51 protein-coding genes and 1 tRNA gene (1 of these 52 only partly in view) are annotated in these 57,671 nt (G+C 40.8%); 19 read left to right on the top strand and 33 right to left on the bottom strand.

The features are described from left to right. Positions 1 to 793 precede the first annotated feature (793 nt). The 3 genes from nadB to WKK05_RS27140 all read right to left on the bottom strand — a co-directional run bounded on the left by nadB (position 794) and on the right by WKK05_RS27140 (position 4,464). The gene (gene nadB / locus WKK05_RS27150) at positions 794 to 2,473 is read right to left on the bottom strand and encodes an L-aspartate oxidase (protein WP_341526140.1); all 1,680 of its coding nucleotides are present in this window, start codon (positions 2,471 to 2,473) and stop codon (positions 794 to 796) included. A gap of 151 nt (positions 2,474 to 2,624) precedes the next feature. Then, the gene (gene psbU, locus WKK05_RS27145; protein WP_341526139.1) at positions 2,625 to 3,053 is read right to left on the bottom strand and encodes a photosystem II complex extrinsic protein PsbU; all 429 of its coding nucleotides are present in this window, start codon (positions 3,051 to 3,053) and stop codon (positions 2,625 to 2,627) included. Between the two features lie 631 nt (positions 3,054 to 3,684). Next, positions 3,685 to 4,464 (bottom strand): DUF3120 domain-containing protein, encoded by a 780-nt coding sequence (locus WKK05_RS27140; protein ID WP_341526138.1) that lies wholly within the window; start codon positions 4,462 to 4,464, stop codon positions 3,685 to 3,687. 189 nt (positions 4,465 to 4,653) lie between these two features. Between WKK05_RS27140 and WKK05_RS27135 the strand changes: the two genes are divergently transcribed. The 7 genes from WKK05_RS27135 (at position 4,654) to WKK05_RS27105 (ending at position 18,537) form a co-directional block, all read left to right on the top strand. Further along, positions 4,654 to 5,571 carry an undecaprenyl-diphosphate phosphatase gene (locus WKK05_RS27135; RefSeq protein ID WP_341526137.1) on the top strand — a complete coding sequence of 306 codons (918 nt, stop codon included), beginning with the start codon at positions 4,654 to 4,656 and terminating at the stop codon, positions 5,569 to 5,571. 251 nt (positions 5,572 to 5,822) lie between these two features. After that, positions 5,823 to 7,163 carry a TIGR03279 family radical SAM protein gene (locus tag WKK05_RS27130; RefSeq protein ID WP_341526136.1) on the top strand — a complete coding sequence of 447 codons (1,341 nt, stop codon included), beginning with the start codon at positions 5,823 to 5,825 and terminating at the stop codon, positions 7,161 to 7,163. Between the two features lie 97 nt (positions 7,164 to 7,260). Beyond that, positions 7,261 to 10,014: a family 10 glycosylhydrolase gene (locus tag WKK05_RS27125; RefSeq protein ID WP_341526135.1), complete on the top strand. Its 2,754-nt coding sequence runs from the start codon at positions 7,261 to 7,263 to the stop codon at positions 10,012 to 10,014. A 247-nt stretch (positions 10,015 to 10,261) separates the two neighbouring features. Then, a complete protein-coding gene (locus tag WKK05_RS27120; protein ID WP_341526134.1) occupies positions 10,262 to 14,959 on the top strand; it encodes a PAS domain S-box protein in 4,698 nt (1,565 codons plus the stop codon). Positions 14,960 to 15,097: 138 nt separating this feature from the next. Beyond that, on the top strand, positions 15,098 to 16,288 hold the full coding sequence (locus tag WKK05_RS27115) for a response regulator (protein WP_341531207.1): 1,191 nt from the start codon (positions 15,098 to 15,100) through the stop codon (positions 16,286 to 16,288). 205 nt (positions 16,289 to 16,493) lie between these two features. Then, a complete protein-coding gene (locus WKK05_RS27110; RefSeq protein WP_341531206.1) occupies positions 16,494 to 17,837 on the top strand; it encodes a sorbosone dehydrogenase family protein in 1,344 nt (447 codons plus the stop codon). Between the two features lie 295 nt (positions 17,838 to 18,132). Then, positions 18,133 to 18,537, top strand: a complete 405-nt coding sequence (locus tag WKK05_RS27105; protein WP_341526133.1) for a phosphomannose isomerase type II C-terminal cupin domain — start codon at positions 18,133 to 18,135, stop codon at positions 18,535 to 18,537. Between the two features lie 92 nt (positions 18,538 to 18,629). Here the strand turns inward: WKK05_RS27105 and WKK05_RS27100 are convergent, their stop codons facing one another. From WKK05_RS27100 to dndE, 8 genes are all read right to left on the bottom strand, one after another. Next, positions 18,630 to 19,388 (bottom strand): HEAT repeat domain-containing protein, encoded by a 759-nt coding sequence (locus tag WKK05_RS27100; RefSeq protein WP_341526132.1) that lies wholly within the window; start codon positions 19,386 to 19,388, stop codon positions 18,630 to 18,632. Between the two features lie 176 nt (positions 19,389 to 19,564). Next, positions 19,565 to 20,131 carry a GNAT family N-acetyltransferase gene (locus WKK05_RS27095; protein WP_341526131.1) on the bottom strand — a complete coding sequence of 189 codons (567 nt, stop codon included), beginning with the start codon at positions 20,129 to 20,131 and terminating at the stop codon, positions 19,565 to 19,567. Continuing rightward, the gene (locus tag WKK05_RS27090) at positions 20,132 to 20,323 is read right to left on the bottom strand and encodes a hypothetical protein (RefSeq protein WP_341526130.1); all 192 of its coding nucleotides are present in this window, start codon (positions 20,321 to 20,323) and stop codon (positions 20,132 to 20,134) included. 225 nt (positions 20,324 to 20,548) lie between these two features. Next, entirely contained in the window at positions 20,549 to 20,971 is a 423-nt protein-coding gene (locus WKK05_RS27085; protein ID WP_341526129.1) for an ABC transporter permease, read from the bottom strand. After that, entirely contained in the window at positions 20,956 to 22,248 is a 1,293-nt protein-coding gene (locus WKK05_RS27080) for an MFS transporter (RefSeq protein WP_341526128.1), read from the bottom strand. The genes WKK05_RS27085 and WKK05_RS27080 overlap by 16 nt, the downstream gene beginning before the upstream one ends. 6 nt (positions 22,249 to 22,254) lie before the next feature. Beyond that, entirely contained in the window at positions 22,255 to 22,410 is a 156-nt protein-coding gene (locus WKK05_RS27075) for a hypothetical protein (protein WP_341526127.1), read from the bottom strand. 42 nt (positions 22,411 to 22,452) lie between these two features. Next, the gene (locus tag WKK05_RS27070) at positions 22,453 to 23,913 is read right to left on the bottom strand and encodes a DNA phosphorothioation-associated putative methyltransferase (RefSeq protein ID WP_341526126.1); all 1,461 of its coding nucleotides are present in this window, start codon (positions 23,911 to 23,913) and stop codon (positions 22,453 to 22,455) included. 64 nt (positions 23,914 to 23,977) lie between these two features. Continuing rightward, positions 23,978 to 24,364 carry a DNA sulfur modification protein DndE gene (gene dndE, locus WKK05_RS27065; RefSeq protein WP_196511875.1) on the bottom strand — a complete coding sequence of 129 codons (387 nt, stop codon included), beginning with the start codon at positions 24,362 to 24,364 and terminating at the stop codon, positions 23,978 to 23,980. A gap of 104 nt (positions 24,365 to 24,468) precedes the next feature. Between dndE and WKK05_RS27060 the strand changes: the two genes are divergently transcribed. Further along, the gene (locus tag WKK05_RS27060; RefSeq protein ID WP_341526125.1) at positions 24,469 to 24,825 is read left to right on the top strand and encodes a four helix bundle protein; all 357 of its coding nucleotides are present in this window, start codon (positions 24,469 to 24,471) and stop codon (positions 24,823 to 24,825) included. Between the two features lie 14 nt (positions 24,826 to 24,839). Here WKK05_RS27060 and dndD read toward each other — a convergent pair whose 3' ends face one another. The 3 genes from dndD to dndC form a co-directional block, all read right to left on the bottom strand. After that, positions 24,840 to 26,825: a DNA sulfur modification protein DndD gene (gene dndD, locus WKK05_RS27055; RefSeq protein WP_341526124.1), complete on the bottom strand. Its 1,986-nt coding sequence runs from the start codon at positions 26,823 to 26,825 to the stop codon at positions 24,840 to 24,842. Between the two features lie 199 nt (positions 26,826 to 27,024). Continuing rightward, positions 27,025 to 27,438, bottom strand: coding sequence for an IS200/IS605 family transposase (tnpA, locus tag WKK05_RS27050; RefSeq protein ID WP_341526123.1), 414 nt, complete (start codon positions 27,436 to 27,438; stop codon positions 27,025 to 27,027). A 117-nt stretch (positions 27,439 to 27,555) separates the two neighbouring features. Next, positions 27,556 to 29,175 (bottom strand): DNA phosphorothioation system sulfurtransferase DndC, encoded by a 1,620-nt coding sequence (gene dndC / locus WKK05_RS27045; protein WP_341526122.1) that lies wholly within the window; start codon positions 29,173 to 29,175, stop codon positions 27,556 to 27,558. A 172-nt stretch (positions 29,176 to 29,347) separates the two neighbouring features. On the opposite strand from dndC, the gene WKK05_RS27040 reads away from it, so the two are divergent. After that, entirely contained in the window at positions 29,348 to 30,946 is a 1,599-nt protein-coding gene (locus WKK05_RS27040; RefSeq protein WP_341526121.1) for a DGQHR domain-containing protein, read from the top strand. On the opposite strand, the gene WKK05_RS27035 is transcribed toward WKK05_RS27040, so the two are convergent. From WKK05_RS27035 to argF, 9 genes are all read right to left on the bottom strand, one after another. Beyond that, positions 30,947 to 31,924: an HNH endonuclease gene (locus WKK05_RS27035; protein WP_341526120.1), complete on the bottom strand. Its 978-nt coding sequence runs from the start codon at positions 31,922 to 31,924 to the stop codon at positions 30,947 to 30,949. A 73-nt stretch (positions 31,925 to 31,997) separates the two neighbouring features. Then, positions 31,998 to 32,471, bottom strand: coding sequence for a DNA phosphorothioation-associated protein 4 (locus tag WKK05_RS27030; RefSeq protein ID WP_341526119.1), 474 nt, complete (start codon positions 32,469 to 32,471; stop codon positions 31,998 to 32,000). Between the two features lie 93 nt (positions 32,472 to 32,564). Beyond that, positions 32,565 to 33,116 (bottom strand): Uma2 family endonuclease, encoded by a 552-nt coding sequence (locus WKK05_RS27025; RefSeq protein ID WP_341526118.1) that lies wholly within the window; start codon positions 33,114 to 33,116, stop codon positions 32,565 to 32,567. 93 nt (positions 33,117 to 33,209) lie between these two features. Further along, positions 33,210 to 33,779, bottom strand: coding sequence for a Uma2 family endonuclease (locus tag WKK05_RS27020; RefSeq protein ID WP_341526117.1), 570 nt, complete (start codon positions 33,777 to 33,779; stop codon positions 33,210 to 33,212). Positions 33,780 to 33,852: 73 nt separating this feature from the next. After that, positions 33,853 to 35,925, bottom strand: a complete 2,073-nt coding sequence (locus tag WKK05_RS27015; RefSeq protein ID WP_341526116.1) for an AAA family ATPase — start codon at positions 35,923 to 35,925, stop codon at positions 33,853 to 33,855. Beyond that, a complete protein-coding gene (locus tag WKK05_RS27010) occupies positions 35,922 to 36,095 on the bottom strand; it encodes a hypothetical protein (protein WP_341526115.1) in 174 nt (57 codons plus the stop codon). The genes WKK05_RS27015 and WKK05_RS27010 overlap by 4 nt, the downstream gene beginning before the upstream one ends. 292 nt (positions 36,096 to 36,387) lie before the next feature. Then, entirely contained in the window at positions 36,388 to 37,863 is a 1,476-nt protein-coding gene (locus WKK05_RS27005) for a DNA phosphorothioation system restriction enzyme (protein ID WP_341526114.1), read from the bottom strand. Between the two features lie 116 nt (positions 37,864 to 37,979). After that, the gene (gene lexA, locus WKK05_RS27000) at positions 37,980 to 38,585 is read right to left on the bottom strand and encodes a transcriptional repressor LexA (protein ID WP_341526113.1); all 606 of its coding nucleotides are present in this window, start codon (positions 38,583 to 38,585) and stop codon (positions 37,980 to 37,982) included. 299 nt (positions 38,586 to 38,884) lie between these two features. Then, a complete protein-coding gene (argF, locus tag WKK05_RS26995) occupies positions 38,885 to 39,805 on the bottom strand; it encodes an ornithine carbamoyltransferase (protein ID WP_341526112.1) in 921 nt (306 codons plus the stop codon). Between the two features lie 326 nt (positions 39,806 to 40,131). On the opposite strand from argF, the gene WKK05_RS26990 reads away from it, so the two are divergent. Beyond that, positions 40,132 to 40,203, top strand: a tRNA-Thr gene (locus tag WKK05_RS26990). A 396-nt stretch (positions 40,204 to 40,599) separates the two neighbouring features. Here the strand turns inward: WKK05_RS26990 and WKK05_RS26985 are convergent. The 6 genes from WKK05_RS26985 to ssuD form a co-directional block, all read right to left on the bottom strand. Then, entirely contained in the window at positions 40,600 to 40,995 is a 396-nt protein-coding gene (locus WKK05_RS26985) for a hypothetical protein (protein WP_341526111.1), read from the bottom strand. Between the two features lie 33 nt (positions 40,996 to 41,028). Next, positions 41,029 to 41,727 carry a hypothetical protein gene (locus tag WKK05_RS26980; RefSeq protein WP_341526110.1) on the bottom strand — a complete coding sequence of 233 codons (699 nt, stop codon included), beginning with the start codon at positions 41,725 to 41,727 and terminating at the stop codon, positions 41,029 to 41,031. 287 nt (positions 41,728 to 42,014) lie between these two features. Further along, positions 42,015 to 42,209, bottom strand: coding sequence for a hypothetical protein (locus WKK05_RS26975; RefSeq protein WP_341526109.1), 195 nt, complete (start codon positions 42,207 to 42,209; stop codon positions 42,015 to 42,017). A 538-nt stretch (positions 42,210 to 42,747) separates the two neighbouring features. Next, positions 42,748 to 42,993 carry a hypothetical protein gene (locus WKK05_RS26970; protein ID WP_341526108.1) on the bottom strand — a complete coding sequence of 82 codons (246 nt, stop codon included), beginning with the start codon at positions 42,991 to 42,993 and terminating at the stop codon, positions 42,748 to 42,750. Between the two features lie 428 nt (positions 42,994 to 43,421). Beyond that, entirely contained in the window at positions 43,422 to 43,988 is a 567-nt protein-coding gene (gene ssuE / locus WKK05_RS26965) for an NADPH-dependent FMN reductase (protein ID WP_341526107.1), read from the bottom strand. Between the two features lie 47 nt (positions 43,989 to 44,035). After that, positions 44,036 to 45,193: an FMNH2-dependent alkanesulfonate monooxygenase gene (gene ssuD / locus WKK05_RS26960; protein ID WP_341526106.1), complete on the bottom strand. Its 1,158-nt coding sequence runs from the start codon at positions 45,191 to 45,193 to the stop codon at positions 44,036 to 44,038. 426 nt (positions 45,194 to 45,619) lie between these two features. Here ssuD and WKK05_RS26955 point away from each other — a divergent pair, with 426 nt between their 5' ends. Further along, positions 45,620 to 46,156 carry an MgtC/SapB family protein gene (locus WKK05_RS26955; protein WP_341526105.1) on the top strand — a complete coding sequence of 179 codons (537 nt, stop codon included), beginning with the start codon at positions 45,620 to 45,622 and terminating at the stop codon, positions 46,154 to 46,156. A gap of 52 nt (positions 46,157 to 46,208) precedes the next feature. Here the strand turns inward: WKK05_RS26955 and WKK05_RS26950 are convergent, their stop codons facing one another. After that, complete coding sequence (locus WKK05_RS26950) at positions 46,209 to 47,393, bottom strand: anion transporter (protein ID WP_341526104.1); 1,185 nt, start codon at positions 47,391 to 47,393, stop codon at positions 46,209 to 46,211. 295 nt (positions 47,394 to 47,688) lie between these two features. Here WKK05_RS26950 and msrB point away from each other — a divergent pair, with 295 nt between their 5' ends. Beyond that, complete coding sequence (msrB, locus tag WKK05_RS26945; protein WP_341526103.1) at positions 47,689 to 48,183, top strand: peptide-methionine (R)-S-oxide reductase MsrB; 495 nt, start codon at positions 47,689 to 47,691, stop codon at positions 48,181 to 48,183. Between the two features lie 111 nt (positions 48,184 to 48,294). Here the strand turns inward: msrB and WKK05_RS26940 are convergent, their stop codons facing one another. The 3 genes from WKK05_RS26940 to WKK05_RS26930 all read right to left on the bottom strand — a co-directional run bounded on the left by WKK05_RS26940 (position 48,295) and on the right by WKK05_RS26930 (position 51,042). Next, positions 48,295 to 49,257, bottom strand: coding sequence for a PHB depolymerase family esterase (locus tag WKK05_RS26940; protein WP_341526102.1), 963 nt, complete (start codon positions 49,255 to 49,257; stop codon positions 48,295 to 48,297). A gap of 405 nt (positions 49,258 to 49,662) precedes the next feature. Continuing rightward, a complete protein-coding gene (locus WKK05_RS26935) occupies positions 49,663 to 49,890 on the bottom strand; it encodes a hypothetical protein (RefSeq protein ID WP_341526101.1) in 228 nt (75 codons plus the stop codon). 552 nt (positions 49,891 to 50,442) lie between these two features. After that, positions 50,443 to 51,042 carry an MBL fold metallo-hydrolase gene (locus WKK05_RS26930; RefSeq protein ID WP_341526100.1) on the bottom strand — a complete coding sequence of 200 codons (600 nt, stop codon included), beginning with the start codon at positions 51,040 to 51,042 and terminating at the stop codon, positions 50,443 to 50,445. Positions 51,043 to 51,284: 242 nt separating this feature from the next. Here WKK05_RS26930 and WKK05_RS26925 point away from each other — a divergent pair, with 242 nt between their 5' ends. The 7 genes from WKK05_RS26925 to WKK05_RS26895 all read left to right on the top strand — a co-directional run. Next, positions 51,285 to 52,475, top strand: coding sequence for an aminotransferase class I/II-fold pyridoxal phosphate-dependent enzyme (locus tag WKK05_RS26925; RefSeq protein ID WP_341526099.1), 1,191 nt, complete (start codon positions 51,285 to 51,287; stop codon positions 52,473 to 52,475). 111 nt (positions 52,476 to 52,586) lie between these two features. After that, a complete protein-coding gene (locus tag WKK05_RS26920) occupies positions 52,587 to 53,972 on the top strand; it encodes a cystathionine beta-synthase (protein ID WP_341526098.1) in 1,386 nt (461 codons plus the stop codon). Then, entirely contained in the window at positions 53,962 to 55,098 is a 1,137-nt protein-coding gene (locus WKK05_RS26915; RefSeq protein ID WP_341526097.1) for a cystathionine gamma-synthase, read from the top strand. Before WKK05_RS26920 ends, WKK05_RS26915 begins: the two co-directional genes overlap by 11 nt. A 460-nt stretch (positions 55,099 to 55,558) precedes the next feature. Continuing rightward, positions 55,559 to 55,930 carry a four-helix bundle copper-binding protein gene (locus WKK05_RS26910; protein ID WP_341526096.1) on the top strand — a complete coding sequence of 124 codons (372 nt, stop codon included), beginning with the start codon at positions 55,559 to 55,561 and terminating at the stop codon, positions 55,928 to 55,930. Positions 55,931 to 56,068: 138 nt separating this feature from the next. Then, positions 56,069 to 56,560: a thioredoxin-dependent thiol peroxidase gene (bcp, locus tag WKK05_RS26905; protein WP_341526095.1), complete on the top strand. Its 492-nt coding sequence runs from the start codon at positions 56,069 to 56,071 to the stop codon at positions 56,558 to 56,560. Between the two features lie 131 nt (positions 56,561 to 56,691). Next, positions 56,692 to 57,318 carry a type I restriction endonuclease gene (locus WKK05_RS26900; RefSeq protein ID WP_341526094.1) on the top strand — a complete coding sequence of 209 codons (627 nt, stop codon included), beginning with the start codon at positions 56,692 to 56,694 and terminating at the stop codon, positions 57,316 to 57,318. A 3-nt stretch (positions 57,319 to 57,321) separates the two neighbouring features. Then, a protein-coding gene (locus tag WKK05_RS26895; RefSeq protein ID WP_341526093.1) for an IscS subfamily cysteine desulfurase crosses the window boundary here: on the top strand, positions 57,322 to 57,671 show its start. It continues 817 nt past the right edge of the window; the window shows 350 of its 1,167 coding nt (coding positions 1-350); its start codon is at positions 57,322 to 57,324; its stop codon lies beyond the right edge, outside the window.

Below are 57,671 nucleotides of genomic sequence, written 5' to 3'. Positions count from 1 at the left end.
TTGTAAGACATAGTGCCTATACATATAAAAATTAAGATATTGTTAGGGAATAAAGATTGTAGCAACTTTATCCTTACAACTCATTAATATATCTAACTTAAGGTTGATGTTAAAACAATATATTAAGAATATTTGTTAAGTATAAAGACAATTGAAGAGTAACAATCTGCAATTTAACATCAAAATTACTTATTAGGATGATAAAAAAAGCTAATTACTAAAAAATTCAAATTAATAATTAAGTATAAATACTTAAAAAAATCAAAATACTCTTAAGAAGCAAACTACAGTGAAATTACTGAGGCTATGGAAACTAAATTAAGAATGACAAAATTTGCAATACTTTGTATAAGTGCTTACATACTGATTCCAAAATTTGCGGATTATACAGGGGCTTTTAGCACTGCGAGTGCCAAAAGTTTAAGCACCAATAGCAGTGAGGTTAATTCTCAGGGATTAAACAACAAAAACATATATATTCCACCAAATTATGGTGGGCCTGACAGTTTGTACGGTAGTGGCACTCGCTAATACCATTTCACTTTTATGTGGTTATAAATGGTCATTAAGGAGTAAAGAAAAATGATTTGTAGATTTTATTTATTGAATTAATATAAGAAATTCAAAATAGAGAGTTAAACTGAGCAAGTCTGGCAAAAAAGAAGACAAGACAAAAGTTTAACCTATAGCAATTTGCAAGTTAAAAAGTACACCTTTTTAACTTGGAGGAAGTAAAGGAGATTAGGGAAAAAAACTTCTAGCTTTTAACTCTTAACTACTAGCTTGAAGAGTTTTAATTATTTATTACTGGAGATTTCCACCAGTGGTTTGTCTGTACAAGTGTATGGACTTGCCAACCGGGGTCTGTTTGAGGATAATCTAGGCGGTAGTGTCCCCCACGGCTTTCAGTTCTAAAAGCGGCACTTTTGAGAATTAAACCAGCCACATCCAATAAATTGCGGGTTTCAGCCCAAAGTCGCAATTGCCGTTCAATATCCAGTAGTTCAAAACTAACTATTTCTTGGGGACGTAAAGAAAATAAAAACTGACTTAAAGGCAAAGCAGCGAAATCTTGCTGCCAAGCTTCAATGGTAGCGATCGCTGTCTCTAATCGTGATTGTTCGCGGCAAATTCCCGCACTTTGCCACACTAGCCGCGGTAACTTTTCTCTCAATGTTTCTAGTTGTACTTGCTGAACCTGCCACTCGCTAGCATTAGTATTAAATTCTCGCGATCGCAGCACTGGTGGTGTTGTTGGCAACCCAACATTTGCCACCTGAATATTTGCCATTTGAGCGCCAAACACAATGCATTCTAGCAGGGAATTGCTAGCGAGGCGATTTGCCCCATGTACCCCAGTACTAGCGGTTTCACCTACAGCGTACAAATCAGGAATATTTGTGCGATTCATTAGATCCGTAACAATACCACCCATCCAATAATGAGCAGCAGGGGCTACTGGAATTGGTTCATTGAAAACATCAATACCCCAATGCTGACAAACTTTAATGATGTTAGGAAAGCGGTGACGAATTTGGTCAGCGGGGATGGGGCGCATATCCAACCACACATGGGCAGTAGCTGGGTCGGGGTCTGTACGTTGCAAATGGCTGAAAATTGCTCTACTGACTACATCTCTAGGTGCGAGTTCACCCGCAGGGTGGTAGTCAAAGGCAAAACGCCGCCCTTCATTATCGACGAGGTGCGCTCCCTCACCGCGCACAGCTTCACTAATCAAAAAGCGATCAGCACCGGGTTTGGTAAGGGCTGTAGGATGAAATTGGACAAACTCTAAATCGCGGAGAATCACCCCAGCACGAGCTGCGATCGCTACCCCATCACCTGTACTCACAGCCGGGTTAGTTGTTTGGGCAAATACCTGACCACCACCACCAGTCGCCAGTACGACAGCACCAGCGCTTACCCAGCTGACTTTACCTTGATAGAACAGGCTAATTCCTTGACAGCGACCACTTTCAAGCTCTAGCCATAAACTCAAAGCCAAAGCTTGCTGAATAACTTGAATATTCTGGCGGCGCAGAACTTGAGCAGTGAGAGTTGTAGTAACTTCTCTACCTGTGGTGTCGGCAGCGTGGAGAACACGGTGACGAGAATGGGCTGCCTCTAAAGTTAAAGCTAAAGCTTTGCCATGACGGTCAAAAGCTACACCCAAGTTAACCAAAGATTGAATACAGCTTGGGGCTTGTTCTGCGAGAAACTCGACAGCAGGGCGATCGCATAAACCCACACCCGCTTGGATTGTGTCTTCAATATGCAACGTCGGAGAATCTTCTGGGGCAACAGCTGCGGCAATGCCACCTTGCGCCCAATCACTGGCAGATAAAGCGACGGTTTCTTTAGTAATCAAGCCGACTCGTAAGGACTCTGGTAGACACAGCGCCGTGTACAGTCCGGCGGCACCAGCGCCGACTACTAAGACATCAAATTGGCTAGGAATATCTATCTCAGGCAAGGTAAGGGGAGAGAAGTGAGCAGAGAAAAGTTAGGAGTTATGAGTTAGGAGTTTTATTAAATTTTTAACTCCTAACTCATAACTCAGAGTCGCATCCCACTGCCTAAGATTGGGAGTGGGCTGCTGTTTTTTACATTAACGGTAAATATAGTTATCTATAGATACCGTTATTAAAGCGATCATCTCCCTCGTTGAAGGCAGGTTCTAAGTCTGTCACAGTGAAGTGATCGAAGTTAGCTTGCAGAGTTTGTTTTTGGCGATCGCTCAATCCTGGAAGATCCAATACATCCTCTACCTTCTGGTAAGGAGCATTCTTGATGATTTTCTTAGCAAGGCCTGGATAAAGCCCTGGAAACTGTTGAAAAGCTCGAACATTGGTATTATTCAAATCAATTTTTTTACCAAATTCTGTTCCTAGCTTAGCGTCTGCCCGATTCTGACGCTCAATTGCCAGAACTGGAACTTGCGGAAAAGCAAAATTGTTGAAACTAGCTGCTTGGGCTATCTGAGTTGTTCCCAACCATCCCCAGCAACCGGCCAACAAACTAAACAGTGTTACTAAACGCACCAATCCTTTCACGATTTTTCTACCTCTTTCCATCAAACAGAAATTAAAGCTTTAAGCCAACAGCTGTCAGTAGTCATTAGAAGCCACTGCGTTGCAGGGGTTCCCCCCGTTGTTCGCCTTGGTCTCCCAAAGGGAGAAGCAAGTGGCGTTCATTCGTTAGAGTGCCAACGACAAAGGACAAAAGCTGATCGCTTAATCAACACACAGCAGTCATCAGAAACTAATATACAGCGTATTAATATCCACAATATTTACCATTACTAGGTTTGACTGTATTTTTGCCAAAAATTATTTTTAATGGGACAAGTACCTGCCTAGCCACAACAGTGTTGCACCCCTGTTTAACGCTGGTGGCATTGCTAGCTAAACGAGATTTTGTTAGATCGCTCTCTCGCCAATATCCTAAAACTTCGCAAGGGCTACATGATGCTCTGCGATTACCCTGTAATATTTCTTAACTAAATCGTCATCTACAGCATTATGACTAATGCGCTGTAGATTTCATTGGGAAAAGTTTCAGTTGAGTTTTGATGTTACAAAATTTTTTTTAATTCACAACAGAATTCAAGAGTGACAATTGCCTAAGCCTTCTAACTTATGGGAACAAGCTGAACGCAAAAAGCGAACAGAGGAAGCCTAAGTTTTACGCTGCTATGGCTGCTAACAAGAACAAGCTATCTACCAAGATCGTACTTAAAACTGCACCGCCAAAGGCATACCAGTGCTTTTGCTTTTTAGTTAAAGATAAAACCCCAATGCTTAACAGCATGAAGGCAAGAATTAGCGCCCAAGTCTGTCCCCAAGGTGTTTGTACTTGGATGAGGGCATTTTGTAAAACTTGCGATGCGCCATCTGCATCTACTCGCATAATTTGCCGCCAATAGGGCATTAAATCTACTAAATAGAAATAAATATCAGTTAAAACTGTCCCAAGTAAAGAACCTAAATAAAACCAAGTACCCACCTTGCCCCAATTCCGTATTAAACACCAAAAGGCAAATGGCAACCCTATAGATTCTAATGGGAGATGCCATAAAGGTTCCCAACGTAACCAGCCCCAGTACAATGCTCCTGCTAACCAACTCCAACTAAATCCTAAAAGCAAATCCCCCCACAGATAAGTTGCAGGACGTGACATAAGAGTAAAACTCAGCCACACCCAAAGCGCTGTCATGGCTAAACTTAAACTTGGCAGCGATCGCACTAGTGGCGCTTCGATAAATACTGGTACTGATACCAAAAACACTGCCGCCGCAAATACTAACCAAGTTTGTCTAGAAGAGATGGGTAAGGGTAGAGACGGCGACAAAGAGAGTGTAGACTCTAGTTCCTTAATGCTCTGCTGCCCAATGCCAGTTGCATGCAAATTTGTATCAATAGCAGGGGTAGAAGAAGTGTAGGAGGACAATGTATTATTAATCAAAGTTTTTAATAATTGTTACTAAACTTTATCTTATTTAAGATATCACATTTTAAAATCCCCCCAGGGGGCATTTTGATTGTATCTGAATTTTGCCAAGGTTGTATGTCACCCGGAAAAACTAACTACAACCACGTAAAGTTGGATAATTCGCAGAAGTAGGCATCCATTTTAGGTTTAGGAGTCTGGTTAATGGTGACAATCTTAGAAGTGAGCAGTATAAATTTGTTCTGCTCGCAACTGCTACAGGTGGGAGTCTCATCAACTGAAGTCAACTTAATACAGCAACTGTTTCAGGCATTTGTACTAGGAATTGTGCAAGGCATCACAGAATTTCTGCCAATTAGCAGTACAGCTCATCTACAAGTGTTCACCAAAGCCTTCCACTGGGAGGAATTGGGGTCGAAACCTTTTGTAGCCACGATTCAATTTGGCAGTGTTATTGCCGTGTTGATGTATTTTCGGCAACTGATTACTCAAGTTTTAAGTGGAAGTTGGGCTGCTTTTCAAGAAAAAGATTGGCAGCGAGAAGAATGGAAATTATTAGTAGGGATAGCAATAGGAACCCTACCTGCCTTAGTCGGTGGATTTCTGCTGAAGAAGGTGCTAAATGATGATAATTCCGCGATTAATAGCATGACCACCATTGCGATCGCTTCAATTGTGATGGCACTCTTATTAGGTGCAGCAGAGAAATTAGGCAGTCGCAAACGAGATTTTAACTCTGTCACCATTATTGATGGACTGCTAATCGGATTAGGTCAGATGCTGGCTTTAGCACCAGGTGTATCTCGTTCTGGCTCAACTTTAACAACAGCCTTATTTCTGGGGCTAGAGAGACAGACAGCAGCCAAATTTTCCTTTTTATTAGGAATTCCTACCCTAACGATTGCCACTTTATACGAATTTTTTAAAGAAGCGCTGGGCAAAATTGACTTAATAGTGGTAGGCGTAGGAACATTATCAGCATTTGTATTTTCTTATATATCAATCGCTTGGTTGTTAAAATATCTTCAAACCCGCAACACTTGGATATTTGTTTGGTATCGTCTAGCGTTTGGGGCGTCAATCCTCGGTGCGATCGCAACTGGGCTGTTGCGGAATAATTGAAGGCAGAGGGGTAGGAGGCAGGGGAGCAGGGGAGAAAAGAGCAGGGGAGGCAGGGGAAGCAGGGGGAGAACTTATTACTCAGGACTCAGCACGGGCTAAACGCCCCGCTACCGCTAACAGGACTCAGCACTCTGAATACAATCACATTATTGAGTGCCATTTTAGGCTGGATTGTTGAAAAATAGTTATATAGTCATTTGTCCTTTGTCTAAAGCAAACGACAATGCCCCATGCCCTATGCCCCATGCCCCATGTCTACTATTCATCCTGCCCGAATTACCAAAGTACTGCCTGATTCAATAGCTGCTGAAATTGGCTTTGAGGCGGGGGATGCACTAGTTGCTATTAATGGCACACGTCCCCGCGACTTAATTGATTATCAGTTTCTTTGTGCTGATGAAGTTTTAGAACTAGAAGTTTTAGACGCTGTTGGTAAAACCCACCATCTGGAAATTGAAAAAGACTACGACCAGGATCTGGGGTTAGAATTTGAAACTGCCCTTTTTGATGGCTTAATTCAGTGCAATAATCACTGCCCGTTTTGTTTTATCGACCAACAACCACCAGGTAAGCGCTCTAGCCTGTACTTTAAAGATGACGATTACCGTTTGAGCTTTCTTTATGGCTCTTACCTGACTCTCACTAATTTACCAGAAAGAGAATGGCAGCGAATTGAACAAATGCGCCTGTCTCCCTTATACGTTTCTGTTCACGCTACGGAACCGGAAATTAGAATTAAACTGCTGAAAAATCCGCGCGCGGGACAAATTCTGCAACAACTTAAGTGGTTTCAAAAAAGACGACTCCAAATTCATGCTCAAGTAGTCGTTTGCCCTGGTATTAATGATGGCAAACATCTGGAACAAACCCTAAAAGATTTAGCGTCCTTTTACACTGGTGAAGTGCCGACAGTAGCATCGGTAGCAGTTGTCCCAGTGGGTTTAACACGGTTTCGCCCCCACCAAGACGAACTCACACCCGTAACGAGAGAAAAAGCCAAAGAAATAATTTCCCAAGTGCGATCGCTTTCACAAAAATTTCGCCAACAATTTGGTTCTAGTGTTGCTTGGTTAGCCGATGAGTGGTTTTTGATTGCAGGTGAGGAATTACCAAGCGAATCTGAATATGAAGAGTATCCCCAAATTGATAACGGTGTTGGTTCAATTCAGCTGTTTGTTAAGCAATTTGCAGCCGCTGCGGCAGAATTACTGCCGCCAAAAGTTTATCCTCAAAGAAAATTAACTTGGGTAGTGGGCAACGCCGTAGAAAAAGCATTTCAACCAATTTTGCAAAAGTTGAATGATGTTGAGGGTTTAGAAGTTAATATGCAAGCTTTGTGTAGCGATTACTGGGGGCAAAATATTAGTGTCACAGGATTACTAACTGGTCATGATTTGCTTTTAAACTTAAAAGAGCAAGATTTAGGCGATGGAATTTTACTGCCAAATGTCATGCTTAAACACGGTGAATCAGTATTTTTAGATGATGTCAGTATTGAAGAAGTAGCTCGTCATCTGAATACAAAAATTTTACCAGTAGCAGGAGTTGAGGAATTGATCAATACCTGTATTGCTGAAATAGTCAGCATTTAAATATTAAATATCAGTCGTTTTTCGGAGGTAATTTATCGTTAGTCTCAACGATAAATAATAATTAATAGTGAATAAATAATCAAATCAGGAGTCAATAGTGAAGAATCGGGAAAAATGCTATGAAAAAATAATAAAAACCAGATTCTTCCTTTTAAGTTTTAAATTATTATTAGTTAATTATTTGGGGATTTTGCCAGTAACAGCAGCGTCAACAGAACCTGTATTGAGCGTCGTATATAGTTCAGAAAATACTAATCAATGGACAGGCATAACTCAGCGCTTGCAGGCAGTTGGGGCGAAATATTGTGTGATTAGCCTAGCTAATGTGAACAGTGTGGCAGATTGGGGCGATCGCCGGGTATTATTTTTGCCAAATGTAGAAACATTAACGCCATCACAAGCGATCGCTCTAGAAGGATGGATGAGTAAGGGGGGGCGCTTAATTGCTAGTGGCCCTGTAGGTAGTCTGTCAGCACCGGGAGTCCGCCAATTATTGCGATCGCTCCTGGGAGGTTATTGGGGATTCGGCCTCAATGATACAGAACAGATGAAACCCACAAAAGCCAACTTCCAGGAATGGGCAACTCAAAGCGGACTATTTGGCAAAGCACACGGTGGCGTTGTCGTTCCTAATGATGTCACCACACAAGCTGTTGCTGTTTGGAATACTAAAGATAATCCTGCCGCTGTAGTGTCAACTGAGCGTTCCACCTTTTTGGGTTGGCGTTGGGGAACAGATGCAATTGCTGCCCCAGAATTAGATAGCGCCTGGTTAAAAGCTGCCCTGAATCGACATCTGACAGCACCACCAAAAGGCAGAAATAAAGTAGAAGGGGGTTCTCAAAACTGTTCTACGTCGGTCGCGGTATCGGGGGATAAGAACAGAGTGGCAGAGGAGCAATCCTTTTCCTCCATCTCCTCTGTTCCCACATCTCCCCGTTCTTCCACTGCTGCTAAGGTCGCTACTGCTCCTCAACCCAGACAGATCAAATCGCCAGAGGCTATTGACCAACTGGAACAAGCGGTGGGTTTGGATCTTACACCTAAGTCCAATGTGGTAATTGATAACAATCAAGCTCTAACTCTTCAGCAAGAGCTTGAAAATTTGATTGGTCGAGTTGAAAGCGCCCATTTAGCAGCCTCGACCTATGCTTCTACTGGCAGCCAAGCAATTTCTGATAACAAGCCCGTTTACGCTCCCCAGTCGCTAAAAGAGCAGCAAACGCAATTTGCTTCTACCAGACTTGGCGCACCAGTTCTTAGTACTGAGCAAGCGTTGGCACAAGCAAGGGTAATTGCCAAAAACTTACCCCAGTTGATTGCCCAAAAAAACTACACTTTGGCTCGTCAGCAGTGGCTAATGGCTAAAACGACCTTATGGAAGCAGTTTCCTATTGATCGGCGGTTAGCTCAACCAGAAACTAGAGCTGTTTGGTTAGACCGAGGGACGATTGTCCGTGCTGGTAGCGAAAAAGGACTAGCCGAGGTTTTTGATCGACTGGCGGAAGCTGGGATTAATACCGTCTTTTTTGAAACTGTTAATGCTAGCTATCCTATTTATCCAAGCCAAGTTGCACCGCAGCAAAACCCATTAACTCGCGGATGGGATCCACTGGCGGCAGCGGTGAAATTAGCCCATCAGCGGAACATGGAATTACACGCTTGGGTTTGGACTTTTGCGGCTAGCAACCAGCGTCACAATGAGATTCTCAATCTCAATCGTGATTATCCAGGGCCAGTGCTGGCTGCTCATCCCGATTGGGCAAACTACGATAACCTGGGCAATATGATTCCCCCTGGTCAGAGTAAACCATTCTTTGACCCTGCCAACCCAGAATTGCGGCAGTATTTACTGAAGCTATACGAAGAAATTGTCACTCGCTATCAAGTCGATGGTCTACAACTAGACTACATTCGCTATCCTTTCCAAGACCCATTCGCTGGTCGAACTTATGGGTATGGTAAAGCAGCTAGAGCGCAGTTTCAGCAACTTACTGGTGTAGATCCGGTAAATATTTCTCTTGATCAACCGGATCTATGGCAAAAGTGGACTGCATTTCGCACCCAACAAGTTGATAGTTTTGTTGCCCAACTATCACAGGAATTGCGACAAAAACGGCGGGATTTAATTTTGTCGGTTGCTGTATTCCCGCTGCCGGAACTAGAACGTATTCAGAAACTTCAACAACACTGGGAAGTTTGGGCAAAGCAGGGGGATATAGATTTAATCGTTCCTATGACTTATGCTCTGGATACTTCTCGCTTCCAACAGCTGGCTCAACCTTGGATCGCCTCTACACAATTAGGATCTGCCTTATTAGTACCGGGAATTCGTCTACTTTCTTTGCCAACAATCGGAGCGTTCGATCAACTCCAATTGATTAGGGACTTACCAGTTAGCGGTTATGCTCTCTTTGCAGCAGAAAATTTTAACAATGAGCTAGACAAACTTTTGAGTCGCACCCAAGGCAAAGTTCAAACCGCAACAAGTGAACCTATTCCTTTCCGTCAACCTTTTCAAACTGCCGCCGTGCGTTACACGGCACTGCAACGGGAATGGAAGTTTGTTTTGCAAAATGACCAACTGCAAATCCCTGCTAAAGAGATTTCAGATTTTAATAATCAAGCAGAAGTTCTACAAGGTGCTTTAAATAACCTTGCTGCGTCGCCTTCTGCTAGTAAATTACTAGCGGTTAGAGCTTCGTTAACTCGGTTCCAGTCTCAATTTCGCGTATTGATGAGCCGTGAGGTTATACAAAATTCTTATCAAGTCAAAGTCTGGGAATATCGTCTTGTCACTATAGAAAGGCTATTGCGTTACGGTGAACGGCGAGTGCAGTTGCGTCGTTAGGGGAGAGTGGGGGCTGGGGACTGGGGATTGGGGATTGGGGATTAAGGAAGTGCCTAATTCCTAGTCTCCACTTCTCTCTCTATTTCTCAATCACTGTATATATACTAATTTGTTGTGTTTATTAACATGGGTTTTACCGTGTTTATACTCCAGTTGTTATGACTAAGTTGGGGTCAAAATGTTAGAACATACTCGATTTAAGTAGTTTTAGATAACTATTGAGTGATCATAGCTATCGTAGTAATCTATGCAAGCCTTACCCCAACTTTTCGGGCTACAAAGCTTAGAATCCACAATTGACTATTCGCCGCTGTTGGTTGTGCCGGAAACATTGTTAACAGATGCGATCGCACTGATGGCAACACAACGCAAAAGTATCTTGATAGGATCAACTTCGCAGGTTGTTGGGTGCTTTACAGAGCAGGATATGCTGCAAGTCGTGGCTTCAAGGGAAGACTGGAGAACAGCCAAGATTTCTGAAGTTATGCAGACCTCACTCATCACACTCAATCTGTCACAATTTCAAGATTTAGCATCAGCACTATCGTCGTTGCAGCAGTCCCAATTGGATTTACTCCCAATTGTAGATAACCAAGGTCAAATTCTCGGTACAATTACTTATAAAAGCATTTGTCAAACGTTAGCACAACAAACAGAGAAAAAGCCTAAGCAACAAGTTTTACAGGTATTGCCTGAGAGTGAAGAACGTTTTCGTGTCTTGGCTAATACCGCACCAGTACTAATCTGGATATTAGACACTAATACTTTATGTACGTTTATTAACCAATATTGGTTAGACTTCACTGGACGAACCCTAGAGCAGGAACTTGGCAACGGTTGGCTAGAAGGCGTTCATCCAGAAGATGTCCAAAGCCTTTTAAATATTTACTTGTCAGCTTTTAAATCCCGTCAAAGCTTCTCGATGGAATATCGTTTGAAGCGTGCTGATGGGCAGTATCGTTGGTTCCTCAGTACAGGTGTTCCGAGATTTTCAGCCAATGGGAACTTTGAGGGTTATATTGGCTCCTGCGTAGACATCAGCGAGCATAAGCTGGCTTTTGAGATATTCCAAGAAAACGCCACCCGATTAACTTTAGCTCTAGAGGCGACTAAGACAATTTATTGGGAGCGCAATCTTGATAATGACCGGATGTTGTTCTTGAGTATGGTTCGTGAACCAGGAAATACTCAAGAAATAGCTTACAGTCAAGTTCTTGACTTAATACATCCAGATGACCGCGAAAAGTTTGTGCAGGCTAACGAGTTGGCGATCGCAAGTATTGGCTCCTTTGAAGTAGAACATCAGATGCTTGTAGAGGAACGAGCGTCAGAGTATAAGTTGTTACTATCACGTGCTATAGTACTGACAGATACCACAGGTAAACCTGCTCGTCTAATTGGAGTTTCGGTAGATATTACCTACCGCGAGCAAGCAGAAGCGGCCCTACGTGAGAGCGAAAGACGATTTCGCGCCATTTTCAATGGCACATTCCAGCTTACTGCGTTGCTATCACCACAGGGCATTGTGCTAGAAGCTAACCAAGCATTACTCGATTTTGGCAAATTAGCAGCCCAAGATATTTTAGGGCGTCCATATTGGCAGACGCGATTGTGGACTATTTCTCAGGTAACCCAGAATCAACTAAAAGCGGCAATAGCACTTGCTGCGGTGGGTGAATTTGTCCGGTACGAAGTTGATGTACTCAGTGCAGACGAGACAGTACGAACCTTAGATTTTTCTTTACAGCCGCAGACAGACGAAACGGGCTTAGTCGTGCTGTTGATTGCTGAAGGACGAGACATCACTGAACTCAAGCAAGCACAAGCAGCTCTACAACAGATGAACCAAGAGTTAGAAAAGCGAGTGGCTGAGCGAACGATTGTTTTAAAACAAACAAATAGGCAACTATTGTCTGAAATTGTCGAGCGCGAAATTGTAGAAGAGCAACTGCGGCAATCTCAGCAAATGTTGCAGTTAATTATGGATTCCATCCCTCAGTCTATTTTCTGGAAAGATAGAAATTCCGTATTCTTGGGTTGTAATCGTAACTTTGCTAAAACGGCTGGTTTTGACCATCCAGAGGATATTGTGGGCAAGAGAGATGATGATTTTCCTTGGAAACAAGAGGAAACAGATTTCTACCGCGAGTGTGATGCTAGGGTAATGCAGATGAATAAGCCTGCATATCACATAATTGAACCTCTACTCAAAGCAGATGGGAAACAGGCTTGGCTAGAAACTAATAAAGTCCCACTTCATGATGTCAAAGGTAATGTAGTAGGCATCCTTGGCACTTTTGAAGATATTACCGAACGCAAACAAGCACAGGAGGCTCTAGAAAAAAGCGAAGAGCGCTTTCGCTTTTTGGCTGAATCAATACCGCAACAAGTTTGGATAGCTCAAGCAAATGGCAGTATTGAATACGCTAACCAACGCACTCTTGACTTCTTAGCCTGCACAAAAGAGCAAACCTTAGACTGGGAATGGCAGCAATTTGCCCATCCAGACGATTTACCCAACTATCTTGTCTGTTGGCAACGATCGCTAACAACAGGTAAACCATTAGAAATTGAATTACGCTGGCTGAGGGGAACTGATAAAACCTATCGCTGGCATTTGGTACGCGCTTTACCTCTGCGCGATCGCCAAGGAAAAATTTTAAGTTGGTTTGGTACAAATACAGATATTGATGATCGGGTGTCAGCAGAAGTTGCTTTACGGGAGACTCAACAGCAGCTACAGGCATTTTTAGATAATTCTCCAGCGGTGATGTACGTCTTAGATACTCAAGGTAAATTGCTGTTAATCAACCGCCAGTACGAAAAGCTATTTCATACCAGCCACGACCAGATTATCGGTAAAAGCATTGAAGATGTGTGGCCTCATAATAATGCCTATGGGTTCGCGTCTCACAACCGTCACGTGATTGCAGATGATATTCCCATAGAAGCAGAAGAAGTTGTGTTTCACGAGGATGGTATACACACTTACTTATCTGTCCAGTTTCCTTTAAAAGATGCCAATGGTATTCCTTATGCTGTTGGTGGCATTTCTACAGATATTACATATCGCAAATTAGTCGAGGAATCGTTGTTACGCTTTCGCAAAGCTATAGAAAGCACAAGTGATGCCATTGGAATGGCTGATATCACAGGTGAAACTATTTACGTCAATCCTGCCTTTATCGAACTGTTTGGCTACACTTTGGAAGAGTTACAGCGTGCAGGAGGAGCTGCAGTGATTTTTCAGCACCAAACAGAGTGTAAAAAATTACTTGCTAATATTCAGCGGGGTGAGTCGTGGCGGGGTGAAGTGATTATGCAAACCTGCTTTGGTAGAAATGTACAAATTTATTTACGTACTGATGCGATTAAAGATCACAGTGGTAAAATAGTAGGGACAGTCAGCATTTATACAGATATTACCCAGCGCAAGCAAGCAGAGGCAGGTTTACGGCTGCGCGATCGCGCGATCGCTGCCAGCAGTAATGGCATTATTATCGCTGATATCACCATGCCAGACGCACCAATTACCTATGTTAATCCAGCCTTTGAACGCATGAGCGGCTACTGTGCAGCAGAAGCGATCGGGCAGAACTTTCGTTTGCTCCAAAACACCGATATCAATCAACCTGAGTTAGAAGAACTCAGTGCTGCTATACTAGCAGGAAAAGACTGCACCGTAATTTTACCTAATTACCGAAAAGATGGCAGCTTGTTTTGGAACGAGTTAAATATTTCTCCTGTTTATGACACCGATGGTTATCTCACCCACTACATCGGCATTCAAACTGATATAACAGCGCGTAAACAGGCAGAAACAGCACTACTTGTAAGCCAACAAAGATTGCAATATTTACTCTCTTCTAGCCCAGCTGTGATCTATACCTGCAAGATTGATGGAGATTACGGAGCTACATTCATTAGCGAAAATGTTGTGGCGATGATGGGCTATACAGCGCGGGAAATAGTAGAAGAACAGAGCTTTTGGGCTAGCCATCTCCACCCAGAAGACGCAACTCAAGTGTTTGCGGAATTGTCAAAGGTATTGAAGCAAGGACAGTATTCACTCGAATACCGCTTTTTACACCAAGATGGCACTTATCGTTGGATATATGACCAAGGTAAAGTAGTCTGGGATGAAACTGGCAACCCTATGGAAATGGTCGGTTACTTAGCAGATATTACAGATCGCAAGCAATTAGAACAAGAACTCAGAGTATCGTTGGAAAAAGAAAAAGAACTCAACGAACTCAAATCCCGCTTTGTCTCCATGACTTCCCACGAATTCCGCACGCCGTTAAGTACTATTCTTTCTTCTTGTGAACTGCTAGAACACTACCGTCACAAATGGACGCCAGCAAAAGAACTAACTCATCTGCATCGCATTCAAAGCGCTGTTAAGCGGATGACAGATATGTTGAATGATGTGTTGATTATCGGTAAGGCAGAAGCGGGGAAACTAGAATACAGACCAAAACCCCTTGATTTGGTGGAATACTGTTGGCAATTAGTAGAAGAAATACAGTTGAATTTCGGCAATCAGCACATGATTTCTTTTACCAGTCAATATGAATCTTTACAATGCTGCATGGATGAGAAATTACTGGGACACATTTTGAGTAACTTACTGTCAAATGCGATTAAGTATTCTCCAATTGGTAGCAATGTCAAATTTACTCTCACTGGCGAAGATGGGCAAGCTGTGATTGAAATTCAAGATTGGGGGATTGGCATTCCAGAAGAAGATTTGCCGCGCCTGTTTGAATCTTTTCATCGTGCTACCAATGTTGGCAATATTTTAGGAACAGGATTAGGGCTGGCGATTGTAAAAAAATGTGTAGATATTCATCAAGGTAAAATCGCTGTTAGGAGTACATTGGAATTTGGTACAAATTTTACTGTAACTCTGCCACTAACCCAAAAATATCAGCTTCTAAAATAAAATTACGTAACTTTTGCTAATACTAATTTTAACAAAAATATATGTTTTTAAAAATAATTAATAGCTATAGAAAATGCTTTTATTAAATTATTTTTTTTAACTAGAAATTAATAATTACTATAATTATTTCAGGTAATGATGAAGAAAATACTAGTGATTGAAGATGATATAAACGTGCGCCAAAATATTTTAGATTTGCTAGATGCTGAGGATTTCAAAGTGATTGGCGCAGAAAATGGTCATCTTGGGTTGCAGCTAGCTCAAGAAGAAACTCCCGATTTAATTATTTGTGATGTGATGATGCCGGAATTAGACGGACATGGAGTAATTAAAGGATTACGGCAACATCCGGTAACAGCAACAATTCCCTTAATTTTCCTAACGGCAAAATCTGACCTAACTGATTTCCGTCAAGGTATGGAATTGGGCGCAGACGACTATATTATCAAACCTTTTAAAAGAGCAGAATTACTGGCAGCTATTACCTGCCGATTAGAAAAACAAATAGCTATTAATCGACAAGCACAAAAAAAGCTGGATAATTTACGTAACAGTATCGCTTTGTCCCTTCCTCACGAAATGCGAACACCTTTGAATGGGATTTTAGGTTTTTCACAACTTCTAATGGAAGAAAGTGAAACATTAGATTCACATACAATTCGTGAAATGGCAGAAGGCATTTATCAATCTGGTGAACGTTTATTTACGTTAATTCAGAACTTTTTGTTATATGCAGAATTGGAAATTATGGCAAGCGATCCTCAACGAATTAAATTGCTGCAAAGCCAGCAAACTGAATTTCCGACATTAGCATTAACTAACTTGATTACTGAGAAAGCTAAAACTGCTGGACGAGAAGGAGATTTAAAAGTAGATTTTTACCCATGTAATATAAATATTTCTGCGAGAGAAATTTATAAAATTGTTGAAGAATTAATTGATAATGCTCTAAAGTTTTCTCTGTCAGGAACTTTGATACAGGTGACAAGTAAAACTGTTAACAATACCTTTACTTTATCTTTTATAGATCATGGTAGAGGCATGACGGCAGAGCAAATTGCAGAACTAGGAGCTTATCAGCAATTTGAGCGTAAACTTTACGAACAACAAGGTTCAGGTTTGGGGCTAATAATTGCCAAGCGTTTGGCTGAATTGCATGGCGGTACACTCAAAATCCAAAGTAAGCCGAAAGAAAAAACAATTGTGCAAGTGGTGCTTCCATGTACTGTAAAAGAGGAGCCGATTTGTGAGGACAGCAGCAACCACAAAATATTGAAGAAGAACTCAGAAGTTAGAATTGAGAAGTCAGAAGTCAGAATCAATCAGTAGAGGATTCAGATCCGCCACTGATTGAAGATTACCTTTTTTAATTGATATGTTCGGAGTTGCGCTGTCTTTGCTATCGGGAAATTATAGACAGCATATCAACTGATTTTAACGTCAGTCTCATAAGTAAAAAATCGGACTTTAGATTGGCGACAATAATTAAGTTTCAAATTTATAGTAAGAAATTGTGTATCTTTTATTTGCTGCCATGAAAGTGTCTGGACGTTTCTTGCTGCTATGTTTGTTACTGACTTCGGCAGCAGCCTGTAATCAAACTCGTGCCTCCTCTGATAATCCGACATCGCCACAATCTCTACCTTCGGCTCAATTAGCAGAGAATTCTACACAGCCAAAAAATATCATTCCGACTGAACGACTCACGCCCACCCCCATCCGCATCAACCTAAAGAATTTACCAGCACCCTTCTCTACAGAAAGTGCTTCTAAACGACCGGAGGTTGTACCAATTCCCCAAAAGCCTGTGCTGCACGTACCAGCAGGCTTTACAGTTAACGTCTTTGCCGAAGATTTAGATGCCCCGCGTTGGCTGGCTTTAACTCCCAGTGGTGATGTATTAGTGACAGAAACTGGACAAAACCGTATTCGTCTGTTACGCGACACTAATGGCGATGGCATAGCTGATGTTCGTGAGACATTTGCTAGTGGCGCAAACGGACTCAATAGACCATTTGGTATGGCTTTTGCAGGTGATTCCTTCTTCCTGGGAAACACAGATGCTGTACTCCGTTTTCCCTATACCGCAGGTAAAAACCAGATTACAGGTAAAGGGAGAAAAATTGCTGACTTACCTGCTGAAGGCTACAACAACCACTGGACGCGTAATGTTATTGTCTCGCCCGATCGCAATAAATTATATGTTTCAATAGGTTCAGGAACCAATGTGGATGAAGAACCCCTACCACGGGCTTCAGTGCAAGTAATGAATTTGGATGGTTCCCAGCGGCAAACTTTTGCTTCTGGCTTACGTAATCCAGTTGGTCTTGATTTTCACCCCGTAACAAAAGAACTTTACACCGCTGTCAACGAACGGGATGGCATCGGGGATGACTTAGTACCAGACTACCTGACACGCATCAAGCAAGGTGAGTTCTACGGCTGGCCTTATGCTTACCTCGCACCAAGCAACCTCGACCCGCGCCAAAAGACGAATGACAAAAGTAAACGTCCCGATTTGGTAGCTCGTACCCAGACGCCAGATGTGTTATTTCAAGCACACTCAGCTGCATTAGGTTTGCAGTTTTATGATGGTAAGACGTTTCCAGAAAGATACCGTAATGGTGCTTTTACTGCTTTTCGTGGTTCTTGGAACCGCGATCGCGGCACTGGTTACAAAATTGTATTTGTTCCCTTTGATACTAAAGGTCGACCGCAAGGTTATTATGAAGATTTTCTCACAGGGTTTTTGCTGAATCCGTCTGTACCAACTACTTGGGGACGACCTGTAGGATTACTCGTATTACCTGATGGTAGTCTTTTAGTAACAGAAGAAGCTAATAATCGGATTTATCGGATTCAGTATACGGGGGCATAGGGGAGCCAGTCTCGTGGGCGGGCAATGCCCGACTTGAGAGAACTGGCGTCATAGGGCATAGGGGTATAATTACTAAACTTTAATGCAATGCCTTGGATGTTGAAAGCATTTTCTTTTCTGACCTTAACCTAGCCTTATATGCTTTACGCTAAATTACTGATTAATAGCAATGCTCATCTGGTAAAGAGATTTAAATAACTGGCATGATTAATATAACTTGTATTTACTATGCCCCATATCCCATGCCCGATGAGCAATATTGATTTTTGTCCACCTACTTAGTAGGAGTTTTTTTATGACTCAGAATGAGAATAATGGGCAGCAAAGTATCAACGTATCTTCTTCACATTCAGGTACACGTTACTGGGGTAACGTGGAGGTGATTGAAGAGGGAGAAAGTTATAGAATTAGCCGTGTTGAAATCAAACCCAGGCACGGCATTAAGCCCCAGGTTCATTATCACCGCAATGAACACTGGGTGGTAGTTTCGGGTGTAGCAAAGGTGACTTGTGGAGAGCAAGAAATATTACTGAATCGCAATGAGTCAACTTTTGTCCCCGCCGCAACCTTGCATAAGGTAGAAAATCCCGGACAGATTCCGCTAGTTATCCTCGAAATTCAAAACGGTGAATATTTGGGTGAGGATGATACTGAGCGTCCCTATGAGCTAAATTTGGTTAAGCCCGTGACTGAAAGTTAGTCAGAGATGAAGAAGTGAGGTGCAGGGGGCAGGGAGCAGGGGAGAGAGGGATAATAACTACTGACAAATGACAAATGACAAATGACGAATTATTAAAACCATCCCTCTTGTTCCAGGGTTTCAATTAATTGCAAGCCACGGGGGTCACCCACGCCCAATAAGGCGGATTTAGCGTCTTCACGCACTCCTAAATCTTGGTCTTCGGCAAAGGCTTGAATCAGTGCATCGATCGCTGTAGCATAAACTACGTTAGAAGGCAGTTCGCGGCACAACTGTCCAATTGACCAAGCACAGTTACTGCGTACTGCTGCTACTGGGTCTTGGACTAAGGCTCCAATTAATGGTGGTATCGCTCCTACAACTGCCTCGTAACCAATTTCAGCCATTTGTGCTAAGGCACTAGCAGCCCACAAACGCACTGCGGAAATGTCAGTTTTTAAGGCATCAGCTAGGGGTGCTAAAGAACGGCGATCGCGACAATTTCCTAAAGCCCAAACAACACCTTTACGTACATAACCATTCCAATCCTGGTTGAGTTGAGTAATCAACGGACTCACTGCATCTGGACTGGGATTACGTCCGATGGCGTATGCTGCACTCACCCGGACTAAAGGACAGGTATCAGTTAATAGGCGAATTAAAAGAGGAGTAGCACGTGCATCTTCAATGTCGCAAAAAGCACGCGCAGCTAACATTCGTTGCGGCGGCTGGGGAGCTGACAAAAGAGCTAACATCTCTTCTGGATCAGGCTTTACCACTTCTGACTCAGCAGTTAGCGGCTCTATTTTATCTAAGGGGCTTTCTAGCTCCACCTCAACATCGAGTAGGCTTAGGTCGTCTTCGTCATACATAATTTGATTTAAATCCCTTTATCGGGATCAACACATAACCCCCGCGCCAATTAAGTTAAAGCTTCAGAAGTATTAGTTGGGTTACTAAAAATTTTCTTTTCACCCTCGTTGACTTTTATTTTAACGAGAACTGCCATAACTTAAGACACTAAAGTGTGTTACCGCTATCCTTTAGTTTATGTTTCTGCACTCAGAAATTTTACCATCCATAGGGATTGGGTTTGATAACCCAACTGATTGTAAAGATTCAATGCGGGTTTATTTGATTCAAAGACTTGCAATCCAATTTGGCGATCGCCTCTTTGAGTAGCCCAATTTTCCACATATCGCATCAAAGCCGTACCGATACCTCGACGCCGATGTTCTGGTACAACGTAGAGGATAAAGATATGAGCATGACGATTACCTTGTACTTGATCTATGGCATTACCCACCCAGAGGCAGGCGATGGGGGATGTGGAGGAATGGGAGAGTGGGAGAGTGGGAGTAACTTTCAAGTTTTTATTTCCCTCTTTCTCCTTTTCTGCATCGCTTCCCCTTTCCCCCTTCTCCCCTTCTTCCGTCACCCACCACAAGGGTGTGTCGCCAGAAAAGTATTGTCTGACTGTTTGCTCTAAATGAGAAAAATCTTCTTGATTGGGAAAGATATCTTGGTAAGTTCGTTGCATGAACTTTACCAGCAGCGCCCGATCTAAAGTGGAGCCTTGGCGAATACTGTAACCCGGTAATAGTCGCTCAGCCACTTAACTAGCTGAGTTATTTGCTGCTGGCGGTAAATCCGCGGGAGTGGGTTGAAGACTCACCCCTACCTCTTCAATTGGTGCAGGCGCTGCCATATCAGAGGGTAAGAAAATGCGGGCGCTGACTGCGACCAAGGCAAAGATAAATACCAATACGGCAAGTAATGGTGCGATGTACTGACGAAAAATAGCCATATTTGAATTACAAGCAGCTAGAGACTTTTTTGAAAACGTTGCTGAAGATTTGTGAATTTTTCTTGATTTATTTTAGCGATTTTTCGGTGATAGAAAACTGAAACAGGGGGCAAGGGGGCAGAGGGAATGAAGGAGAACAACTCTTGACTTGTACAGACGCGTAGACGCTCGAAGAGCGGCTTCTCGTAAGAGTATAATCGCGTCTCTACTCCTAACTCAGCACTTCTACCGTCGATCGCGATCCAAATCATCTAGCACTCTCTCACAATACCAATTCTCTGGCATACCAGGATAATTCTCCTTTGCCTGCTCAATTAAGCGTTCGGCAGCGACAGCATCACCTGATAATTTAGCGATGAGCCTGTTTTTGAGATAGCTATCAGATACACTTCCTTCTACCTGATTGGGTGACTGTGTGCCTTGACTACTCGCTTCATTGAATGATGACTGAGACTGCTCTCTCCGCAACTGCCAAAATAAAACGTAATAAAGTGTACCAAAAATTAAAATTAGGCTGAGTGTTCCGAAAAAAGTTAGGAGATTAAACGTCAGAAATCCTAAAACTAACTGAGAGAGGACATAGCCAAGTAAAAGACCAGTGACTAAGAGAATGAATGTGCCGACAGTAATAACTACTTGATTCCCCATAAATCCTCTTCTTCTTCCTCAAGTCCTGGTCTAGATACTGCTACTGGTTGAGGGTTCCAGGGGGCAAACACTGGCAACAGAAGTAGTCCCGGTACAGCAGCGGCAATAGTAATTAAGAAAAATACAGGCCAACCAGTGCTTTGGGCGATCGCCCCACCAGGAGAGGCCAAAATATCACGGCTAACAGCCATCAAACTAGAAAGCAAAGCATATTGGGTTGCAGAAAACCGCTGATTACAAAGACTCATCAAAAAGGCAACAAAGGCTGCTGTTCCCAATCCACCACAAAACTGTTCTATGTTAATAGCAAGTACCATAGCTTGGTAGTTTTTACCGATATAGGCTAGAAAAAGGTAAGCTAAATTACTGACAGCTTGGAGAACACCAAACACCCAAAGTGAACGATTGATACCAATCGTACTCAAAATTGAACCACCTGCTAGCGCCCCGACAATGGTAGCAATTAACCCCATGCCAACTTGAATTGCTCCAATATCGGTTTTGGTGAAACCAGTTTGCAGCAAAAAGGGCGTGGTCATGTTGCTGAGCAAAGCATCGCCTAGCTTGTATAAGGTAATGAACACAAGAATTAAAATAGCTTGGATAATACCCTGACGTTGAAAAAATTCACGAAAAGGTAAGATTACAGCATCGGCTAAGGAAGCTGGAGGGCTAATTGCCTCTGGTTCAGGTGCTAATAAAGTGGCAAATATACCAATTACCATCGTTCCAGCCATCAGCAAGTAAACTGATGACCAAGGCAGCCTATCGGCAAGTATCAAGGCTAAAGCACCTGCGACTAACAGAGCAATTCGATAACCTAAGATAAAAACCGCTGCACCAGCACCCATTTCCAATTTTTCCAATACGTCGGTGCGGTAGGCATCAGCGGCGATATCTTGAGTCGCACTGATAAAAGCAATGACTATAGCATTGATGGCTAAAAGCTGTAATGCTTGTTTGGGTTGTTGGAAACCCAGGAAGGCGATCGCGATGATTAAACCAATCTGTGTCAAGATTAACCAACCGCGCCGCCGTCCCAAAAATGGTAATGCGAACCTATCTAGTAATGGCGACCAGAGAAACTTCAAGGAATAAGGCAACCCGGCAAGGCTAAACCAGCCAATAGCGGCCAAATCTACCTTTTCCACAGTCATCCAAGCCTTCAAGGTATTACCAATTAATAATAACGGTAGACCTGATGCAAAACCTAGCAATAACAAAGCCGCCATCTTGCGGCTTCCGAAAACTTGCAGCAGCGATCGCACTGGATTCATAATTTTTCAAGTTCCTCCCCTGTTGTGAATTGCAGTCATAGCTGTTTTCAATTGCATGGAAGGTCGTGGCGGTAAAACAATATTTCCTACCGCGTGTTGCATCCAAACCAGAACCGCTATATCTTGCCACAGCTGCTGTAGAATTTCATGCAAAGATGCCAACTTATACTAATTCGTAATTGGTATTTCAGCGTCAGGAATACGTTAACTACCTTCTTCAATCGAATAAACCTGATGCCCCTTGATTTCTACTCTGTGTGCGGCAAGGCATTTCTCCCAACCTTCACGAGTGCCAATGTCGCTTTTGCCTTGAAGCAATCCTAATTGCTGTTCTTGTTGGGTGAGTTTAGCAAATTCTTCATAGAGGGGGTAGTTGCTCGTAACAAAGGTTTCTTTACGATGCAAAATTGGCGGATTTGCCCTATTCTCATAGTCTCGGTGAGTAACGAATAAGGTTTTTAAGTCAATAGTTATACTCGCTTTTAAGGCTGGATGGGGATCAGTGTCGAATTCTGGATAAAACAAATAGGATATTTGCGGTTTATCAATGTGATATTTGATTAATGTGGCTCCATCTACACGCCCAATGGTACGACTAGCGCAGCCTTCGTAAATTCGTAGTAAGGGGTCGAGTGCAGCAAGTGCAGTCACATGGACGTAAAGCGCACCGCGGGTATGTTTACCAATTTTGCTTTTTTCGCAAGCAGTTTGAATCACTCCTGGTTTACCTAAACTGAAAAGTTTTTGGTCAGCGACTTCGCAGGCTTCCTCGTAGCTAGCAAAAAAGGCTTTGATATCATGACGCATTTCTGGTGCTAGCTTGTGCCATCCAGGGCGTTTATCAAAGTGGGTGAGAGCGAGGTAAACTTGGATGTCGAGAGAACGACGGTAAGCGATCGCATCCCATTCGGCTTCGTCGGTTGCTTGTAAAATTACACCAAAGGCACGGCGAAAGTTCCCAAATTCACTAAGTAGTTCTTGCTCATTTTCTAATTCGCCTTTTACAGGTAGTCTGCCACGCTTGCTAAAAAAAGCCATGAGTGGTTCGAGTTTTTCTTGATAGTCTTCAAACCGCTTACTAGGAATGCGAACTCGTGGCGTAGAAATTTTAGAAAAGAAACGGATGGCTTTGTAACTTTCTTTTTGGGCTTCATCGCGAAACACAAAGTAGACGCCTAATGCTGCTGGTACAGCATCTACATTTAGTACTTCATCAATGTAAGTTTTGAGTTCTTCTTGTTCGTAATATTTTTGAAAAGTATTGCGGCGTGTGACTATGCCATCGTTATAAGCGAGTTGAGTTTTGCTAGGAGCATTAATCAAAACTTGAGCCGCAACAATTAAAACTTTTTGGGTAAGTTTCCAAGCTTCAATTAAGCTTTGGCGGCGTTCTTCTACATCTTCAATGACGTTGAGGACATAACCTAAGTTGACTACATCAGCAGGGGTGATTGGGATATTCGGGAAATAGTAAGGATCCCAGCCTGCACTGGTGTAGCCTAAGTTTGCCATTCGCTCGACATCGCCACCGTATCCGCAGCCATAATCGAAAAAAGTGGTATCTTTTTCCAAGAATGCTGACTCTATTGCTAATCGTACAGGGCGAGATATGTCAGTGCGAGCGATCGCAGCTCTGTGACGCTCGATTTCTAGCGCTTCAGGCATAAGAATAATTCGTAATTCGTAATTCGTAATTCGTAATTTAAGAGACTTATTACCTAATATTCTTTCAAGGTTTAACAGCCAGTTCAATTAAATCTTCAATTTTCTTGATATTTGGATCGCCTGCTAAGTAGCCAATACCGCGATGCAAATGTAAGCGGAATTGGGTGGCGAGGGTTTCTTTGTCAGTAGGATAACCGTCATTGTGACAGCGCTGCTTAAGGGCGAGGAGGAGAATATCGGACATTTCGCCGCCAAAGACGCGCCAAGTCATTTCGACGTTGCTATCTTGGGGAATGGGTACGGGGGAGGGTGCGGTTGCTTCTGCGAGGGAACGACAAAATGCCCAACGGCATAAGATATTCCATTGGTCAATTTTGGTGCTGCGTTTAAGTTTGGTAAGTTGGTCTTTGGCTGTTTGGGAGAGTTTTATTCTTTCGATTGGGGATTCCATAATAATTCGTAATTCGTAATTCGTAATTCGTAATTTATTTAGATTGAGATTCTAGTTTTTCTTTTAGATGGGGAAACATAGATATTATGATTTAAAAGATAAATATGGTAACTAATAGTAGCATTACTGACCGTACAAGAAGTTTTGCGGTAAGAATTGTTAAAGCTTGTTGCTTTTTAGATGAAAAACCTGGAGTTTATCGAATTCTCTCTAAACAATTACTTCGTTCCGGTACTTCTATTGGTGCAAATGTTCGAGAAGCCCAGTCTGCCCAATCTAATAAAGATTTTATCAATAAATTAGAAATTGCTTTGAAAGAAGCTAGAGAAACACAATACTGGTTGGAAATATTAATTGAATCCGAACTAGTGGATAGACACAAATTTCAACTACTTCTCCAAGAGGCAAATGAAATTGGCAAAATTCTAGTTGCTTCCACCAAACGACTCAAAGATAAATAATTACGAATTACGAATTACCAAAAGTAGCCTGGTTGGATAGTTGTTTGGCGGGTGGCGGAGTCATATTTGAGCAGGTATTCGCGGGCGATCGCTTCGTTTTTTCGCAGTGTTTCTACTTCTTTTTTGCCGATTTCGGTGTCAGTGGACAAAAGAATTACTTGATGACTAGCGGCAGGGAAGTATCTATCCACTAAGTTACTGCGGTGAGAGGAGTCTAGTCTACCTAGTGGCGTATCGATTGCTACTGGTAGGCGGTGTCCAGAGACTTTGGCTAAACCCCAGAGGAAAGCGATCGCAAGTAGTTGTTTTTCACCAGCAGAGAGACGATGTTTTGGGACAAGTTTCCCTTTAAAATCATAAAGGGAAAGGCTGAAAGTCTTGGTATCAATGGTTATGCGATGCACTAAGTCTGATTTATGGAGGAGATAAAGGAAGCAATTTTTAACTTCTTCCTCTAATTTATTGAGTTTTCGCAGGGTTAGTTTTTCACGAAAAATCTTGAGTGTTTCTTGAACTTTTCCTGCTGACGTAATAATATGTTCGTTATTTTTATGTTTAATATTTTGTACAGTATATTCACTTAATTCTCTCTTTGACTTGGCAATAATAATTTCTAATTCAGCTAAACGGCGGCGGATTGTTTCGTAATTTGCTTTAGCTTCTACAACTTCATTTTGTGCCGCTTCTAGTGCTTGACGCAGCTTTGTATAATCTTCTGGTGCTGCTGCTGTTTGCACTTGCCTTTCTAGAATATGAATTTCTTCTTCTTTATTTTTGAGAATAGCTAATTTCTCTTTTGCAGAAAGTTTGGAATTTTGTAAGTGATATATGAGATTATCTAGCTGACTTAAAGTTTCATCATCAGCTAGTAACCAAGGTGCTTCTGTCTGGATAGTCTTTGTATATAAACTATCTACATCTTGGATTAAAAATGATTGAATTTTTTCAACTTCTATCGGGGAAATTTCTACTTGATTGAGCCAAGCGAGTAAGCGCTGATCTCGTTCAATTAACAAGTCTTTAGAAATTTGTACCTGTTGATGGCGAAATTCTTTTTCACCCTGTGTTTGCGCCTGATTAAGTAAATTGGGAATCAAGGACAGAGGTAAAACATCAGCCGCTAATTCACACATTGACTGACGTACTTGTTCAATTTCCGCAGTTTTCGTATTTTGCTGTAGTTCTAGTTGATTGCGTTCGGCTGCAATCTTCCCACCTTCAGAAATGAATTTATCAAAGGCTTCTTGCTGCTTTTGTTCTAATTCTTCTACCTGATTTTTGAGAATTTCTACTTTCTCTTCTGTGGTTTGATAATCTTCTTGCTGTTGGGTTAACCTAGTTTCAATTTCCTCTAGGTTTGCTAAATCCTTGCTATTACCAACTTCTTTAAGTTTGCGGTTAACTAAGATATCTAAATCAACTGCTAAACGGTCTGCCAACTCTAGCCCTAAAAGTCCACGAATTGCATCTACTACAACAGGCGGTGGTGTTTCTTGTTCTGCAAGTTCTTTAACTTGTTCGCCATCAAAGAGAAATAAGTTAGAAATACCTAATGGCAAAAGATTTTCAATATATTCATCCCAGATATTAACTAAAGCATCAGGCCATGTATCACTGTCACCTAAAATTCCTAATATATCTTTGCCATCTTTAGGATTTTTTGTCCAACTACGGACAACACGGTATTTTATTGGCTTATCGTTTTCAATATGTTCAAAAAGCAACTCAATCCGGGTGTCTGCAACTGGATCAATTTTATTGTTAACGCATTGATTGAGAAAATCGCTATAACTTAAATTACCACGGGTAGAACACTGGGCGCGGGGGCCATAAAGGGCGAGACGAATGGCATCCATAAGGGTGGTTTTTCCGCCGCCATTCATACCACCTAAGAGGATAATTGGGTGTGAGTTTTCCTCATCTATTTTTGGGTTAAGGTTGATTACCTGTTTTCCACTGTAGGGGCCAAAGTTTTGTAGAACGAGTTCAAGAAATATCATTGATTTTTAAGATTATTAAATAGTAGGAAAAGAAATATTGGGCGAATATGATTCACAGTTACACAGGCAAAGTTTATTAAGATACCGAGCGGAGTTTATAAGATACCGGGCGAATGGAATTCGCGGCTACACAGGCAAAGTCCGCCTTTCCTTCGGAACGCTACGCGAACGCGGACTAAATTCGTATATAATCGTTGGTTTACTTGGGAGTTAGTTCCCAGGTGGGGATGATTGATTTTTGGCTATGATGGGCAGCTTGGTTTCTGATGTAATTGGCTATATTATCAATGGCATCGTGACTAACTGTAAAAGCTCCATAGCTACCTTGCCATTTAAAAAACTCACCTGGCTTGATTTCGTGGGTGATGAAATGTGACGAACTTCCCTTAATTTGTTTAACCAATTCAGAGATACTGATGGTTGGCGGAAAACCCGTTAGCAGATGGACATGATCTTTAATACCGCCAATTGCAATTACGGTACATTTTAACTGTTCAGATTCTCGAATAATTGCCCCGTAAACTTCCTTCTGAATATCAGGCGTAATTAGGGGCAATCTATCCCAGGTTGCCCAAACATAATGCAAATACAATTGTGTAAAACTTGCTCTCATTTCTCTTTAACCCACGTTCGCCCTTGGCGTTCCGCAGGAAAGGTGGGTTTCGTCTGTGTAGCCGCGATTTCCAATCGCCCGGTATTCATTCGATATTCGCCCAGTATTCTATTATTCTTATGAATCTTTCTTTTTAAATTTCATACTTGCCCAAGTTACCTCTTCATCACTTTCAGTTTTATCTTCATCGACTTCATTGATTGCTGGAACATCACCCAAAGTCATCTGCTTGACTTTTGCAACGTCACCTTGACTAACTGCTTCGCTTAATTCGCGTTTCAAACGAGCATTTTTAATCGCATCTTCTGGAGAACGGGAACTCGTATTAAAACATTTTTCTAGGGTTTCGTATATTCCCACGCGACGAGTCTTTTTGCGATACTGGCGTTCTGTGTCTAACAATTTCGCCATGAGTTCCAAGTGCATCGCGTCACCTTCACAGATTTCTTCTAATACTATCCATTCATCACGACCTAGTAGGCTATAGTCTGCACCAGGACGGGGGTCTTGAAATTCTTCGCCAGTCACTTCTTGATAAATCCGGGGTAAGCTATCATCAAATTCGTGTTTTTCTTCTAGCCAAATGCGGCGGATTTCGCTCATTTCTTCTAGAGTAATTAGGGTGATTTTACCCATATTTTTTGGTGCTGTACAACGAGTTTTAGTTTGCGCTTCTAGCACTTTTCTTAGCCAATGTTCGCGCCAATATTTAGTATAGGGGCCATGAATTGGTTCAACGGATATTTCACCATCTAAATTACGTTCAAAAAGTTGGACTTCTCCCCAGATCCGACGGAAGTCTCTTTTATCGCGGTCATCTCTAATATCTAATTCATTGCGGATATCTAATAGAGGCTGCATCCATTCTTTCTCTTCATCATTTTGAATCATTGCCTCCATTGATTTATCTTTATTAACAATTGTGCAAACCCAGCACCCAAATCGAGAATCACCACAGCTAGGAGTAGAAGTGTCAACAACTAGAGGACATTCATTATCTGCTGTAGCACCTCTATACATGGTGAATAAGTCTTTGTTGCTATACCCCCAAGGGTTTTGCCACTGATTTAAATAAATCCAAACTTCATCAGTACGCCAGTCTTCAATGGGAAGATAAATCAATGAATTAGGTCGGTTAGGATTAGTGTTTATGTGATCGCGTATCCGCGATTCTCGATGTTTCGCCATCGTGATAGCACGTTTAACACTTTCAGCTTTGCGAGTACCCAAAACGAGAATTACTTCACCATTGGCTTGAATTACTTCACGAATGAAGCTATCAGTCGGTTTAATCTTTAATCGTTCAGTACACCAGCGCATACGATTACGTGGTGCTGGGTAGCCTTTACCAATTAAATTTACCCAAAAGGTGTCTTTGACTGCGGGATAAAGCAAATGGGCTTGAATTGGCATTCCTTGTTCTTTAGCAGCAACTCTCATCTGTTCTAAAGAGTTGCGTACCCAAACAGAGACTACAGGATTTTCTACTAGCGTATCAGTTGTAATAACATGAACTGGCTTAATACGTTTTTCTGGTGGTAGGGCTGCGATCGCATTCCAGATAAGCTGTAAAGTGGCAGTACTATCTTTGCCCCCCGAATAGCCCACCACCCAAGGGATCTGATCCAAACAATACAATTCTTGAATTTCAATGGTGAGAGCTTGGATGTAGTCCACTAACTCTGCTACAGTACGTGTTTGCTGGTTTTTATTTTCTGCTTGTTGTGCTGTAGTCATTTCTCCTTCTCTCTGGAAACACTGGCGTAATATTCGGGCGAATGGAATTCACGTCTACATAGACAAAACCCATCTCCGTGGGTTGAAGAAAAGTTTTTAAAAACCTTACTGGTAATATCCAAATTTTTGGATAATTAAAGGACATAATCCTATTCTGTTTTTAAAATTTAACATGAAAGATAGTGCATCTGACCCCACTTCTGACATCGCTAGAGAGTACCTAGAACGAGAAAACAAGGAAAAACAGGTATTAGCTTTACTCCTGGAGAAGTTTTTAGGCAGAAAAGATCAGATTCTTGTTCAAAAAACCGAGATGGGTGGTACTGAGGCTTATGTTAGCTCTGTTACCTTGGAATGGTTCGCAGGTCGGGTTCACTTCGCCTCTGGCTTACCTCTGTTTCAAAAAAAGTATAATCCAGAGACTGATAATGTCGAGATTGACGCGGATAGTATTGATGAAATTCAGCAGCGTCCCCTTGATTGGTCACGTCAAGCACCGCTAGTGCAGTATTTGGCGGCTCGACAAAATCACAAGTTTCCGCCAGTGCTAGTAGTAATTAATCAACCGTGGGTGGATAATCCTAAAGCTGCTGAGTGGGATAGCGAAGGACGCGCCACAAAGTCTACTACTGATTTTATACCCTTAGATAAAGACGCTAAAGTAGGTCTGCTAAATATTTCTGAGGATGATGTCACTATTTATGCATTAGATGGTCAACACCGATTAATGGGGGTTCAGGGGTTGATGGAGTTAATTAAAACTCGTAAACTCCAGCGCTATAAAAAAGATAAAGGTGCTGATGACAGTTTTATTACAGTTAATGATTTGATAGAAAAGTACCAAGTAGACCTTGCTTACTTACAAAATTTACCCAAGGAAAAAATTGGTATTGAGTTCATCTGTGCGGTAGCGGCTGGGGAAACTCGCACCCAAGCGAGGCGGAGAGTGAGATCGATTTTTGTTCATGTCAACCTGATGGCTGCACCCTTGACTAAAGGTCAGCTAACCCAGTTGAATGAAGATGATGGTTTTGCGATCGTTGCTAGAAAAATTGCAGTTACACATCCACTATTAGAACAACGACAAGAGCGCAATCCTCGTGTTAATTGGAATAGTGCAACAGTAGCCTCCAATTCTACAGTTTTAACGACTTTGCAAGCTCTACAAGATATGTCTGAGCGATATTTAGTTCATAAATTTCCTCACTGGAAACCTTTAGAAAAAGGTCTAATTCCCATGCGTCCAGAGGATGAAGAAATTGAGCAGGGAATTGAGGAATTTAAAAAGCTGTTTGATTCTTTGGCTAATCTTCCTAGTTATAAAATTTTAGAACACGAGGATACACCAGCTTTACGGCGCTTCAGCTTTGAGAAAGATGGAGGTGAAGGAAATATGCTTTTCCGTCCAGTTGCTCAAGTTGCATTAGCGCAAGCTTTGGGAATTTTAGTTTTTAAAAAAGGTTTTTCCCTAACAGATATTTTTAAGAAACTGCGGAAGTTTGACCAGCAAGGTGGTTTTAGTGGTATGGAATATCCCCAATCTCTCTGGTATGGGATTTTGTATGACCCGAATAAAAAGCGGGTGCAGGTTGCTGGACGAGATTTAGCCGCGAAGTTATTGGTTTACATTCTGGGTGGAATTCAGGAACAGATGGAACGTGCTGAACTTCGTAAGGCTTTGGCCGATGCTAGGACTGTGGAAGATAAAACTATAAGTTTTGATGGCGAGTTTGTTGATCCAAAAGCTGTAGGACTTCCACCTGTCTTGTAATTATGCTTGAAATATATTTTGGCGATGCCATTGCAGCGCTTCCATTTCTGGAAAGTGTTGCTCTGTATTTGGTAGAAGTATTGTTTCACCATCAAAATCTTTCATAGGTTTAGTATGGGGAGATGCTTCTTCCAAATCATTGCTAACTATGATTTTGTATTGCTCATCTACAGTAAACCAACCCCTGTCAAATGCCCAATGATGGTTTTTACACAGTGCTATTCCATTATGAATCCTACTATCGTAGAATTGTGAAAATGGCTTTATATGTGCGCCATCAACGATGTTTTGAGTTATAGATTTAGTTACTTTAAGTCCACAAAAAGCACATTTGTAATCATAAATACTTATAATGGCTTTCCTGAAAAAAGCATTTCTAATTACTGCTTTTTTTAATCTCCATCTAGGATTAGGATCTAAATTATTAGACTCAATAGTTTTGTCTATTTGTAAGGGTGTATATTCAAAATTTTGGTTAATGTTTAAAAAAGGTTCTATCGTATTATCTTCAGATGGTAGCCAAGCTGAAACAAGTGCATCAATTAATATTTGCTTAGAAATTTCATCTTGAATGAAATTAAATAGTTCATCATCCAAATATGCATAGTCAACATCTTCCTTGAGTTTGGGAATTGTTTGCGGACGACCACCATCATATTCCGAACTATACTTAAGATGCCAAAATTTACCTTGATCATTTTTTAGATGAAAAAAAGGAAGGGCAAAATCACTTCCCTTAAAAGTACTAGAAGCAAGTACTTCCCAATAGTTCTTGAATGTATCAATCAATTCATCTGATATTTTAATACGATTATCTATTATTAAATCTTGTGTAATTAGGTCAATTATAGATAAAAGTAATATCGGTTTATTAAGAGCATCACCTTTTTTTCTACTTTTATATACCTTAATACTAGAAAAACATTCACAGTAATAAACTAAATTTCGCTGATGTACTGGCTGTTGTGCTTTACTCATTATTTCATTTTTATATAAATCACAAGTATTTTCTCAATCTGTTGGTAATTATTAAGTGTGGATTGATGGGGTCTTATGAAAGAAACTTGCTTAAATCAAAATCCTCTTCTTGAGAGTTATCTTGAAACCTTTCATAACTGAGAATCAATAAAATTCTTTCATAATAATCTACTGCACCCCGCATTTCTGCTTGTAATATTTCAAGTCCACCATTAGCATATTCTTCAAAAATATAATTACGTTTTTCGTTATTGTTTCCTTCTTCGAGAGATAAAACTTTTATATCTTGAGTTTCAGCAATTGCTATTAAATTTATTACCGTATTATATCCCCTGACTATAAACTGTTCTTGGGGTATTGGCGACGGTTCCCTTTTAGAAATCTCTCCTAAAGCCACCCGCCTTTTATGTTTTGCACCCAATGCTGCTGCAAACACAATGACATCAGCAAAAGTATTAAAAGGCCCTGTTCCACCATCTGAAGATGTTAAATCTTTCACCAACTCAGCCTTATCTTTAGCAACCCTGATTCTGCCAGTTTCAGCCATTGTTTTAATATATACTGTGTTGCTATTTTAACCGAAAGTCAAAAATGATAGTAATTATTAACGCATTATTTTATACTAGTATGTGAGCGATCGCTAAACAAACAAATTATCCACTAACATAATCCATCCTGGCACTGCGGGTTCAGCTTCGGCTACCTCACCACGACGATACACTTGCGGTTCTTCAGGATTACTAGCACGATATACTCTAATAACTTCCTCTTTGAGTACATCTACATCCCAAACTACCAAAGTACCAGCTGCAAAATAATCACGGCGTTTACTAGCCATATCTTTCTCAGCCTTATCACCGTAATCATTTTCGCTTCTCACCTCAGCAGCAAATATAGGCGCACCATTAAGAAACTTCCCACCTGTAGGTTTGCCAGTATAAAACGCAGCATCAGGACTTAAAGAACGGCGATTAGGGAGATTGACAATAAAACCGACATTATCAGGCAAAGCGTAACCACTTTTTGTCAGACGTTCATAATCCCGTAGACTTGCATAAATTTCACCACCTGCACGTCCTGGTAAAAATCCAGTTGGAGACATCAGCACCAATTTTCCATTGACAATCTCTGCTTTACAATTGTCAGGTAAGTGGTACAAATCTTCAATAGTTGCTTCAGTTTTAATACTCATAAAATAACTTCTAATTCGTGAGGGATAATCTCAATTTTACGCCCTCTATTTTCTTTGCGTTCTCTGCGCCTTGGCGGTTCGTTTCTCCAAAATTTATATTGCAAACTGAACATCCTCATAAACCAAAGAAATAGGAAATTTAAAATCAACACTAGTTAAATGAACTTCATCCCCTGCTTCATAAGGGTGTAACTCCCAGAGTCCTCTATCATTTAACCGGAAGCAATCTAAACCAATTTTTTCAGCATCGATGAGGACGTATTCTTGCAAAGTCTGAATGCGACGATACCGCGTAAATTTTTTACCTCGGTCGTAAGCTTCTGTGCTAGGGGAAAGAACTTCAACAATTAAACAAGGATATTGGAGAAATTCAATAGCTTGTTTGTCCCGTTCATCGCAACTCACCACAACATCGGGATAATGAAAAGGCCCCTTCTCAGATACACCTACTTTCGCATCCGCCATAAAGGGAAGACACTCACTCCCTCTTAGATGAATTTTTAACGCTGAAGCTAAGTTTAAAGCAATAGTTGTATGGGGAAGAGTACCCCCAGTCATGGCGAAAACTTCACCATCAATATATTCATATTTAATTTCTTGGCGTTCTTCCCATTCCAGATATTCTTGGGGAGACATATAATTTCTGTCTGAACTCGCAACCATAACTTTATTCCTCCTTTTTTCTCAAATGTAACCAAGAAAAAACCTTTGCGCCTCTGCGTCTTTCCGTGAGTAATTACCCATTCCGTTCAACTGCGATAATTTCCGTATACTCAAACTCGTTCGGACTTTGTTTCACCAAAGGATATCTTTCTTCACCCAACTCAATATAATCTTGTTCGCAATCAGGTTTAGAAGAATAATACGTAAGCACATATTCTCTACCAATTCTGTCTGTCATTTCCGTTTCAACTTCACCGCGCCACTGAGTCTTAGTAACTAAAACTATCAACTGATTCGCTAATTGGGGAATTGTCTTCGCAATGTGTCGCCGCGAATTCTCATCCAAACTACCGAAGGGTGAATCCATGACAATTGGGAAAGTGCTACTATCGGGAATCATCATCATTTTCCGCTTCTCACTCCATTCTCGCACTTTGTCAATGATGCTGGCTATAAAGGATAAACTGAGAATTTGATTTTCCCCAGTAGATGCTGCAACTGGTGCTTCTATACCTGTAGTATTTTCTACTAATGTCAGTTCATATTTATCGCTAATTTTAGGAATGTATGGAGTTACAGAAATCTCTGTGAATATCTCTTGTACTCGCTTTTCTAGTTGCAGGCGAAATTGTTGTTCTTGACGATTTCTAACTTCCGTTAACCGTTCAATTGCATCTTGAGTGGCGTTAATTCGTCGCTGTGCTAGAGTTTGCTTGTCTTCATTCAGCTTTTGTTTGGCGATTTGCTTGTTTAAACCTTCAATTTCAGTTGTCAGTTGAGCAATTTGCTGCTGATTTGCACCCTGTTCTCGATTTAATTCATCAATTTTACTTTCAATTTCATCTAAGCGTTTTTGTAAATTGCTAATTTCTTCATTAGCATCTTTTCGCAACCGTTCTTGAATATTATCTAAATCGCCTTCAATCTGAGATATCGTTTGCCTTAACTGATTAATTCTACTTTGTTCTCTATCAACCTCTTCCCAAAAACCTATTGCTTGCTTATCAATTTCATCAACTTGAGCGCTCATCCGAATTGCAGTTTCTTCCACTGCCGAGGAACCTGCTCTATTTAACCAGGTACTCACATGAGTATGAGAATGATTACCCTCATGTAATTCTGCGCCACAAATACAGCGTTGAGAATTCAGTAAATCATTCACAAATTCGCGCGAAATTCCTGATGTTAACTCGCCTCGCTGCTTCAAATCATTGATAATTTCTCGAAACTGTGCTGTAGTTTCTGATAGTAAAACAGTATAACCCCGTGCAGAGATAACTTTTTTCAGTGCTTCTTTGGTTTTTTTATATTCTTCTTGATTCGCCGTCTTCTGTGACTCTAAATCCTGCCATCTTTCTTGCAATTCCTTAGCAGCGCTCAATTCTCGTAAACGGTTACTTGTCTCTTTTTTAAAAGTTTGTTGATATTCTAATTCTTCTTTAATTTCTGTTTGCCGTTTGGTAATATGTTCACGTTCGCGTTCTATCTTCTCTTGCTGCCGTAACAGTTGTTTAGTTTGGGAATCACCAATCGCTTTTAACTCATTTTCTAAAGTTTTTTTAGCATCTCCCAAATGTCTGATGGAACGGTTAATTACCTCTACACCCAAGAAAATCTTTGTAGCTTCAGCAATTTCAGCTTTTTTATCAGAACGAACTATTTCTTCAATTCGTTCACCGTCAAAGAAAAAATATTGATGTAAAGTAGCGGGTAAAATTTGATTAATTATATCGTCTGGTTGCTGAGTTGGTATATTCCATTTACCATCATCCGCACCAACCCACATGGTTAATTGAGTTTTGCCAGCATCAAAATCACTTTCGCTTTTATAACCCCGACAGGCGCGTTTAACTCGATAGCGTTTACATTCATGTTCCCAGCCAATTTCCACCCAACATTCTACAGCTTGACCTTTTTGAGCTTCTGCGATCGCACGCTTATTTACTAACTGTTCTATCGATGCAAACGCTGCACTAAATTTATCATACAATACCCACGTAAAGGCATTTAGTAAACTCGTTTTGCCAGAGCCATTATTACCATGAATAATCGTTGTATTGTGAACATCTTCTCCAGCGATGATTATCTCTGGTGTCGTACCATAAAAGGAGCGAAAGTTGCATAGCTTGATTGAAGTCAGCTTCATCGCACCTCCTCCTTAATAATGTCCAAAATATGATCATTTATGTGGCTGTTAATCTTCTTATCTAGCCTACCTTTTTCCAGCTTCCATACCCGCTCAATAATGTGCCGTACTTCCGACGGAGCGCTGGTTATTGGCTCTTGTACATCGTCGATATTCGCCTCTTGTGACATCTTGGGTTTTCAAATATACTTTTTCTATTTCTATATTTTAACTTTCTCTCCTAGTGAAATAGGCTCCGTAAAGCCGCTGTTTGCGTTATCTTTAAAATACTAACTTTCTTTGAAAAAAGACTTTATTATTTAATTATTTTCTGTTATTATTCATCCTGAGATTTTAAATTATAATGGGATGTAAGTAGAATTTTTAAAACGACTTACATCCCATTACAATCAATTTACTAATTTCATTATTTCATACTTAATGCTTCTTTTTTATAAACTATAAAAATTTTACAATTGCTCATCAAATATCTAATAAACCATATCGCTTTTGTAAATCAAGTAACTTCATTCTTGCTTCCCCAGCGTTATCAGCCAAATCAGCAAACTCTACAAAGCGACGCAATTCCTTTTTCAATAGATTACGCTCGACTTCTATAGTTTCTCTATCCAAATCTGGGGGTAAAACAATCATGTCAAATATTGTCGCGCGTTCTTTAGCCGGATGAGGACGTAAAACTCGCCCCCGTCGCTGGATAAACTGACGGGGATTACCAGAACTTGATAAAATCACCGCAGTTTGAATTGCCGGAATATCGACACCTTCATCTAAACAGCGAATTGCTACTAAACCTTGCAATTCACCACTTTCAAATTGATGCCGTAAAATTTCCCTTTCTTGTAAAGTTGTCTGGGCTGTATAAGTGCTTACCTTGTATCCTAAATCCACCCCCAGAATTTTAGCAACAGCTTTAACTTGGCGTAGAGATGAACGTTGTCCCGCCTCTTGTGAACCGTCGCTGCAATAAAAAAGAGTGTGAGTAGTTTCGCGGCGAGTTGCCATTAACTTATGCAAGGCAGTTAATTTATTTTCTGCTGCACCAATTAATCTTGCTCTTTGCATCAACAATGGCTTTAAATCTTCATTGTCTTCAAATCCCGCTTCGCCATTTTCTCGCTCTCTATATAGTAGCGATCGCCCAATTCTTTTAGTTAGCTTTAAATAAGCAATACTTTCAGCTTCCGTTAATTCTACCAAAATTGGGTAATACAAATAATGTACTAAAGCACCTTGAGAAATAGCATCCCTCAAAGTGAATTCTGGTTTGAGAACTGGGCCAAAATAATCAAATAAAGATTGTGTACCATAGTCATCAAAATACCTCTCCGGTGTGGCAGATAAAGCCAGTCTCAAACCAACACAGCGCGGCAAACTTTCTTCTAACTTCGGTGCGCCTAAATTATGCGCTTCATCGCCAATAATTAAAGTCTTAGCGGGAAAATATTTGAGTTGAGACTGAAACCCTTCGCCAATTAAAGTAGAGTTGGTGGTGATGATAGTGACAAATCTTTGAGAACCAGAACGCAGATTATAAATTTGCGTAGAAAGTTGACTTTGCCAAGTGCGTAAATTCTCAAAAGCTAAAATAGGTTGTAAATTAAATTTTTCACATTCTCGCGCCCATTGGGTGACGAGATGACGATAAGGACACACCACCAACAAGACTTGTAAATTAATCTGCTGATATAATTCACTAGCGATCGCTAATGCCGTGATTGTTTTACCACTACCAGTAGCCATTTTCAGCGTTCCTCTGCCATTATTAGCAAACCAGCTAGCAATCGCTTGCCGCTGATACTGCCGTAATTGCAGAGATGGAGGCATTCTTGGGCATCCTGGTAATGGTTGCGAATAATAACTGCCCTTACTTTCCCTGACAAATGGTGACTTTAATCGGAAAGTGGGCAGTTGCTGCACTGGATTTGACGTTAGGTACATAAAAAGTCAAACACAAAGGTGGTGATGAACCCTAATAATTGGACATTGGGCATTGGGTATTGGGCATTGGTAATATTTTTTCTATTCCCTATTCCCCATTCCCCATTCCCTATTTATTAGTTGTAACCTCGCCAAACGCCAATCAGAGAACCTTGCACCTGTACTTGCATTGCAGAGACTTCAATGGGATTGTATTTACGATTTGCTGGTTTGAGGGTGACGCGATCGCCACTGCGATAAAAACGCTTTAATGTAGTACCGTAGCCATCCACTCTGGCGGCGACAATAGTACCATTTTTGAGATGATCTGGTTCTGCTACTGGAAGCAGGAATACTAAATCCCCATCAGCAATTAAATCCTCAATCATGCTATCGCCAGCTACGCGCAAAGCGTAGGTTTTAGCAGGTAATGATAAATTAGAAAAGTCTAGATGCTCTACAGCATCAGTAAAGGGTTCTATTAAACCACCAGCAGCAATTGTTCCTAAAATCGGTACACCTTGCTTAACAGGATGTAAAATCCGAATTGTTCGCGCCTTACCTTCATTCCATTCTATGTATCCTTTAACGCGTAAATGTTCCAAGCGGCTTTGAATTGGTGCTGGTGACTTGAGATTCATCGCCTGCATCATTTGCCGAATTGAAGGCGAATGCTGGTGAATTCGGATATATTCTGCCAACCATTCGTAAAGTTCTTGTTGAGCTTCTGTTAAACGTTCCATAAATTTTCTGGGAAGTAATTATAAATGTCTATAGAACATTAGTACTACAAAAAACTCCCCTTAACAAGATAAAAATAAAAATATAAAAGGAAAAATAAAAATTATTCTCTTGTTTTACTTTTGATCTTTGACAAATAAAGGGTTGAGTATTAGGGACTGGGTATTGGGTATTAGGGATTAAGACTGGGTATTAGAGATTTGGTATCAGAGATTAAATATTTAAGATTAAGTAATAAGAAAAGTCTTACCCAGTCCCTAGTCCCCAATCCCCAATCCCCAGTCCCCAGTCTCCAATACCCTTATTCTGCGCCTAAAATACTAGCCAGCAAAGCTTTTTGGGCGTGCAGGCGATTTTCTGCTTGTTCCCAAACTCGTGATTGAGAACCTTCGATAACTGCCTCAGTGATTTCTTCACCGCGATGGGCTGGTAAGCAGTGTAAAACAATTGCCTCCGGTTCAGCAAGGCTTAATAGCTGCTCGGAAATTTGGTAGGGCTGGAAAATTGGGAACCGATTGTCTGCTTCAGCTTCTTGCCCCATGCTTGCCCATACATCAGTGTACAACACAGCAGCTCCTTTGGCTGCTACTTCTGGGTCATGAGTGAGGATAACTTCAGTTTTATCACCTGCGATCGCTCTTGCTTGTTCTACAATTTTTGGATCTGGCTCATACTGACTAGGCGTGGCAATTCTGACATTCATCCCTGCTAAAGCACAACCCAACATCAGGGAATTAGCGACATTATTACCATCACCCACATAGGTTAAAGTTAACCCAGTCAGCTTGCCAAAGCTTTCTTGAATCGTCAATAAATCAGCCAATACCTGACAGGGATGTTCTAAATCTGTCAGCGCATTAATTACAGGAATTTTGGCGTAGTGAGCAAAAGTTTCCAATTCCTCCTGTGCAAAAGTGCGAATTGCCAAAATATCCAAATATTTATCCAACACTCGCGCAGTATCCTGCACAGGTTCCCCGCGGCTAACTTGAGTAACATTAGGGTTAAGGTCAATTACCTGTCCCCCTAGTTGGTACATCGCCACAGTGAAACTTACTCGCGTGCGAGTTGACGCTTTAGAGAACAACAATCCCAATACTTTATTGCACTGCAACTTCAGCTGTTGTGACTTGAGTTGGGTTGCCAATTGCAGGAGTTCTTGCAGTTCCGTGGGAGTGAGATCCGCTAGACCTAATAAATCTCTTCCAATCAACGCTGCCATGCTTCCGAATCAGTAAAAAATAATTATGTATTTTTTTTGTTCTTTTATCTAGAGGTGTCAAAAAAATATAGGCTTAAAACCTATGAGATATTCTTACGCCCAGTCTAAGATTTTAAGTTAGCTTTTGCTACAAAGATTAATTTATGAACTTTATCAGTTCTATTCCACTTTTAATCCCCATATATCTGATAAAATCTTAAATTGAGTGATTTTGCCAAATTATTGACTCTTTTAACCTAATTAGGGAAAGAGGTATTTTTTTGCGGCGCAGGTAGACAAATAAATTAATTGTGCTACAATTAGAAACTGTGCCACCAATAGAGTTTGCCAGCATAGCACAGTGGTAGTGCATCCGACTTGTAATCGGAAGGTCGCGAGTTCAAATCCCGCTGCTGGCTTTCACAACTTATATTCAGATAAATTTGTCGAGTGTACTGTTGCACATCCACAAAGAAAATTGGATATCGCAGTTTGCAGATTAATGTCGTTATCCATTCTTGATAACCTTTAGTAAATTAATATTGCAAGATTTAAGGTTAACCAAGTATTTTATTTGACGGTATAGTATTATTGCCAACCCAGTGCGAAGACTATAAAATCAAATTTAACTTCAGCCTCAAAGTTCTGTGGCTTATACTAATTATCCAAAATTACCTAGTCTATTAATCATCTAGTCTAGTGTATCTTTGCGTGTCCTCCTCATCGCTTATACCCATTTTCTAGAATTGGTAATTAACCCTTTTTCAGCTTCTGTTCCTATGCCACGAGTAGTTAACTATCCTCTGGTACCAAAACTAGTTTAGTCTGGCTTGTTTTGAAATCCGTCTGGTTATTTCAAGTTCTTGCTTGATTTGATCTACTTCGTCTTGGCATTCTTCTGCTAGCTCTTCGAGATTATTCGCTATTGACAATACCTCTCGCGCTTGCTGTTTCATCTGTGCTGATTTGTGATCATATTTTTGAGAAACTTCTGTAATCTCAGAAAAAATATCTTTGTATTCTTCAGGTGGATTTTTTAACCAGTCCTCCAACTCGCTCTGCGATGTTTGAAGAATAGCAAGGGTTTTTTCCCAAGAAGTTTTAAGACGCATATCTAACGTCTGAATCTCCTCATTTTTCGCCTTGAGTTGTTTGGTATTGTTTACTCCAGCTAACTCGTAGACTTTAGCTTTTAGCTCTTGAAGTTTCATGATTACTATCGAGAGTCCCAAATTTAGAGCATTTTATCGCTCCACTTGTTTTAATTTCTGATAAAGTTTTTCATTCTGTTCGCGAAGACGCTGACTCTCTTGAACTAACGTAGCAATTTGCTGTTTCTGCTGTTCAATTAAAGCGATTGCTTCGTCCCTTTGATGCTTATACCGTTTGGTATGGGCAACTCTTCCACCTAAACTCTGATTATTTTTAGCTAGTTCCTGTCTTCGCTTCTCAACCGCATTGTACTTCTTTTTAAGCTGCTCTAGTTCTGTAACCATTTCCGCCTCAGCTTTACTATTCTCAGCTTCAGATCGGAAGGCTTCATTTTCAGCTTCTAGCGATGCAACTCGTGCTTCTAATCTCTTAATTTCTTTATCTTTACCAAATAATTTCTCTTGTAATGCTTTAATAAGACCCAGCAGCTTAGATTTTTGTTGATCTTGTTCATGAGAAGCTGCTTCAAGTTCATTAGCGCGATCGCGCAGACGACCAGCCCGATTCTGTAAAACTTTGGCTGTACATTCGTATTTAATAATAGCAATAACCCAGTTACGATCTGGTTCATCCAGCCGTTGAACTTCGGGGCTACGCCAAAGATCATCGTAGTTAGTACATTCATGGCGTAGCTCCTGAGTTTGAACGTGTCCCGGAGCCGTAATCAATTCATAGTTTTTCAGCTGCACTCGGTCATGCCAGTAGTCAAACAATACCTTGCTGTCGTCCATTGTGCGATCACTCGTGAAATAGTTATTTATCCTTAAAAATAGAGTAACTAGAAGCTCATTAGGAGTTGTATTTACTCTGAACTGTTTTAATAAATGTTTACTTTGTTACGTTATCTCTTATTTTTGCTATGAATTAGACGGTATTCGGGCAGTTGAGCAACTGCATCAATCGTAGCTTCTTTGTTCTCGTCGCTAGATTCGTAGTTGAATAAAAAAAGTTGTTGAGGTTCGGTATTACTTAGATTGCGAGTGGCAAGACAACCATTAGGTGGTTTTCAAGGTGTCATTTATCCACCAACGATCACGGCGATCGCAGCACCACCCCAGCTAATACCTACTTCGTTGCTTAGAGCAGCCTGAATTCCACGTGAGTATCCCTTGCTGGTTTCAACGAATTTTAATGTGTTCATTACACGAGGTAGACTACCGCCATTGCTTGATGGTGATCCGTTCTGTCCTTCACCTATTGGGGTTTCACACATTACACATCGTTTTGCGTCAGGAAGAAGTATCTCACGGCAGTTTTTACATCGAATCTGCTGAGGACAGTTAGAACAGTAAAACCCATTGGTATACAAGGGATATTGCCAGGAGGGACAAGTCTGTATATTGTTTAGTCTCCAAAACTCTATTTGAACTGCATCTTACAAAGAGGTTCAGATAGAGCGCGACTATTTAGAAGTGTTGGAGGCTATAGAGTAAAATTTATAAGAACTATACTTAGCAAAAAGTTGAAACTTTTTGATTTATAGAATATTAATACCAATTCTCTAAGTGAAAGCAAGACATCGTACCACTTCGTAGAAGCAAGCTACGTAGTAGCACTTAAGCGCAATTACAGCCTGGTTTAATCTGTCGTTATATTTTAGAGAAACCGTATAATATATTCCAGCTAAAACAGCATAAAGTTTTTTAGAAAACTGACAAAACTTGTGGATGCGGTGCGAGATTACACCAAAGATGAATATGCGCGATCGCATCATGGAAACCATGCGAGAACACTTTCACATAAAACAGAATTTAGCTAATTTCTAATTCCTTTTTGGCACGTTTCAACTGTTTCCAAAGGATTTGAATTTGTTTGTAAGCTTCTTCTGGGGAAAGCTTACCGTTACTTTGCAGGCTAGATATGTAGCTTACGCGTTGAGCAAATTCCTGTAGATTAGCGTTAAAAATTAAATATTCTGGCTCGAACTGACCGTAATATGGACTACGAGGATAAAGAAAATCACATAATCCGGATAAGAAATCAGATTCTTGGGGCATAAAAATTATAAATTTTTAGTTAATAGTCAAAAATTAATCCAGACTATATACAAACACTATTTAATCCTAATTTGTAATTTCTATTTTGTCATTAACATCTCCTCTACATTCTATTTTATATAGCTATAAAAATTCATAGTTAAGTAGCAGATGGGATGAAATAACCCATCTACCACAAGTATAGGTTAGGAGAACATTAGAATATTTCTAATATTTAGTCTTCTGACAAAATATTTGCAATGTTAGCAGTTTATTCATATTCAAAAGCTTTAATTAGCTATTTACCATTGCTAATGTGCCAAAATTATAAATTGGCTGGCTCTTAAATATATAACTTGATAATTGCCATTCAAAATTTTAGAGAAAGGTAGCAGAAAGGTAAAAATTACCCTTCTGCTACAAGCAAACGGAGGTATAAACTTGATTATTTAGTTGGCATGAGCCAATTCTGGAGGGGCTGCGGCAGAATATTTCACACCTGCGACAAATTCTTTAAGAACATCTTTGAGTCTTTGCTCAATCTCTGCGTCAGGCTGCACGCTACCATCAGGTAGCCGTTCAAGTTGTTTGTCTACCGCATAAATAGTGGCTAGAATATGCCGCGCTCCTAATTCAGATAAGATGGGTTTCAAGGCATATTCAACTGCTAACAAATGAGCAATCGTCCCACCCGTAGCGATTGGTAATACAACTTTTCCTGTTAATGATTTCTGGGGCAGCAAGTCTAAAAATGCTTTGAGTACACCTGTGTAAGCAGCTTTGTAAATAGGGGTGGCAATAATTACACCATCTGCTTTTGCAAGTAAGGCTTTTGGCTGTTCCAAAGCTGGGCTGTCATAGCGTCCAAAAACCAAATCTTCAGCAGGTAAATCTCTAGCTGAAATTATGTCTACGTGTAAGCCTTGCTGCTGTAAAAGCTTGGAACTATATTCCAAAATTCCGTAGGTTCTAGAAGGATGTGATGGACTACCGGCGATCGCAAGAATATTAGTCATTTAATTAAACTCCATATTGAAGATTAGGGACTGGGGAATAACTTTAACTAAGAAATGGATGTGGCTTTCTCCTTGGACTGGTTAGGAAAATCTTGGTTGGCAACAATTTCGCCAAATGGACTCAAAACGTGCTGTTGCTCAACTGCGGGTAGGTTCTCTAATGGCAGATGCGGAAATAGTAGTTCTGCTACTCGATAAGCTTCTTCTAAATGGGGATAACCAGAGAGAATAAAAGACTCAATCCCCAAATCTGCATACTCTAATATCCTGGCGGCAACGGTTTGGGGATCACCTACTAGGGCGGTTCCAGCACCACCGCGCACTAAACCCACTCCTGCCCATAGATTCGGGCTAATTTCTAATGCCTCACGATCGCCTTTGTGTAACTGTGTCATCCGGCGCTGTCCAACTGAATCCATGCGGGCATAAGCTTTTTGGGCTTTGGCGATCGCCTCGTCATCTACATACCGAATCAATTGATTCGCTGCATCCCAAGCTTCACTCTCGGTTTCTCGCACAATCACGTGTAGACGAATCCCAAATCGCAAAGTCCGTCCTTCTGCCTCTGCCAATCTGCGAACAGTTGCAATCTTCTCGGCTACTTGTGCAGGTGGTTCACCCCAAGTTAAGTAGACATCTACGTGCTTGGCTGCAATCTTTTGGGCGATGGGAGAGGAACCACCAAACCACAATGGCGGATGTGGCTTCTGAACAGGGGGAAACAACAACTTGCCATCCTGAATGTTGAAATAATCCCCTTGGAGATTTGCTTGTTCACCACTGGCGATCGCTCGCCACACTGTCAAAAATTCATCTGTTAATTCATAGCGATCGTCATGACCCAAATGTAAGCCATCTCCTGCTAACTCCACAGGATCACCACCTGTGACCACATTAATCAGCAAGCGCCCACCAGAAAGCCGATCAAAGGTTGCTGCCATCCGTGCTGCTACTCCAGGCGATACCAATCCGGGACGAATCGCAACCAAAAAACGCATCTGTCGCGTTAGTGATACCAATGTTGACGCTACAATCCAAGCATCCTCACAAGAGCGACCTGTAGGTAGTAATGCCCCTGTATAGCCAAGGTCATCCACCGCTTGGGCAATTTGCCGCAGATAGGCAAAGCTCACTGCTCTTCCACCTGTGGCAGTTGCAAGGTAGCGTCCGTCGCCGTGGGTTGGGATGAACCATAGTAGCTGCATGAGTCCTGTCCTTTAAAAACAACGGTAAGTCGATAGGAATACCGTGTTTTGTACATAGTTCTAAGAGTATCACATATTCCTCTGTGCCTAACAAGAGGTTTCAAAAAAATACGGTATTCCTATCAAATAAATGTATATTAAGCCGTATTCAATAGGTTGGGGATTAGAAAAATCGGGCATAGGGCATAGTTTATTGTTTCCCCCTGCTCTCCTGCTTCCTCATCTCCCACACTTGGGGGGGAATACTGAAATTATTGGTTGGTGTATGATGGTTTACTTATTCCTAACCTTTTGTTAAATTAACCTTAATATACATTAAACCTATTAATTTACTGTAGTATAGGTTTCCCCCATAAGTATGGGTAGCCATCCAGCCTACTGGCAATAGGCGCGAAATTTCATCCTATTTCTAAGAAGAGTACGGCAATGGGGCTAATGTTTATTACTGCCAATGATTGGCTACATATATTATTCAGATTGACTTTGGCGCTCTTAGTGGGTTGCATGATTGGCTTTAACCGTCAGCAAGGGGGTAGACCTGCGGGGATGAGGACATTTATGCTGGTTAGTATGGGAGCAGCAATATTCGTAATGATTCCTTTGCAAGTTGAGGGCGATAGTCCCTATGCTGCTATCAATGCACTGAGTCGGACAATTCAAGGTGTAGCTACTGGAGTAGGATTTCTCGGAGCCGGATTAATTTTACAAGAATCTCCCAGAAAATCTGCGATACCAAAAGTGCGAGGTTTAACTACAGCTGCCTGCATTTGGACTGCCGCCGGTTTGGGAGCGGCGATTGGTTGTGGACTGTGGCAAATGGGATTATTGGGAGGGCTACTAACCCTGATTACCTTAAGTGGAGTAAAACGGCTGAGTCGCTCATTTATGTCTCTGATAGGTCAAGGTAAACAGAGAAATACTCAGGAGATAAAAACTACCTCTGAGGATTCTGATGATGAATAACTTTTGACTATCTTGAACAAGAGTGTGGGGGAAGAGACTTTTATGCCCTTAACTAAATCCACCAATAAGCGAGGATGAGAGTTAGCGCAGTTAACGGTAAACCAAAACGTAAATGTTCCCAAAATGATAGCTGATAGCCGAGTTTAGCAACAGCCTCAGCAACAATTAAATTAGCAACTGAACCTAACAGAGTTAGATTACCTGCCAAGGTAGAGCCTGCTGCTAATAGTAACCAAGTTTTCGTGTCAGGATGAGGAATTAAATGTTGCAGTAGCAATACTGCCGGAACATTAGAAACTAAATTTGAGAGAAGAGCCGTAACTCCTAATATGCTCAAAGGAGTATGAACGAAGCCACTAAATAAATTCAATATTCCTAACTTTTCCACTCCAGCGGTGACAATAAATAGCCCAGAAAACATCACTAGTAAGTCCCAATCCACTTTATTTAAAATTCGTTGTGGTTTGATTCGCCTAGTAATGAACATTAAGCCAGCAGCTACTATTGTTGATTGGGCTAAGGGTATGCCAATTAAGAATGCTATTAATAATCCTCCAGTTATCAAGAGGCTTTTAGTAAGTAGCGGTTTGTAGACACGGTAGCGTATAGAGGTTGCACTTAAACAAGATTTGGTAGAACGAACTTCAGGATAAAGCCACCACAACAATCCCACCTGGATTAATAAACTTACTAGTGCTAAGGGTGTCAAAGATTTAGCAAAATCGAGATAGCTGATACCAGAAAAGGAACCAATAAGAATGTTTTGAGGATTACCACTTAATGTTGCTACTGAACCAAGATTTGTGGCTCCTGCTAAAGCAAGTAAGTAAGGAATAGGATTGAGTTTTAGTGTTTGGGCTAAGCTTAGAGTCAAAGGAGTCAGAATTAAGGCAATGGTATCATTCAGAAAAAAAGCTGAGAGAATTCCACTGCCAAAAGTTAAAACAATTAGTAAACCCAAGGGACTGCGGGCAAAGCGTATAACTGTATCAAGTGTCAGTTGAAAAAAACCAGAGTAAGCCAAGTTTGTGCTGATTACCATCATGCCGAACAAGAAAATCAGCGTTTTATAGTCTATGGCTTGCCATGCTTCTTTAAGGTCTAAAACTCCTAATGCAATTAGCAAAGATGCACCAACTAGAGCAATACTAGCTCGATTCATTCGCAAACCAGGTAGATACCCTAAACCCAAACCTATATAAGTCAGCCCAATAACGATCGCTCTCAAAACAATCATGATTTTGCTATATTCTTTTGACGTAATGCATTTCTATTAACTCCTGTTTTTGTTTCAGGTACAAAAAACTAAAAAATTCCCAAACCTACGACAGCGATCGCGGCTAATATCACAAAGTGAGACTAAATTTAGGTTTAGAGGGTTGAATATGTAGATTTTTTGGGAAAATTGGTATAATTTGTGCTGTCTTACCAGTTCCAGAATCATTTTATAACTTTTACTGCAAAGCAAAATCCGAAGGCTAAAGTGGGGGGTTTCCGTATTCAGCTACAGTGAAAATAGAAAATAATAGATTATGGACAAACGTTATTTTTTAGAAGCTAGTGCAGTAATAGTTGGCACAGCATTGTTATCACGTTATATCAATTGGGGTTCAGAAGACATGACAACTTCTAACGAGAAATTTGAAATTACTAAACCTGAAGAAGAGTGGCAGACAATTCTGACACCAGAACAGTTTCGGGTATTGCGTAAACATGGTACAGAGCGCGCTCATACCAGCCCACTAGATAAGGAATATAATCCAGGTACTTTTCTATGCGCTGGGTGTGGACAGCCTTTGTTTACATCTGACACCAAATTTAATAGTGGTACTGGCTGGCCTAGCTTTTTTAAGCCCATTGAAGGCGCGATCGCAACTACTGTAGATAAGTCGTTTTTTATGAGCAGAACAGAAGTACATTGTAGTCGCTGTGGTGGACATCTCGGTCATGTGTTTAACGACGGCCCTGCACCCACTGGCGAACGCTACTGTATGAATGGTGTCTCACTGAAGTTTACTCCTGCATAACAGGAGGCAGAGGGGCAGGGGGGCAAGGGAGCAGGGAGCAGGGGGAGAAATAATCTTACTCTTGACTCAGCACTCACAATGCCCAATGCCCAATGCCCAGTCCCCACCCCTCTAAGACAAAGTATGGCGTTGAAAAAAGTCCCAAATTGTCTGACTGGCGTTCAATTTCAACTTGGCGTTGAACTTATTTATACTCGGATCTGTTGAAGTGCCACCAGGCCAAAAATGTCCACCGTTGACCACGGCTAGCTGCACAACTTCTGAGTTACCTTGACAATGTGAGTACCAAGAAGTTTTGACTTGAGAGTTTTTGCTGAGGCTAGTGCCATGAGCTTGTGGAGATTTAGCTGATGCGCTACATTTATCGTGCGATCGCCAAAAGCTTACCATGTCTGAAATAGAAATTAGCGCTCCTCGTTGTGTGTGATCATCACCTTCATAAAGTACATCACGATCTTTTGTACCGTTGATCATCAGCATTGATATAGGAGTCTGAGGTTGGCAATTACCTTTGAGTCTAACTGGAAGAGAGCCAGCTACTGATGCGAAAGCGGCAATTTTATCAGGTAACTTACAAGCTAAAGCTTGGGTAAGGATTCCCCCTTTAGAGAAGCCAGTAGCATAAACTTTATGCTGGTTAATATTTATTTGCTGCTTCAAATGATCAATTAAAGCACTGACAAATAATACATCATCTATCCTGCCTCTAGGATTTCCTCTAAGGTTCCATTTTTTGTCAATTCCATCTGGATAAACAACAATAAACTTTTTTTTCTCCGCCAAACTGTTAAAGCGAGTTACATTACTTATTGAATGTCCAGTCCCAGCATCTCCATGAAATACTAAAACTAAAGGCATCGAATGGTTTTTATTATAATTTTTTGGAACATAAAAATAGTAGGTGCGTAAGCGACCTTGATTAGTTAGCTTTCCATAATTATCACCATTTAATATTTTTTGTTGAGGTCTATTTTTTTCTATTGCTTGAATTGAACTGCAAGCTGTGGTTAAAAGTGTTGCAATGATAAATACAAAAATCTTTTGAAAGAATAGTGGTTTTTGATATATATTCATGCTTAACTCACTAAGAAGGAAATTGTTTTCAACCAATAGGATTCTTATTTCTTACTTTAAATATACATAAGTGGGATTACTCTGCACTATTCAACTCGTTAACTAATGTTGATTTAGCATTACTATATCACGTTGTAAATTTAAATTATTAACTGAGAAATCAACTAGTTGATGAATGGAAACCCAGCCAAGCAATATATAAATATAATGGTTTCTACATGGTTCAACTACAGAAAAAATCCTTAACTACAGATAAACACAGTAGAGGCACATATCTGTGCGCCTCTACTGTGTACCTCATTCAAATGAGAATCGCTATATTGCCTAATCTTTCCAAAATTGTATCTAGAATTTAGCTACATCCTATTGTAATAGCAGTGCTAAATACAGCGAATAAGATAATAATTAACCTCTTACACGTACACGCACAGTGCGAGCAGGAACCCAGTGCCGACGACCGCGTATTGTTTCCCAATGCCCCTTAACATAAACCGTTTTCCAATGCGATCTGGCTACAACAATGGGTCTATGAGCCGTAGGTCTGACAATAACCTCTGCTGCCGATGCTTGTGATGATAATGAGGTAAATGCAAGTGGTAAAGCAAGTAAAATGCCAACGAAGATAGGTTTCATGATTAATTCTCTTACTTATTTATGTTTGGTTTGTTTGTGACAACTTTCCTAAATAATTTGTGACCATTTCTCCTTATATTCTCTTAAAGTCGCAACCTTACCGTTCATAATAAGGTCTTCTGCGCCAATAGTTTTCCTTCCTGATTAAGGAAATTTTTCGTAATAATATAAGAGGAATTGCTTGTTTTACAACTAAATAGGATTGCTGTGTTGACTCAAGTTTAAAACGTTAAATTAAAAATCAGTAGTGGAAAAAAGTCATAATTTTAGTATGACTAAAGTCATAACTAAGTAGTGTACAAATAATATTGCAAAAACTGATAGCTTATAGTAAGCTCATCTTATTTATAATAATTTGAAGCTAAAGAGAGCCTATTTGTTTGAGAAGTTGGCTATCTAATTCATTAGGAATATTTTAAAATTAATAATTTAGTACGAATAGCTTTTGACTAAAACTTAAAAACAGCGATTGTTTGAGAAGTGAAATAGCGATCGCCCCATTTTCTAGCTGTAGAAACTTAGGCGATCGCACTTGCCAAATTCCTTAATCAATCACAGTGTTGCTACAAGTTCCTTTAAGCGATCGCGGCCATCTCGAAAGACTGGCCAGCCATCTCCCACCAACACAGCTTCTACCTGACTCAGTTCTGCTAACCTCTGCACAGAAGCAACCGCCTCTTTTCGATTCAGCAGCTTGTCATCTGGCAAAATCGTTAAGCTACCTGCTTTACGTGCGCGGACTAAATCCCCTGTAATCAAGGTAGTTTCCTCTAGCAATAATGCCAGTTCACCGGGAGTTTTGGAACCTTGGAGTTCAATCACCTTCAATCCAGGTACTAACTCATCCCCATCCGCAAGCCAGCGATCGCAAAATATGGGGAAAGAGTCTTTTTCTGCCACAGGGCCAGCTATCTTGGCATAAGTTTGATCGGCAATTTCTTTACTAGCCCTGATATGCTCGGAGTTAGTCAGTACAATCCAAACTACACCACCGAGGGATTGCAGATGATTCCAATCATGGTTTGATAAAGCTACTGGGTCAATCAAGATGTTGCCATCTGGACGAATCCAGGCATATCCATTGAAATCTATATTTCTTGCAGGATTGAAACTAGACCAGCTATATAGGTCAGGACGGTGCAAAGATTTCATGATGATTCTGGATTAGTACCTTAAATAATTGACTATTACTCTCAATAATTAAGTATATAGGTGAAAGGGACTGGCGATTGGGCATTGCTTATTCTCCTTACGTCTCTGTATCTCCCTAACTTCCCTAGTCTTAACTCCAAATCTGAAATTAGAGTATACTACGGCAATTCTATCGATATTATGGTTATTATCAGGATTACAGAAATTCTTGCATAACTGCAATAGATGAACGGAGAGAGCCGGTGAGTGAGATTCAGCGTAAAAAAATATCAGCGAAGGCAGACCAGTTCACAGAGTCCGTGATTCGAGAAATGACACGGGTAGCACTGCAATATGATGCAGTGAACTTGGCGCAGGGGTTTCCTGATTTTCCTTGTCCACCAGAGTTGAAACAGGCAGCCTATGCAGCAATTGAGGCAGATGTTAACCAGTATGCAATTACTTGGGGCGATCGCCCATTTCGTCATGTGATCGCCAATAAAGTCCGTTGGTATCTTGGCTTAGATATTGACCCCGAAACCCAAATCACAGTCACTTGTGGTTCTACAGAAGCAATGGCATCTGTAATGCTGGCAACAGTCGATCCAGGTGATGAAGTAATTGTATTTGAGCCATATTACGAAAACTACGGCCCAGATGCAATTTTAGCTGGTGCTACACCCCGCTACGTCACACTGCATCCTCCCGATTGGACATTTGATGAAACACAGTTGCGTCAAGCTTTCAACGCCAACACCAAAGCCATTATTATTAACACACCCCACAATCCCACAGGCAAAGTCTTCACCCGTGAAGAACTCACCTTAATTGCCGAACTTTGTCAGCAGTGGGATGTACTAGCCTTCACAGACGAAATTTACGAACACATTCTCTATGACGGTACACAACATATTGCACTAGCAACCCTTCCTGGCATGGAAGAACGCACCGTTACCATTAACGGACTATCTAAAACTTACAGCGTCACCGGATGGCGAGTTGGCTACATTCTTGCAAACCCCAAACTAACAGGAGCCATTCGTAAAGTCCATGACTTTTTGACCGTTGGCGCTCCCGCACCATTACAACGCGCTGGAGTCGCCGCCATGCAACTGCCAACATCCTACTATGAAGACTTAGCCAAACTCTACCAAGGCAAGCGAGACAGCATAGTGCAGATTCTGGAGCAAGTCGGAATTCCCTACTTTCTCCCTAAAGGAGCCTATTACGTCCTAGCCGATATTTCCAAATTTGGCTACAAAACCGATATTGAATTTGCCTACCACCTAATCAAAAATATTGGTGTAGCTGTAGTTCCCGGTTCCAGCTTTTTTAGCCAACCAGAAAAAGGGCATTCACTAATCCGCTTCTGCTTCAGCAAAAAACCCGAAACATTGCAAGCAGCTAGCAACAAATTGCTTAAATTAACATCCACATTACAATCAACATCCTAACAGCAAATCTTCTCTCTGCGCTCTCTGCGCCTCTGCGTGAAACATCATCCCAACTTATCTAACATGAAAAACCCATAACACTATATTTCCCCTTACTGACAAGGAGCAACAATGGCAACTTACGACAACATTTTGCAAGCAATTGGTAGAACTCCATTAGTCAGACTTAACACAATCACACAAGACATTCACTCTCCTATCTTTACCAAAGTCGAATATCTTAATCCTGGCGGGAGTACCAAAGATAGAATTGCTCTCACCATGATTGAAGCCGCCGAAAAAACAGGTCAACTGCAACCAGGCGGCACTATTATTGAAGCCACCGCAGGTAACACTGGTGTAGGACTCGCACTAATTGCAGCCGTAAAAAAATATCGCTGCATCTTCGTCATGCCCGATAAAATGAGCCAAGATAAAATCAACTTGCTCAAAGCTTATGGTGCAGAAGTAGTTGTTACTCCCACATCTGTAGCACCTGACTCGCCAGACAGTTATAACGGTGTAGCCGAAAGACTAGCCAAAGAAATCCCAGGAGCATACAGACCAAATCAATTTGAAAATCCAAATAATCCTCTAGCGCACTACTTAACTACTGGGCCAGAAATTTGGTCAGATAGTAATGGTAAAGTTGATGTTTTTGTTGCTGGTATGGGAACAGGCGGCACAATTTCAGGAGTTGCCAAATATCTTAAAGAGCAAAATCCAAATATAGTAATTGTTGGTGCAGATCCAGAGGGTTCAATTCTTTCCGGCGATACTCCTAAATCTTACAAAGTTGAAGGAATTGGCGAAGACTTTATTCCCAAAACTTTTAATCGCCAACTAGTCGATGAAATGATTCGCGTTAGCGATAAAGAATCTTTTAATATGGCTCGTCGCTTAGCACGAGAGGAAGGTTTACTAGTAGGAGGTTCCTGTGGTACAGCAGTAGCCGCCGCGCTCAAGTATGCAGCTCGATTATCAGAACCGAAGTATATTGTAGTGCTATTACCAGATACAGGCAGAAACTACATAAACAAAATCTATTCTGATGTCTGGATGCAGGAAAATGGATTTTGGGAAGGTAAAACAGTCATAGCTATAAAAATTGGCGAAATATTAGCGCAAAAAACTGATTTCCCTTCTTTAGTTGCTGTGAGTCCCCGCGATACCTTGAGCAAAGCTACAAACTACCTACAAAAGCTAAATATTTCACAGTTACCAGTGATTGATAACAATCATGTAGTAGGAAGCTTGAATGAAGCATCTTTAATGAAGTGCCTTCATGATGGCATCAATTTTTCTAACCAAGAAGTTTCCGCAGTTATGGGTAAACCGCTGCCAATTCTTGATGAAGATGTTGATGTTTCTGAAGCTTATCGAGTGCTTTTATCAGGAACTACAGGAATTATTATTAAGCGGCATGATGTCCCTATTGGCTTAATTACTAGAGCCGACTTAATTAGATATTGGATTAGTCAAACCCAAGAAGAAGCAAGAGAAAACAATGGAATTTGAAACTAGAGCAATTCATGAAGGGCAACAACCAGATCCCCAGACTGGCGCTGTAATTGTCCCCATATATTTGACTTCCACCTATGAGCAAGAAGCGATAGGAAAACACAAAGGATATGAATATTCTCGTACTGGAAACCCAACCCGTAATGCTTTAGAAGAATCTCTCGCTTCACTTGAAAATGGTAAATTTGGTTTGGCGTTTGCCTCTGGGTTAGCTGCCACTACCACTGTATTAAGTTTACTCAAAAGTGGTGATCATATTCTTGCGGGTGATGATTTATATGGCGGTACTTATCGTTTGTTAGAAAGAGTTGTGAAAAATTGGGGTGTGACAACTACCTATGTAGATATTGATAACATCACTGACTTTGAAACTTTTATTCAGCCCAATACCAAGTTAATTTGGATTGAAACCCCCACCAACCCATTGTTAAAAATTGTTGATATTACAGTACTGGCAAATATTGCTCATAAAAACAATCTCATTCTAGTTGTAGATAATACCTTTGTCAGTCCTTATTTTCAAAGACCACTAGAATTAGGTGCAGATATTGTAGTTCACAGTACTACTAAATATCTAGGAGGACACAGCGACGTTATTGGTGGCGCAGTTATCACTTCTAACGAACAACTCTACACCGAACTGAAGTTTTATCAAAATGCGATCGGGGCAGTTCCAAGTCCTTTTGATAGCTGGTTAGTCTTGCGGGGTATTAAAACCTTGGCTATAAGAATGCGAGAACACGAAAAAAATGCTTTATTCTTAGCTAAATTTTTAGAAAAGCATCCCAAAGTCGAGCGAATTTATTATCCTGGTTTGCCTAGCCATGAACAACATCAACTAGCTAAAGAGCAAATGTCTGGCTTTGGGGGGATGATTAGTTTGGAATTAAAAGGTGGTTTTGCTGAAGTTGAAAAATTCGCTTCGCGACTCAAGTTATTTTTGCTGGCTGAAAGTTTAGGCGGGGTGGAATCACTGCTTTGCTATCCTGCAAAAATGACTCATGGCTCAATACCAGAAGCTGAACGACTTAAACGCGGCATTAAAGATAATTTAATTCGTCTTTCTGTAGGAATTGAGCATCCGCTGGATTTACAAGCTGATTTAGAAAATGCTTTGGCTTGAAAATTGGGCATGGAAAATAGACATTTTCATCCGGCATTGTGTTTGCGTAGCTTACGCTTACTATCTTGATGGGTATCTATATTGTAGTTAATAGAAGTTAATAACTTATGCCTTAATAGAAGTTCATAAATCTTTTTCTACAGGATTTATCAAAAAAACTAGACAATAGACCTACAGAAATATAGCTCTAAATTCTCATCTCTAAGTTAAAAGTAGACAAGCTTGACAAATCTCTACTCGATTAGGGGAGTTTCTATCCCTTAGTTGGTAAGAATATTCAGAAAAACAGCACTAAGCTTCTGTAGAATTTATCCAAATTTCCGGTAATTATATCGGGATAGTAGACTTATAACTTTCGGCACAAAAAACCCTATTGACTCCTTAAAAAGATAGGATTACTGTTAAAAGTAGTCCTTTAAAGGACGCTACCTATGCATCAACAAATCAGGAGATATTTCTTATGATGATGATGATGACCGAAACCATGACTGACGAAATGCAAACTTGCATGGATGCTTGCATGGAATGTCACAAAATGTGCATGGAAACCATGACTTACTGCATGAGCAAAGCTGGTAAGCAAATGGACATGGGTATGATGAGCATGATGAGCATGATGCGTGACTGCGCTGAAATGTGCATGATGTGTATGAACATGATGATGGGTGGTTCTGAGTTTATGGGACGCACTTGTATGCTTTGCGCGGAAATGTGCGATCGCTGTGCAATGGCTTGCGAAAACATGAACGATGATCCGAAAATGATGGAATGCGCTGCCGCTTGCCGCAAGTGTGCAGAAGCTTGCAGAGCTATGGAAATGATGCCTGTTTAATTCCACAACTTAGCAGAAGTTTCTCTGCAACCTAATATTCAAGCGCTCAGATTCTATGAATCTGGGCGCTTGAAGTTTTATGTGATCGCTTAATCTGGGTAGAATTTAAAGGCATCGCAATTTCTCACAGTCTTAATCATGAGCAACATTCCCCAAGCAGGGCAACCAGCACCTGATTTCTCCATTCCTGACCAAAATGACAACCTAGTCAGCCTAGATAATTTGAGCGGTCAATGGATTATCCTCTATTTTTACCCCAAAGATGACACCCCAGGTTGCACCACCGAAGCAAAAGATTTTACTGACTTATATCAAGACTTCAGCGCACTAGGAGCGAAAATTTTAGGCGTTAGTCCAGATTCGGGTAAATCCCATTGTAAATTTATCAGCAAACATAACTTATCTATCACTCTCTTAAGTGACCCAGAACATGAACTCATAGAATCTTACGGCGCTTGGCGCTTAAAAAAGTTTATGGGTAAAGAATATATGGGTGTAGTTCGGTCAACCTTCTTGATTTCACCTGATAGAATTATTGCTTATGCTTGGCCAAATGTAAAAACTAAAGGTCATGCTCAGTCAGTGTTAGCTAAACTCCAAGAATTAGCAGCCCCATCAAGTCCGGCATGAGCAGCTAAAACCTATTTGGATAAATAAAGAGTCACTCGAGGATATTTATAACTCTAGTGAAATAGATTTATAAACTGCTCGCGCTATGATTGAAGTAAAGAATTAGGCTTCTTGCAAGTTTAGAATTAACTATGGTTCAATTTATCCAAGCCCAAAATATTGGACTTGCATATCTGGAAGAAAGATTTGGTCTACAACTAGCTGAAGAAGAGGTATTCTTTACAGAATGGCTTGAAAGGTTACCAGAAATTACAGATTTAGAAAAGCAAGATTTAGACAGAGTAAAACTTCATTTTCTCCGTTTAGTCAAACGTCCCCCATTGTCAGAAGAAATTGTAAAATTAGTAGTTTTATCTCCTTTACTTAACTTAGCTGGATTTTATGATGAGCCTTTTTATATTAGAGGTGAGCAATCAATAGAAATTTCTGCGGAGGATGAAGGAGAAATTATTAGAGGTAGAATTGATATTTTAGTTATTCAAGAACAATTTTGGTTGTTAGTGATTGAATCTAAAAGGTCTAGTTTTTCTCTTTTAGAAGCCGTGCCTCAAGCACTGGTTTATATGCTAGCTAATCCTACTCAAAATAAACCTGCGTTTGGATTAGTAACAAATGGTAGTGATTTTATTTTCCTGAAACTTACCCAAGAAAATCAGCAAAAGTATGCTCTATCTGACCAATTTACACTGTTGAAACGAAAAAATGAATTACATCAGGTTCTAAGTATATTAAAAAACTTGAGTCAAATTTTAAGTTAATTTATGTCTATTCGCCCTATTTATCTCGATTGCCACGCCACCACGCCTGTAGATGAACGGGTACTGGCAGCAATGCTACCCTACTTCACAGAACACTTTGGCAATCCATCCAGTATTGGTCATGTTTATGGCTGGGAAGCAGAAGCTGCTGTCAAACAAACGCGAGAAATATTAGCAACAGCAATCAACACCACACCAGAAGAAATTATTTTTACTAGCGGTGCAACAGAAGCAAATAATTTAGCTATTAAAGGTGTTGCTGAAGCTTATTTTCAAAAAGGTCAGCATATTATTACTATTGCTACAGAACATAGCGCAGTTCTTGACCCTTGCAAATATTTAAAAACTCTCGG

Source organism: Nostoc sp. UHCC 0302 (genome assembly GCF_038096175.1).
In the GTDB taxonomy this organism is placed as follows: Bacteria; Cyanobacteriota; Cyanobacteriia; order Cyanobacteriales; family Nostocaceae; genus UHCC-0302.
This window is presented reverse-complemented; position numbering and strand designations above follow the sequence as displayed.

Bases quoted from the DNA above. Each gene is read 5' to 3' on its own strand.
- WKK05_RS27135 (WP_341526137.1), top strand. From the start codon at position 4,654: ATGGTGACAATCTTAGAAGTGAGCAGTATAAATTTGTTCTGCTCGCAA.
- WKK05_RS27100 (WP_341526132.1), bottom strand. From the start codon at position 19,388: ATGTATGACGAAGACGACCTAAGCCTACTCGATGTTGAGGTGGAGCTA.
- WKK05_RS27090 (WP_341526130.1), bottom strand. From the start codon at position 20,323: ATGGCTATTTTTCGTCAGTACATCGCACCATTACTTGCCGTATTGGTA.
- WKK05_RS26920 (WP_341526098.1), top strand. From the start codon at position 52,587: ATGGCAACTTACGACAACATTTTGCAAGCAATTGGTAGAACTCCATTA.
- WKK05_RS27085 (WP_341526129.1), bottom strand. From the start codon at position 20,971: ATGGGGAATCAAGTAGTTATTACTGTCGGCACATTCATTCTCTTAGTC.
- ssuD (WP_341526106.1), bottom strand. From the start codon at position 45,193: ATGCAGCTACTATGGTTCATCCCAACCCACGGCGACGGACGCTACCTT.
- WKK05_RS26915 (WP_341526097.1), top strand. From the start codon at position 53,962: ATGGAATTTGAAACTAGAGCAATTCATGAAGGGCAACAACCAGATCCC.
- argF (WP_341526112.1), bottom strand. From the start codon at position 39,805: ATGGCAGCGTTGATTGGAAGAGATTTATTAGGTCTAGCGGATCTCACT.
- WKK05_RS27110 (WP_341531206.1), top strand. From the start codon at position 16,494: ATGAAAGTGTCTGGACGTTTCTTGCTGCTATGTTTGTTACTGACTTCG.
- WKK05_RS26910 (WP_341526096.1), top strand. From the start codon at position 55,559: ATGATGATGATGATGACCGAAACCATGACTGACGAAATGCAAACTTGC.
- WKK05_RS27040 (WP_341526121.1), top strand. From the start codon at position 29,348: ATGAAAGATAGTGCATCTGACCCCACTTCTGACATCGCTAGAGAGTAC.
- WKK05_RS27030 (WP_341526119.1), bottom strand. From the start codon at position 32,471: ATGGCTGAAACTGGCAGAATCAGGGTTGCTAAAGATAAGGCTGAGTTG.
- WKK05_RS27080 (WP_341526128.1), bottom strand. From the start codon at position 22,248: ATGAATCCAGTGCGATCGCTGCTGCAAGTTTTCGGAAGCCGCAAGATG.
- WKK05_RS26955 (WP_341526105.1), top strand. From the start codon at position 45,620: ATGGGGCTAATGTTTATTACTGCCAATGATTGGCTACATATATTATTC.
- WKK05_RS26900 (WP_341526094.1), top strand. From the start codon at position 56,692: ATGGTTCAATTTATCCAAGCCCAAAATATTGGACTTGCATATCTGGAA.
- WKK05_RS27060 (WP_341526125.1), top strand. From the start codon at position 24,469: ATGGTAACTAATAGTAGCATTACTGACCGTACAAGAAGTTTTGCGGTA.
- msrB (WP_341526103.1), top strand. From the start codon at position 47,689: ATGGACAAACGTTATTTTTTAGAAGCTAGTGCAGTAATAGTTGGCACA.
- WKK05_RS26950 (WP_341526104.1), bottom strand. From the start codon at position 47,393: ATGATTGTTTTGAGAGCGATCGTTATTGGGCTGACTTATATAGGTTTG.
- WKK05_RS26980 (WP_341526110.1), bottom strand. From the start codon at position 41,727: ATGGACGACAGCAAGGTATTGTTTGACTACTGGCATGACCGAGTGCAG.
- WKK05_RS27005 (WP_341526114.1), bottom strand. From the start codon at position 37,863: ATGTACCTAACGTCAAATCCAGTGCAGCAACTGCCCACTTTCCGATTA.
- WKK05_RS26940 (WP_341526102.1), bottom strand. From the start codon at position 49,257: ATGAATATATATCAAAAACCACTATTCTTTCAAAAGATTTTTGTATTT.
- WKK05_RS27010 (WP_341526115.1), bottom strand. From the start codon at position 36,095: ATGTCACAAGAGGCGAATATCGACGATGTACAAGAGCCAATAACCAGC.
- WKK05_RS27025 (WP_341526118.1), bottom strand. From the start codon at position 33,116: ATGAGTATTAAAACTGAAGCAACTATTGAAGATTTGTACCACTTACCT.
- lexA (WP_341526113.1), bottom strand. From the start codon at position 38,585: ATGGAACGTTTAACAGAAGCTCAACAAGAACTTTACGAATGGTTGGCA.
- WKK05_RS27120 (WP_341526134.1), top strand. From the start codon at position 10,262: ATGCAAGCCTTACCCCAACTTTTCGGGCTACAAAGCTTAGAATCCACA.
- WKK05_RS26935 (WP_341526101.1), bottom strand. From the start codon at position 49,890: ATGAAACCTATCTTCGTTGGCATTTTACTTGCTTTACCACTTGCATTT.
- WKK05_RS26970 (WP_341526108.1), bottom strand. From the start codon at position 42,993: ATGCCCCAAGAATCTGATTTCTTATCCGGATTATGTGATTTTCTTTAT.
- tnpA (WP_341526123.1), bottom strand. From the start codon at position 27,438: ATGAGAGCAAGTTTTACACAATTGTATTTGCATTATGTTTGGGCAACC.
- ssuE (WP_341526107.1), bottom strand. From the start codon at position 43,988: ATGACTAATATTCTTGCGATCGCCGGTAGTCCATCACATCCTTCTAGA.
- WKK05_RS27015 (WP_341526116.1), bottom strand. From the start codon at position 35,925: ATGAAGCTGACTTCAATCAAGCTATGCAACTTTCGCTCCTTTTATGGT.
- WKK05_RS27130 (WP_341526136.1), top strand. From the start codon at position 5,823: ATGTCTACTATTCATCCTGCCCGAATTACCAAAGTACTGCCTGATTCA.
- WKK05_RS27105 (WP_341526133.1), top strand. From the start codon at position 18,133: ATGACTCAGAATGAGAATAATGGGCAGCAAAGTATCAACGTATCTTCT.
- WKK05_RS27035 (WP_341526120.1), bottom strand. From the start codon at position 31,924: ATGAGTAAAGCACAACAGCCAGTACATCAGCGAAATTTAGTTTATTAC.
- dndD (WP_341526124.1), bottom strand. From the start codon at position 26,825: ATGATATTTCTTGAACTCGTTCTACAAAACTTTGGCCCCTACAGTGGA.
- WKK05_RS27115 (WP_341531207.1), top strand. From the start codon at position 15,098: ATGAAGAAAATACTAGTGATTGAAGATGATATAAACGTGCGCCAAAAT.
- WKK05_RS26930 (WP_341526100.1), bottom strand. From the start codon at position 51,042: ATGAAATCTTTGCACCGTCCTGACCTATATAGCTGGTCTAGTTTCAAT.
- WKK05_RS26975 (WP_341526109.1), bottom strand. From the start codon at position 42,209: ATGTGTGAAACCCCAATAGGTGAAGGACAGAACGGATCACCATCAAGC.
- dndE (WP_196511875.1), bottom strand. From the start codon at position 24,364: ATGGAATCCCCAATCGAAAGAATAAAACTCTCCCAAACAGCCAAAGAC.
- WKK05_RS27070 (WP_341526126.1), bottom strand. From the start codon at position 23,913: ATGCCTGAAGCGCTAGAAATCGAGCGTCACAGAGCTGCGATCGCTCGC.
- bcp (WP_341526095.1), top strand. From the start codon at position 56,069: ATGAGCAACATTCCCCAAGCAGGGCAACCAGCACCTGATTTCTCCATT.
- WKK05_RS26985 (WP_341526111.1), bottom strand. From the start codon at position 40,995: ATGAAACTTCAAGAGCTAAAAGCTAAAGTCTACGAGTTAGCTGGAGTA.
- dndC (WP_341526122.1), bottom strand. From the start codon at position 29,175: ATGACTACAGCACAACAAGCAGAAAATAAAAACCAGCAAACACGTACT.
- WKK05_RS27020 (WP_341526117.1), bottom strand. From the start codon at position 33,779: ATGGTTGCGAGTTCAGACAGAAATTATATGTCTCCCCAAGAATATCTG.